The organism is Paenibacillus sp. GL_099_B, from assembly GCF_057835695.1.
In genome coordinates this window covers 3975798-4033468 of record NZ_CM174430.1, presented here as the reverse complement: position 1 = coordinate 4033468, position 57671 = coordinate 3975798, and the positions used below count along the sequence as shown (strand labels likewise).

54 protein-coding genes and 3 pseudogenes (1 of these 57 only partly in view) are annotated in these 57671 nt (G+C 43.9%); 40 read left to right on the top strand and 17 right to left on the bottom strand.

Features of this window, described 5'->3' with window-relative positions; genetic code table 11:
- Window positions 1–52: 52 nt before the first annotated feature.
- The 5 genes from AC3ITG_RS18240 (at window position 53) to AC3ITG_RS18220 (ending at window position 4071) form a co-directional block, all read left to right on the top strand.
- Complete coding sequence (locus tag AC3ITG_RS18240; protein WP_489250919.1) at window positions 53–1453, top strand: NAD(P)-binding domain-containing protein; 1401 nt, start codon at window positions 53–55, stop codon at window positions 1451–1453.
- Between the two features lie 144 nt (window positions 1454–1597).
- A complete protein-coding gene (locus tag AC3ITG_RS18235) occupies window positions 1598–1924 on the top strand; it encodes an ArsR/SmtB family transcription factor (RefSeq protein ID WP_064637482.1) in 327 nt (108 codons plus the stop codon).
- Between the two features lie 73 nt (window positions 1925–1997).
- The gene (locus AC3ITG_RS18230) at window positions 1998–3293 is read left to right on the top strand and encodes an arsenic transporter (RefSeq protein WP_489250918.1); all 1296 of its coding nucleotides are present in this window, start codon (window positions 1998–2000) and stop codon (window positions 3291–3293) included.
- A 29-nt stretch (window positions 3294–3322) separates the two neighbouring features.
- Window positions 3323–3742 carry an arsenate reductase (thioredoxin) gene (gene arsC / locus AC3ITG_RS18225; RefSeq protein ID WP_489250917.1) on the top strand — a complete coding sequence of 140 codons (420 nt, stop codon included), beginning with the start codon at window positions 3323–3325 and terminating at the stop codon, window positions 3740–3742.
- Between the two features lie 191 nt (window positions 3743–3933).
- A complete protein-coding gene (locus tag AC3ITG_RS18220; protein WP_489250916.1) occupies window positions 3934–4071 on the top strand; it encodes a hypothetical protein in 138 nt (45 codons plus the stop codon).
- 37 nt (window positions 4072–4108) lie between these two features.
- On the opposite strand, the gene AC3ITG_RS18215 is transcribed toward AC3ITG_RS18220, so the two are convergent.
- Window positions 4109–5101: an AraC family transcriptional regulator gene (locus tag AC3ITG_RS18215; RefSeq protein WP_413371902.1), complete on the bottom strand. Its 993-nt coding sequence runs from the start codon at window positions 5099–5101 to the stop codon at window positions 4109–4111.
- A 150-nt stretch (window positions 5102–5251) separates the two neighbouring features.
- Here AC3ITG_RS18215 and AC3ITG_RS18210 point away from each other — a divergent pair, with 150 nt between their 5' ends.
- The 3 genes from AC3ITG_RS18210 (at window position 5252) to AC3ITG_RS18200 (ending at window position 8767) form a co-directional block, all read left to right on the top strand.
- Window positions 5252–6631, top strand: a complete 1380-nt coding sequence (locus tag AC3ITG_RS18210) for a PTS transporter subunit EIIC (protein WP_413371901.1) — start codon at window positions 5252–5254, stop codon at window positions 6629–6631.
- A 143-nt stretch (window positions 6632–6774) separates the two neighbouring features.
- A complete protein-coding gene (locus tag AC3ITG_RS18205) occupies window positions 6775–8238 on the top strand; it encodes a glycoside hydrolase family 1 protein (RefSeq protein WP_489250915.1) in 1464 nt (487 codons plus the stop codon).
- A gap of 52 nt (window positions 8239–8290) precedes the next feature.
- Entirely contained in the window at window positions 8291–8767 is a 477-nt protein-coding gene (locus tag AC3ITG_RS18200; protein WP_489250914.1) for a PTS sugar transporter subunit IIA, read from the top strand.
- A 198-nt stretch (window positions 8768–8965) separates the two neighbouring features.
- Here AC3ITG_RS18200 and AC3ITG_RS18195 read toward each other — a convergent pair whose 3' ends face one another.
- The 4 genes and pseudogenes from AC3ITG_RS18195 to AC3ITG_RS18180 form a co-directional block, all read right to left on the bottom strand.
- A complete protein-coding gene (locus AC3ITG_RS18195; protein ID WP_489250913.1) occupies window positions 8966–9676 on the bottom strand; it encodes a DUF421 domain-containing protein in 711 nt (236 codons plus the stop codon).
- A 186-nt stretch (window positions 9677–9862) separates the two neighbouring features.
- On the bottom strand, window positions 9863–11377 hold the full coding sequence (locus AC3ITG_RS18190; protein ID WP_489250912.1) for a DHA2 family efflux MFS transporter permease subunit: 1515 nt from the start codon (window positions 11375–11377) through the stop codon (window positions 9863–9865).
- Window positions 11378–11452: 75 nt separating this feature from the next.
- Entirely contained in the window at window positions 11453–12067 is a 615-nt protein-coding gene (locus tag AC3ITG_RS18185; RefSeq protein ID WP_063562634.1) for a TetR/AcrR family transcriptional regulator, read from the bottom strand.
- 302 nt (window positions 12068–12369) lie between these two features.
- Window positions 12370–12631 (bottom strand): annotated as a pseudogene (locus tag AC3ITG_RS18180) (NAD(P)H-dependent oxidoreductase); the annotation flags it as partial.
- Between the two features lie 6 nt (window positions 12632–12637).
- On the opposite strand from AC3ITG_RS18180, the pseudogene AC3ITG_RS18175 reads away from it, so the two are divergent.
- Window positions 12638–12853 (top strand): annotated as a pseudogene (locus AC3ITG_RS18175) (winged helix-turn-helix transcriptional regulator); the annotation flags it as partial.
- 471 nt (window positions 12854–13324) lie between these two features.
- Here the strand turns inward: AC3ITG_RS18175 and AC3ITG_RS18170 are convergent.
- Genes AC3ITG_RS18170 through AC3ITG_RS18160 form a run of 3 tightly spaced genes read right to left on the bottom strand, consistent with a single transcriptional unit; the run spans window position 13325 to window position 14869 of the window.
- The gene (locus AC3ITG_RS18170) at window positions 13325–14302 is read right to left on the bottom strand and encodes a hypothetical protein (RefSeq protein ID WP_489250911.1); all 978 of its coding nucleotides are present in this window, start codon (window positions 14300–14302) and stop codon (window positions 13325–13327) included.
- A complete protein-coding gene (locus AC3ITG_RS18165) occupies window positions 14263–14430 on the bottom strand; it encodes a hypothetical protein (protein ID WP_489254490.1) in 168 nt (55 codons plus the stop codon). The genes AC3ITG_RS18170 and AC3ITG_RS18165 overlap by 40 nt, the downstream gene beginning before the upstream one ends.
- On the bottom strand, window positions 14423–14869 hold the full coding sequence (locus tag AC3ITG_RS18160) for an RNA polymerase sigma factor (RefSeq protein WP_489250910.1): 447 nt from the start codon (window positions 14867–14869) through the stop codon (window positions 14423–14425). The genes AC3ITG_RS18165 and AC3ITG_RS18160 overlap by 8 nt, the downstream gene beginning before the upstream one ends.
- A gap of 546 nt (window positions 14870–15415) precedes the next feature.
- On the opposite strand from AC3ITG_RS18160, the gene AC3ITG_RS18155 reads away from it, so the two are divergent.
- Window positions 15416–15730: an ArsR/SmtB family transcription factor gene (locus tag AC3ITG_RS18155; RefSeq protein WP_064637503.1), complete on the top strand. Its 315-nt coding sequence runs from the start codon at window positions 15416–15418 to the stop codon at window positions 15728–15730.
- A complete protein-coding gene (locus AC3ITG_RS18150) occupies window positions 15727–18222 on the top strand; it encodes an FAD-dependent oxidoreductase (RefSeq protein WP_489250909.1) in 2496 nt (831 codons plus the stop codon). Before AC3ITG_RS18155 ends, AC3ITG_RS18150 begins: the two co-directional genes overlap by 4 nt.
- Before the next feature lie 138 nt (window positions 18223–18360).
- Here AC3ITG_RS18150 and AC3ITG_RS18145 read toward each other — a convergent pair whose 3' ends face one another.
- The 3 genes from AC3ITG_RS18145 to AC3ITG_RS18135 form a co-directional block, all read right to left on the bottom strand.
- Window positions 18361–18699 carry a cupin domain-containing protein gene (locus AC3ITG_RS18145; protein ID WP_489254489.1) on the bottom strand — a complete coding sequence of 113 codons (339 nt, stop codon included), beginning with the start codon at window positions 18697–18699 and terminating at the stop codon, window positions 18361–18363.
- A gap of 128 nt (window positions 18700–18827) precedes the next feature.
- Window positions 18828–19655 (bottom strand): AraC family transcriptional regulator, encoded by an 828-nt coding sequence (locus AC3ITG_RS18140; protein WP_489250908.1) that lies wholly within the window; start codon window positions 19653–19655, stop codon window positions 18828–18830.
- 169 nt (window positions 19656–19824) lie between these two features.
- Window positions 19825–22179 carry a helix-turn-helix domain-containing protein gene (locus tag AC3ITG_RS18135; protein ID WP_489250907.1) on the bottom strand — a complete coding sequence of 785 codons (2355 nt, stop codon included), beginning with the start codon at window positions 22177–22179 and terminating at the stop codon, window positions 19825–19827.
- Window positions 22180–22502: 323 nt separating this feature from the next.
- On the opposite strand from AC3ITG_RS18135, the gene AC3ITG_RS18130 reads away from it, so the two are divergent.
- From AC3ITG_RS18130 to AC3ITG_RS18085, 10 genes are all read left to right on the top strand, one after another.
- Window positions 22503–23444 carry an ABC transporter permease gene (locus tag AC3ITG_RS18130; RefSeq protein WP_413371893.1) on the top strand — a complete coding sequence of 314 codons (942 nt, stop codon included), beginning with the start codon at window positions 22503–22505 and terminating at the stop codon, window positions 23442–23444.
- A 49-nt stretch (window positions 23445–23493) separates the two neighbouring features.
- Complete coding sequence (locus AC3ITG_RS18125) at window positions 23494–24366, top strand: carbohydrate ABC transporter permease (protein WP_413371892.1); 873 nt, start codon at window positions 23494–23496, stop codon at window positions 24364–24366.
- Between the two features lie 54 nt (window positions 24367–24420).
- Complete coding sequence (locus AC3ITG_RS18120; protein ID WP_489250906.1) at window positions 24421–25956, top strand: extracellular solute-binding protein; 1536 nt, start codon at window positions 24421–24423, stop codon at window positions 25954–25956.
- Between the two features lie 37 nt (window positions 25957–25993).
- Window positions 25994–26944, top strand: coding sequence for a DUF1861 family protein (locus AC3ITG_RS18115; RefSeq protein ID WP_489250905.1), 951 nt, complete (start codon window positions 25994–25996; stop codon window positions 26942–26944).
- A 15-nt stretch (window positions 26945–26959) separates the two neighbouring features.
- The gene (locus AC3ITG_RS18110; RefSeq protein ID WP_489250904.1) at window positions 26960–27655 is read left to right on the top strand and encodes an MgtC/SapB family protein; all 696 of its coding nucleotides are present in this window, start codon (window positions 26960–26962) and stop codon (window positions 27653–27655) included.
- A 12-nt stretch (window positions 27656–27667) separates the two neighbouring features.
- Window positions 27668–28420 (top strand): Cof-type HAD-IIB family hydrolase, encoded by a 753-nt coding sequence (locus AC3ITG_RS18105; protein WP_413371888.1) that lies wholly within the window; start codon window positions 27668–27670, stop codon window positions 28418–28420.
- A gap of 129 nt (window positions 28421–28549) precedes the next feature.
- The gene (locus tag AC3ITG_RS18100) at window positions 28550–28810 is read left to right on the top strand and encodes a hypothetical protein (protein ID WP_413371886.1); all 261 of its coding nucleotides are present in this window, start codon (window positions 28550–28552) and stop codon (window positions 28808–28810) included.
- A 254-nt stretch (window positions 28811–29064) separates the two neighbouring features.
- A complete protein-coding gene (locus AC3ITG_RS18095; protein WP_489250903.1) occupies window positions 29065–32289 on the top strand; it encodes an alpha-mannosidase in 3225 nt (1074 codons plus the stop codon).
- A 178-nt stretch (window positions 32290–32467) separates the two neighbouring features.
- Window positions 32468–34072 carry a discoidin domain-containing protein gene (locus tag AC3ITG_RS18090; protein WP_489250902.1) on the top strand — a complete coding sequence of 535 codons (1605 nt, stop codon included), beginning with the start codon at window positions 32468–32470 and terminating at the stop codon, window positions 34070–34072.
- A gap of 636 nt (window positions 34073–34708) precedes the next feature.
- Window positions 34709–35617 (top strand): SDR family oxidoreductase, encoded by a 909-nt coding sequence (locus AC3ITG_RS18085; RefSeq protein ID WP_413371883.1) that lies wholly within the window; start codon window positions 34709–34711, stop codon window positions 35615–35617.
- 536 nt (window positions 35618–36153) lie between these two features.
- On the opposite strand, the gene AC3ITG_RS18080 is transcribed toward AC3ITG_RS18085, so the two are convergent.
- A complete protein-coding gene (locus AC3ITG_RS18080; protein ID WP_489250901.1) occupies window positions 36154–37059 on the bottom strand; it encodes an AraC family transcriptional regulator in 906 nt (301 codons plus the stop codon).
- 160 nt (window positions 37060–37219) lie between these two features.
- Between AC3ITG_RS18080 and AC3ITG_RS18075 the strand changes: the two genes are divergently transcribed.
- Window positions 37220–38998: an alpha-amylase family glycosyl hydrolase gene (locus AC3ITG_RS18075; RefSeq protein ID WP_489250900.1), complete on the top strand. Its 1779-nt coding sequence runs from the start codon at window positions 37220–37222 to the stop codon at window positions 38996–38998.
- 158 nt (window positions 38999–39156) lie between these two features.
- Here AC3ITG_RS18075 and AC3ITG_RS18070 read toward each other — a convergent pair whose 3' ends face one another.
- Complete coding sequence (locus AC3ITG_RS18070; protein WP_489250899.1) at window positions 39157–39516, bottom strand: MerR family transcriptional regulator; 360 nt, start codon at window positions 39514–39516, stop codon at window positions 39157–39159.
- Window positions 39517–39617: 101 nt separating this feature from the next.
- On the opposite strand from AC3ITG_RS18070, the gene AC3ITG_RS18065 reads away from it, so the two are divergent.
- Window positions 39618–40328: an SDR family NAD(P)-dependent oxidoreductase gene (locus AC3ITG_RS18065; RefSeq protein WP_489250898.1), complete on the top strand. Its 711-nt coding sequence runs from the start codon at window positions 39618–39620 to the stop codon at window positions 40326–40328.
- A gap of 178 nt (window positions 40329–40506) precedes the next feature.
- Window positions 40507–40677: pseudogene (locus AC3ITG_RS18060) on the top strand (VOC family protein); the annotation flags it as partial.
- 81 nt (window positions 40678–40758) lie between these two features.
- On the opposite strand, the gene AC3ITG_RS18055 reads toward AC3ITG_RS18060, so the two are convergent.
- Genes AC3ITG_RS18055 through AC3ITG_RS18040 form a run of 4 tightly spaced genes read right to left on the bottom strand, consistent with a single transcriptional unit; the run spans window position 40759 to window position 43507 of the window.
- Window positions 40759–41526 carry an ABC transporter permease gene (locus AC3ITG_RS18055; protein ID WP_489250897.1) on the bottom strand — a complete coding sequence of 256 codons (768 nt, stop codon included), beginning with the start codon at window positions 41524–41526 and terminating at the stop codon, window positions 40759–40761.
- The gene (locus AC3ITG_RS18050) at window positions 41527–42288 is read right to left on the bottom strand and encodes an ABC transporter ATP-binding protein (protein ID WP_489250896.1); all 762 of its coding nucleotides are present in this window, start codon (window positions 42286–42288) and stop codon (window positions 41527–41529) included.
- An 11-nt stretch (window positions 42289–42299) separates the two neighbouring features.
- Complete coding sequence (locus tag AC3ITG_RS18045) at window positions 42300–43163, bottom strand: pentapeptide repeat-containing protein (RefSeq protein WP_413371873.1); 864 nt, start codon at window positions 43161–43163, stop codon at window positions 42300–42302.
- A 14-nt stretch (window positions 43164–43177) separates the two neighbouring features.
- Complete coding sequence (locus AC3ITG_RS18040; RefSeq protein ID WP_489250895.1) at window positions 43178–43507, bottom strand: PadR family transcriptional regulator; 330 nt, start codon at window positions 43505–43507, stop codon at window positions 43178–43180.
- A 667-nt stretch (window positions 43508–44174) separates the two neighbouring features.
- Between AC3ITG_RS18040 and AC3ITG_RS18035 the strand changes: the two genes are divergently transcribed.
- The 16 genes from AC3ITG_RS18035 to AC3ITG_RS17960 all read left to right on the top strand — a co-directional run.
- Window positions 44175–44870: a TetR/AcrR family transcriptional regulator gene (locus tag AC3ITG_RS18035; protein ID WP_489250894.1), complete on the top strand. Its 696-nt coding sequence runs from the start codon at window positions 44175–44177 to the stop codon at window positions 44868–44870.
- A 27-nt stretch (window positions 44871–44897) separates the two neighbouring features.
- The gene (gene map / locus AC3ITG_RS18030; protein ID WP_489254488.1) at window positions 44898–45644 is read left to right on the top strand and encodes a type I methionyl aminopeptidase; all 747 of its coding nucleotides are present in this window, start codon (window positions 44898–44900) and stop codon (window positions 45642–45644) included.
- A gap of 315 nt (window positions 45645–45959) precedes the next feature.
- Window positions 45960–47084, top strand: a complete 1125-nt coding sequence (gene solA, locus AC3ITG_RS18025) for an N-methyl-L-tryptophan oxidase (protein WP_489250893.1) — start codon at window positions 45960–45962, stop codon at window positions 47082–47084.
- Between the two features lie 329 nt (window positions 47085–47413).
- The gene (locus tag AC3ITG_RS18020; RefSeq protein ID WP_489250892.1) at window positions 47414–48844 is read left to right on the top strand and encodes an MFS transporter; all 1431 of its coding nucleotides are present in this window, start codon (window positions 47414–47416) and stop codon (window positions 48842–48844) included.
- A 75-nt stretch (window positions 48845–48919) separates the two neighbouring features.
- A complete protein-coding gene (locus AC3ITG_RS18015) occupies window positions 48920–49252 on the top strand; it encodes a metal-sensitive transcriptional regulator (RefSeq protein ID WP_489254487.1) in 333 nt (110 codons plus the stop codon).
- A 104-nt stretch (window positions 49253–49356) separates the two neighbouring features.
- Window positions 49357–49719, top strand: coding sequence for a metal-sensitive transcriptional regulator (locus AC3ITG_RS18010; protein ID WP_489250891.1), 363 nt, complete (start codon window positions 49357–49359; stop codon window positions 49717–49719).
- Between the two features lie 58 nt (window positions 49720–49777).
- On the top strand, window positions 49778–50617 hold the full coding sequence (locus tag AC3ITG_RS18005) for a DUF8832 domain-containing protein (RefSeq protein ID WP_489250890.1): 840 nt from the start codon (window positions 49778–49780) through the stop codon (window positions 50615–50617).
- A 33-nt stretch (window positions 50618–50650) separates the two neighbouring features.
- Window positions 50651–51289: a nitrite reductase gene (locus AC3ITG_RS18000; RefSeq protein WP_163756853.1), complete on the top strand. Its 639-nt coding sequence runs from the start codon at window positions 50651–50653 to the stop codon at window positions 51287–51289.
- 5 nt (window positions 51290–51294) lie between these two features.
- Window positions 51295–51498: a heavy-metal-associated domain-containing protein gene (locus tag AC3ITG_RS17995; protein ID WP_489250889.1), complete on the top strand. Its 204-nt coding sequence runs from the start codon at window positions 51295–51297 to the stop codon at window positions 51496–51498.
- Between the two features lie 362 nt (window positions 51499–51860).
- Entirely contained in the window at window positions 51861–52061 is a 201-nt protein-coding gene (copZ, locus tag AC3ITG_RS17990; RefSeq protein ID WP_163756856.1) for a copper chaperone CopZ, read from the top strand.
- A 29-nt stretch (window positions 52062–52090) separates the two neighbouring features.
- Window positions 52091–54523, top strand: a complete 2433-nt coding sequence (locus AC3ITG_RS17985; protein WP_489250888.1) for a heavy metal translocating P-type ATPase — start codon at window positions 52091–52093, stop codon at window positions 54521–54523.
- A 27-nt stretch (window positions 54524–54550) separates the two neighbouring features.
- Window positions 54551–55378, top strand: a complete 828-nt coding sequence (locus tag AC3ITG_RS17980; RefSeq protein ID WP_489250887.1) for a DUF8832 domain-containing protein — start codon at window positions 54551–54553, stop codon at window positions 55376–55378.
- A gap of 22 nt (window positions 55379–55400) precedes the next feature.
- Window positions 55401–55646, top strand: coding sequence for a glutaredoxin family protein (locus AC3ITG_RS17975; protein ID WP_489250886.1), 246 nt, complete (start codon window positions 55401–55403; stop codon window positions 55644–55646).
- A gap of 149 nt (window positions 55647–55795) precedes the next feature.
- On the top strand, window positions 55796–56125 hold the full coding sequence (locus tag AC3ITG_RS17970; RefSeq protein WP_489250885.1) for a metal-sensitive transcriptional regulator: 330 nt from the start codon (window positions 55796–55798) through the stop codon (window positions 56123–56125).
- Between the two features lie 329 nt (window positions 56126–56454).
- Entirely contained in the window at window positions 56455–56922 is a 468-nt protein-coding gene (locus AC3ITG_RS17965) for a hypothetical protein (RefSeq protein WP_489250884.1), read from the top strand.
- Window positions 56919–57671: the 5' portion of a CehA/McbA family metallohydrolase gene (locus AC3ITG_RS17960; RefSeq protein ID WP_413371858.1), read on the top strand. The gene runs 324 nt beyond the window's last position; only the first 753 of its 1077 coding nucleotides appear in the window; the start codon lies at window positions 56919–56921; its stop codon lies off the right edge, out of view. Before AC3ITG_RS17965 ends, AC3ITG_RS17960 begins: the two co-directional genes overlap by 4 nt.

The window sequence follows — 57671 nt, the reverse complement described above, 5'->3', positions numbered from 1 at the left end:
TCAAACACTTGCAAAATGCAAGTATATTTAAACATACTGGAGGTACATTGATATGAAAAACGTTGAATTCAAACAAGTTGATTCTTGCTGTGCTCTCACTTTAGAGAAAAAGAAGGTTTCCCCTTCGGAATCTTTAAACCAAGGAGAGTTAACCCATTTACCTGTTGTTATCATTGGTGCAGGTCCTATTGGTTTGGCTGCAGCAGCTCATCTGATTGAAGCGGGCCAATCGTTTATTATTCTTGAGGCGGGGACTAAAGTAGGTGAGAATATCTCCCAATGGGGCCATGTTCGTCTGTTCTCACCATGGCAGTATAACGTAGATAAAGCGGCTGGACGATTGTTATCCAAGAAGGGATGGATTGCCCCTGCTCCAGATGATTTACCGACAGGGCATGAACTGCGAGATCTGTATTTGCTCCCGCTCGCAGAACTTCCGGAGATTCAGTCCAATCTTCATTTAAATTCAAGTGTTGTGGGGATCAGTCGCAAAAATATAGATAAAATGAAAACAGCGAACCGAGAAAAACAACCCTTTATGATCTACGTTGAAGAAGAGGGTAAGGCCAAGCGGTATGAGGCGAGAGCTATCATTGATGCTTCAGGAACTTGGGGGCATGCTAACCCTGTACTCGCCAGCGGCGTGTTGACTCCTGGGGAACAAGCTCTTCGTAACCAAATATTTTATGGCATTCCGGATGTGTTTGGAGTAGATCGAGAGCGCTACACAGATAGACATATCGCAGTAGTAGGAAGCGGACACTCAGCCTTGAATACATTACTTGATCTTGCCAAGCTTCAAGAATTAAATTCCGGTATGACACTGACTTGGATTATGAGAAAAGATCACGTGGAGGAAGCATATGGCGGAGAAGCGAGTGATCAGCTCGAAGCACGAGGAGAACTGGGACGTCGTATTCATGAACTGGTGGATTCCGGAAAAATTACTGTTGTTACACCGTTTCATATTCAGGAACTGAAGCAGGATGGGAAGCAGATTATCATAAGCGGAGAGCAACATGGTTTGATACAGGTGATAGCACATATTGATGAGATCATCGTAAATGCCGGAAGTCGGCCTGACTTGTCCTTCCTCAGGGAGCTACGGCTGAGTATCGACCCGACCACAGAAAGTGTGGCAACCCTTGCTCCGTTAATCGATCCGAATGTTCATAGTTGCGGCACTGTTCGTCCTCATGGGGAGAAGGAATTGCGTCATATGGAACAAGGATTGTATATTGTTGGGATGAAAAGTTATGGGCGTGCGCCAACCTTCCTGATGGCTACCGGATATGAACAAGTTCGTTCGGTGGTTGCTTTTCTGGCAGGTGACCTGGATGCAGCTACAAAAGTAGAACTGGATCTACCTGAAACGGGTGTATGCAGTCTGAAACGTCCAAAAGTACAGGTAGCCGAGCAAACAAGTGATTGTAGTTCATCTTGTTCCAATTAATATAGAATAGGTCTGATGAACCTGAAAGTGTTGGTTCAACTGTAAACCAATACTTTCAGGTTCATTTGGAATTTAAAATTGACAATAAGACTTTTGCATTATAATATAAGCATATGATTATATAGAGAGAAGGAGGTAAGTGATATGGATTCTATTCAAGAAGCATCGGAAAAGTTAAAATTGCTGGGGGATAAGACTCGTCTGACGATACTTACACTCCTCAAAGAACGTGAATGGTGTGTGTGTGAGTTTGTAGACATTCTGGACATGTCACAACCTGGGGTCAGTCAGCATTTGCGCAAGTTAAAGGATCAAGGCTTGGTCAAAGAGAATAAACGTGGACAATGGGTATACTACTCTTTGAATGTAGAGGATACACCTTATATTAAATCTGTGTTGGAATTTATGCCAGATTCTGCAGCCATTCTTAAGTCTTTAAATAAAGAGAACATTTCATCCGTATGTAATTAATTTTTGGGCAATATATAAGTATATTGTTATATAATTATGCAAATGTAATTAATTTGATTGGAGGCGTATATGTTTGTTTTCTACTTTTCTTGCTTGCATTATCTTTTTGATAACGTTAGTGCTCGTCATCTGGCAGCCTAAAAACCTGTCCATAGGGTGGTCTGCTTGCGGCGGAGCAATTCTGGCGTTACTTGTAGGCGTAGTTCATTTCCAGGATGTTTGGGATGTTACGCAAATGGTATGGAACGCCACACTTGCTTTTGTGGCCATTATTATCATCTCATTGATTTTGGATCGTATCGGTTTCTTCGAATGGGCAGCTTTACATATGGCCAAGGCAGCTCATGGCAGAGGTGTTCGTATGTTTGTATATGTCTCAATCTTAGGAGCTGTAGTTTCTGCTTTCTTTGCCAATGACGGAGGAGCACTGATTCTGACCCCAATTGTTCTGGCTATGGTCCGCGCACTGAATTTTGATGAGAAAAAAGTGTTTCCCTTCATTATTGCCAGCGGATTTATTGCGGATACAACTTCATTGCCACTGGTTGTAAGTAACCTCGTAAACATCGTATCTGCCGATTTCTTCGGTATTACGTTCATGGAGTATGTAGGCAGAATGTTTATTCCTAATCTGTTTTCACTGGCTGCAAGTATCGGCGTGTTGTATCTCTTTTTCAGGAAAAGCATTCCCAAACGGTTTGATGCTAGTGAACTGAAAGCACCTGTAACAGCGATCAAAGATCTGAAGATGTTCAGGTTGTCATGGATTGTACTTGGCATCCTGCTCGTCGGTTACTTTGGCAGTGAATTTGTTGGTGTGCCTGTATCTATTGTGGCAGGAGTCGTGGCTATATTCTTCCTGATTATGGCTTCTCGAAGCTCTGCTGTACCGACTAAAGTAGTCGTTAAGGAAGCGCCTTGGGCAATCGTATTCTTCTCTATCGGTATGTATGTCGTGGTCTATGGCTTGCGTAACGTGGGTCTGACGGATCTGCTGGCCGTAGCCATCCAGGCCGTGGCAGATCAAGGATTGTTTATCGCAACGATTGGTATGGGTTTTATTGCTGCGATCATTTCATCTCTGATGAACAATATGCCTACGGTTTTGATTGACGCACTCGCCATTGACGCAACAACTGCTACGGGAACCGTTCGGGAGGCGTTGATCTACGCCAATATTATTGGTTCCGATCTAGGTCCCAAGATTACACCGATTGGTTCACTGGCAACACTGCTCTGGCTTCATGTGCTCAGCACCAAAGGCGTCAAGATTTCATGGGGCACCTACTTTAAGACAGGTATCATTATCACAGTTCCGACTCTACTCATTACGCTAGTGGGTCTATATCTGTGGTTAAGCATTCTATAAATTCAAACAACAAGGAGAAGATGATGAACATGAGCAAAAAAACACTTTATTTCCTATGCACAGGCAACTCGTGTCGGAGCCAAATGGCTGAAGGTTGGGCCAAGAAATATCTGAGTGAGGACTGGAACATTTATAGCGCAGGAATCGAAGCACACGGTTTGAATCCAAAAGCAGTGGAAGCGATGAACGAAGTAGGTATCGATATTTCAAGCCAAACTTCGGACATCATTAACTCCGGGCTACTGAACAGTGCAGATTTCGTCGTCACATTATGCGGGGATGCGGCAGATAAATGTCCAATGACCCCACCACAAGTGAAGCGAGAACACTGGGGATTCGATGATCCCGCGAAAGCGCAAGGTACAGAAGAGGAGAAATGGGCTGTATTCCAAAGGGTTCGTGACCAGATTGGGGTGCGGATAAAGACGTTTGCTGAAACTGGAAAATAACACAAACAGAGCTTTGCTGCAACTAACACGATAGATCCAATTCTGCGAGGTCGAGCAATAGCTGAGCGCGAATGGATTCAGAAGATTCAGAAAGTTTCGAATAACCACACCGTGATTATACCGTGGGAGCCCAAAGAAGCCGTTAGTTATGACAGTTTAAAGAAGTGGACTGAAGTCTGGAGAATGATGTGTTGCAAGAAATCAATGCGATTCGTGTAGCCATTGATCCTGAACTAGCAGCTAAGGGTACCACCGCTGGTCTGAACAGATCAGCGGCTTTTTTATTACATTTTGAATTCATGGGGAAGAATATGATTCAAAGACCATAGCTAATGATGTGTTCTCATACGTTACTCTCCAAATCAGTTAACTATGAGCCTGACGATAAGCTTTTGGCGTCATATTGTAAGTCACTCCGAATTTTTGATAAAACGAATTCAGGTTGCTGATTTGAACCTTCTCTGCAATTTCTTGAATCGATAATGAGGTATTAGCCAAGTAATAACAAGCCAACTTCAATTTCAAAGAAACCTGAAGTTCTTTGAAATTATTTCCGGATTTTTCCTTGATAAGATAAGAAAGGTATTTCGGATGATAACCAAACTGTTTGGATAATGATGTTAAAGTGCAGTTCAAATATTCCTTTTCAATGTAGCGCAGGATATCAACTATATTGCCTGAAGAATCGTTTGATAACTGAATTTTCTGATTTTCGGAATCATCCTGATATATACGCAGCAGTTCTGTAAAAATAATCACCAGATACGAATTGATAATCTCACTTGAGTACATACGCAAGTCATAATACTCACAAAGCAAATCGGCAAACAAGCGTTTAATTTTATGGTTTCCTTTTGTACGGAAGATCAGAAAGTTATCATGATTTTGACTGTTGGATATTGCTGAAAGGATTAGGTTGGATACAATGCTTTGTTTAGCTAATCGACTGAGGAAATTACTTGATAAAAATTGGTCACTCATACTGATATTGATGACAAGATCGTTTTCCCCGATCTTGTTCTTCATACGAATAACGTCTTTATCAAAAATACAAACATCACCCTCCTTTAAAGTTATGGTTTTATCATCCACCACATAGGTGCATTCTCCTGAGTATATATAGTTCATATTGACATTGGTATGAACGTAAAGAGGAACGCTAGTAAAGCGAGAGTCCTTACTTATGGCGATTCCGGTTTCAATGACATTTAGAGGTTTAAAGCGATAGACCATATGCCCCCGGACATCTACCTGAATCATATTTTGGTAGATCGGGCTTACCGCATCCGGATTAGCCAAATACTTTTTTTCACTATCGGTGTATGATTTTAGAAAAAAATCCAATTGGTTATAGTCCATATCACTCAACCTTACCTTTTGATATAGTATAGCTTTCTTTATGATATTGTTACCGCTTCCAAAGCCTTTTACAATTTAAGTGTATCACTGGTCATACATTTTCCGCAAATTGAAAAGTGATATTAAGTCAGGGAATAGGGGGAAGAAGATATGGACTACAAGCGTACAGGAAGTAACATCATAAAAGAAATCGGGGGCAGAGAGAATGTCAACCAGTTAACGCATTGCGCTACAAGATTACGTTTTACACTCCAAGATTCAGCTAAGGCAGATCAAGAGAAGATGAAGGCAATTCCTGGTGTCCTTGGTGTGGTTAACAGCGGTGGACAGTTCCAGGTTATCGTAGGACAAGAGGTGGCGCGAATATACAATGAGATCGTTCCATTGTTAAGCGATAACACTTCTGACCAGAAAGAGATCAAAACCGAAGATTCAAACGTCTCTGCAAGAAAAGAGTCTGTCATTTCGCGTTTGTTGGGTACGATTTCTGGGATTTTCACGCCCATACTGCCTGCTATCACTGGGGCTGCAATGCTCAAAACGCTTCTCATCATTTTAACGATGACTCATCTCATGTCTAAAGAAACACAAACCTATGCCATTCTTAACTTTGTTACAGATGCGGCTTTTTATTTCCTGCCAGTTATGCTGGCATTCTCAGCAGCAAACAAATTTAAGATGAATCCAATGATGGCTGTATCCTTAGGCGGCGTTCTATTACACCCGAGTTTTGTGGCTATGGTAGAAGCCAAAGACCCTGTTTACTTTTTGGGGATACCCGTATCCTTGGTAAGCTATGGTTCATCCGTTATCCCGATTATTTTGGTGATTTGGGCTGCTTCTTATGTTGAGCGGTTTGCGGATCGGGTAACCCCAAAATCAGTTCGTTTCTTCATGAAACCGTTAATCACATTACTTGTAATGGCACCAGTTGCCCTAATTTTTATAGCTCCACTAGGTAACATCGTCGGAACATATGTTGCAGTGGGAATCAATTTTTTGAATAACCATCTCGTGTGGATTTTACCATTCATTTTTGGTATTTTCGGGCCGGTATTTATCATGCTGGGTATGCATTACGCTGTTACCATACCCATTGTCATTCAATCCATTACAACCTATGGGTTCGATATGATTGGCGCCGGATTTCTGGTAGCTAACGTTGCACAAGGCGCAGCTGCATTTGCGGTGGGCAGACATGTCAAGAATGATCCGGATTTTAAAGTATTGGCTAACTCCGCAGCTTTTACCGCTCTCCTCGGCATAACAGAGCCTGCCATTTACGGGGTGAATCTCAAGCTGAAAAAACCATTTTATGCCGTACTGGTTGCCGGAGGAATTAGTGGTTTGTTTGTTGGCCTTATGGGAGTTAAGAGACTGGCTCTTGCTCCGACTGGATTACTGACTTTGCCCATTTTTGCAGATCCAAATCATGCGATGAATCTTGTGTATGCAATTATCGGCGCCATCATCAGTTTTGTACTGTCCTACTTCTTAACAACCGTGCTGTTGAAAAAATCTAAACATTAGACTTACAATCTTACTTTTTGTTATATTTATTTGATCTTTTGACATTGTTCGATCACTTAAGTCTTTATATGATAAGGATAAGGGTTCTGATTAAACCCCATTCAAAAATAGAAAAATGTAAATATTGATTGGAGGATATGAATATGAGAACAGGATTTTCGGAAGATTTCTTATGGGGTGGGGCAATTTCAGCATCCCAAGCGGACGGTGCCTATGACGTAGGCGGAAAAGGTTTGGATACCCAAGACTTGCGTTATTTTGACAGCAACTGGACCAAAGAGGAGCGTGACCATCATCGTAACATCAACATGACTGGTGAGCGGTTCAAGCAAGCATTATTGGACAAAGATATGACCCATTACCCATTTCGCTGGGGAATTGATTTTTACAGCAACTATAAAGAGGATTTAAGATTGATGGAAGAACTAGGATTAAAAATCTTCCGGACATCCATTAACTGGGCTCGAATCTTTCCTAACGGTGATGATGCAGAGCCGAATGAGACAGGTATACAGTTTTACATTGATTTGTTTGATGAATGTCGCAAAAGAGGAATGAAAGTCTTTGCCACAATCCTGCATTACAATATTCCGGTTAACTTGGTTACGAAATACGGCGGCTGGAAAAATCGGCAAACCATCGAATTTTATTTGCGATATGCCAGAGTGCTGTTCGAAAGACTGGGAGATCGGGTGGATTATTGGCTGCCATTCAATGAGATCAATGCCGGCAAGTTTAACCCCTATAACGGTGTGTGCTTGATAAAAGATCAGGAAGAAGACTATGAAAATGCAATTTACCAATGTCTACATCACCAATTCATAGCGAATGCCCTAACCGTTAAGCTGGCGCACGAGATCATCCCGGGCTCTAAGGTAGGCGGTATGATTGCCCGTTTCACGACGTACCCTGCGACCTGTAAGCCGGAAGACGTAATGCAGTCCATTTTAGACGAACAATATGCCAACTATTTTTATACAGATATTATGGCGCGAGGCAAGTCTCCCGCTTATATGGAACGTTACTTTAATGACAACGACATAAATATCCATAAAGAAGCTGATGACGATAATATTTTGCGAGAATACACTGTTGATTTCCTGAGTTTTTCTTACTATATGTCCATGGTAGCGACAACCGATAAAAACTGGGATCGAACCGGTGGGAACCTAGTGACAGGAAACAAAAATCCGTATCTAAAAGCAAGTGATTGGGGCTGGCAAATTGACCCGATTGGTCTGAGGGTTTCTTTAAACCAAATGTACGATCGTTATCAACTGCCCATCTTCATTGCGGAAAATGGAATAGGTGCCCTTGATGAATTGAATGAAGGCGAGATTCATGATCCTTACCGGATTGACTATCTCAAGGAACATTTCAAACAAATGAAAGAGGCTATTATTGATGGAGTTGAATTAATCGGCTATACCATGTGGGGGATTATTGATATTGTTTCCTGCGGTACGATCGAAATGAGGAAGCGTTACGGTGTAATCTACGTTGATCGGGATGACCGCGGACAGGGTACGAATAAACGATATAAAAAGGATTCTTTTTATTGGTATCAGAATTGTATCAAAAGTAACGGTGAGCATTTAGAAGATTAAAGACAGTAATGGGATTAGAGGCAGACTTCTGCTAAGGAAAAGAGGAAACAACATGTTTGGATTTAAAAGAAAACAAGAACATACAATGGAGATTTTTTCCCCAATTCAAGGTACAACTCGTTCTTTGGATGAGGTAGAAGACGAAGCTTTTTCCAGCAGAGCGTTGGGCGACGGATTTGCAGTTGAACCTTCCGAAGGGAAAGTGACAGCGCCATTTTCGGGTAAGATTGCCCATATCATGGAGAAGAGCAAGCATGCACTCATTCTTGAGCACGATTCTGGTGTTCAAATTCTAATTCATGTCGGCATGAACACGGTATCTTTAAAAGGTGAAGGATTTACTTCTCATGTACAAACCGGAGATCATGTCGTACAAGGTCAAGTGCTGCTTGAGTTTGATATTCCTTTAATCAAGACGGCCGGTTATGACCTATTGAGTCCTGTTATTGTTCCAAACGGCCAAGAAATGGTGAAAGGGGTACAGGTTTTAGGCAAGGGACCAGACTTGATGATTGAGGTTAAGTATTGAAACCCAAGAAAACTCTCTACAGGAATTATACTTTTTTAAGAAGTAATACTAACATTTTTTAAGTTTAAGCAACCTGTAGCCTATTAAACGGCTACAGGTTGCTTATCGTTTAGTGGTTAAATGATGTGGTTCTCAATAATACTAATAGGACAAGCGTGGACTTAATGGAGCTCTTTAGGTAGAGGGGAAAGTAAGTTTTTATGTCATATTTCTAATGATCGTTCGGTTTTTCTTTCTCTTTCTCGGTATAATATAAAGCGTCCCATCTTCGCCATACTCCGCGTAAGCTATATCCTTAATATTGTCATATCCCTGTTTTTGCATTTCGATTCTTACCTTATCCGTATCAATTTCCTTTCCTCTCATCGACATTTTCAGTAATTCCCCTTTATCAATCACTGTAATAGCAAAACTATCGGAATGTGCTTCGAGGCCCAAATCTTGGGCAGAAGGTGGTTCATATTCAGGTTTGCGAAGGACGGACAGAGACCCGTCTATTTCTAAGACGGCATGTTTGACCTCTTGAAGCGAAAAAACATTCTGTTTTCGAAGCATGGATAGCAATTGTTTAAACTCAATATCATATTTCTTGAGCAAGCTTTGATTTACCTCTCCATTATCAATTAAAAGAACAACCCGGCCTTCTGCTACATAGCCGAATTTTACAAATCGGGTTGTTACTTTCTCAAAAAGGTAAGAGAGGGCACTCCAGACTGCCAATGCATATATAAGTTGAGATATGTTGACCTGATCATCATAAAGCGTATTCCCTACAATTTCACTGAGTACTAATGAAGATAGGAAGTCTAGTGGTGTAAGTTGGCTGAGCGTTTTCCTACCAGTAATAAAAGTGATGGCCCATAGCCCAAAAAAGCTAATCACTAGTTTGATGGTTAATTCCATAAACATATTTATCTAACCTCCCAAATGAACAAATCATTGATGAATATTTACCCGGTCGATTAGATTGAAAACATACATAACATGTAAGTTTAGAGAAAATAAAAATGGAGCCTGCTATCCTTAAGATAGTAGGCTCCATTTTTATTTTTTTCTTTGATATTGTCTGTATTGTTTTTGATCAAATGCTTTTAATTAGTTTACTGCGGTTTTAGATTTAGTGTTACCCTGCTGATTTTTTAAAGCCTCGACAGGTTCATCACTTACTTCCGCACGTTTAATGAAGAAAACTAATATTAATGCAACAATATTAATGCCAAGTGCGATATAGAATGAATATTGGATTCCGGCTAATAACGCTTCTTGGGTTAATAAAGCTTTATTGGCTGCTGTCAAAGTTGTTGGATCAACACCAGTCATTAAATCTTCAGCTTTTGTTTTTGTCACCGAATTCATAATCGTAATCAGAATAGCCGTACCAATCGAACCGGACACTTGCTGAGCTGTATTGTTGACAGCTGTACCATGTGGATTTAAGCGTGTTGGCAATTGATTCAGGCCGTTTGTCATAATAGGCATCATCACCATTGCCATACCAAACATACGCAGAGTGTACACAAGGATAATATATGTGTGAGTCGAGTCGATTTGTAGGTTTGCCAACATGTACGTTGAGATAGCTGTAATCGTAAGCCCGATTACGCCAAGAACACGTGGACCATATTTATCAAATAGTCTACCTGTAATGGGTGACATAATCCCCATGATTATCGCACCAGGCAACATCATTAAACCTGAATCAAGTGGTGTAATACCTCTTACGTTTTGTACGTATGCCGGTGTTAAAATCATTCCGGAGAACATCGCCACTGCGTTTACAATCGCAATAACAGAGCCAAGGGCAAACATCGGATACTTGTAAACCCGTAAATCCAATAATGGTGTCTCCATTTTCAATTGACGGACAACGAAAGTGATCAGGGAAATAGCTCCAACGATTAAAGTGATTAAGACAACTTGATCTGTCCAGCCATCTGAACTTGCAGAACTGAACCCATATAACAAACCACCAAAACCGATGGAAGATAATATGATCGAGAAATAGTCCAATGTTGCATTTTTGTTTTGCTGCATTACATTTTTGGATTTCCAAATCCCTAACAGTAAACTAATGACGGCTAACGGTAAAATCATTTCGAAAAGTAAACGCCAGTCATAATATTCTACAATGAAACCTGATAATGTTGGCCCGATTGCAGGGGCTGTAATCATAACTAATCCGAAAATACCCATTGCTGTTCCGCGTTTTTCGCGTGGGAAACTTACCAGCATAATATTCATTAACAGTGGTCCCATTACTGAAGAGCCTGCTGCTTGAACCATTCTTCCTGTAAGCAATATACCAAAGTTTGGTGCAACGGCTGCTATGGCCGTACCTAAAGTGAAAATGGTCATGGAAGTAATAAACAAGCTTCTATTGGAGAAACGTGTTAATAAAAATGCTGACGCCGGAATCAATATACCACTGACCAGCATATAGCCAGTAGAAAGCCACTGGATTGTGGAATAGTCTTTAATGTTCAAATCCACCATGATGGATGGCAGCGCTACATTTAAGAGCGAGTTATTTAGAAATGAAACAAATGCACCAATAAAAAGAATCGCAATCATTAAATAGGGTGGTTTTTTTTCTTGTAAAGCTGAATCCATATATGTCTTTTCTCCTTTTTTACACTTCATTTAATCCCTTAGTCGTTTAAATATTTGTGTATAAACATCTATTTATTAAATTTTTTTAAATCCTTTTTTTAGCAGTTCCATTTGCTCACCATAATTTTTTAAAGCTTCATCATAGGTTAAATCTTTTACGAATATTTGAATAAGGTTATCAAAGGTTACAGCTATAATGATTTTTAAAATATGCTGCAATTCTCGGTCCCCTTGTATATTTAAAGTTTCCGTATTCATTAACCCAATGATAGGTAAAAGATGGCTATCCCGATTTTCTTCATAAATGTTCTTCGTAAATGTTTTTTCCGTTTTATAATTCATATTTAAAAAGGCATTTCTAAAAAAGTTTTTGTGTTCTTGATTGGTGTGATTCTGAATCATAAATTGAAATGAATCGATAAAAGCTTCGAATATATCTCCGTTGTTCTCCTTTAAAGCTGCGATAAATCGGTCACTATTTTTTTGTGAGGACTGGTTCAACAGGTAATAATACAGATCCTCTTTTTCCTCAAAGTATTGATAAAAACTTCCTCTAGAGATCCCCGCGTCTTTGATGATATTGGCAATGGATGCTTCGTGTAATGGAACTCGAGAAAATTCCCTTTTAGCACATTGAATTAAAGTGTCCTGTTTATCTTTCGATAAGTGAAAAAATGTTTTTTTGGGCAAATATGATCCTCCAATCCTAATAAGTGACACCGTGTCACAATTGCTGATTAATGAATTATATATGACACTTGTGTCACAAGTCAACAATAAAAATGACACCGTGTCATATGGGGAAAAAGTATATCTAAGTTTATTTAACATCCACAGTAAGAGTGATTTTTCAATGAGTATGGCGTTAAACTTTTTATGGGATTTGGAGGGAGCACCTTTATATCTAAGAAGTATCCTTATTATTTGAGGATTATTTGTTTAACCCAGCTGCAAAGTAGGGGCCATTAACCGTAATGGTTTTGAATCCTTTTTTATTTTATTTGAAGATAGCGCAAACTTAACTTAAAGCTTACTGTTCCTTGGCAATTCAACCCTAAGTGATGAGCTTGGTTCTGCAGCATTTCATAATGCTCGGGATCGGAATCCAGAAACGCCCGCCAAACCAATCCACGAGGCATGCTGATGATGAAGCTGGTTCGAACCGCAGGCAAATCCATTGTTCCATACACGGTCAATATAACCTTTTAGCATCGCTGGCAAATGCCACCACCAAATTGGGAAAATAAATGCCAAGGTGACATTACGCAAAAAATGCTGACCACTCAATTAAGAGGTTTAGAAAAGGATGAGATTGTTGCACGAAAGATTTATAAAGAAATCCCTCCCAAAGTGGAGTATGAGTTAACATCCTATGGCTGGGGATTAAAGCCCGCGCTAGATCATTTGTGTTATTGGGGAGAAGAACATCTGGAGAAAGTTCATGGGGACAAATCCAAGGTTTTGGAAGAGTTTTGAGGCTGTACAGCGTAAAAAAATCTTCGTGAAAAGCGTGGATGCCTACGATTCCTACTTTTTTGAAATTATGAAGGTATTTCAATAAAGTTGAAGAATACCCTATTAGAAATAGAATATAAATTTTAAAGGGGAATGAAATGATTAAACGGCTTACTAAGAATATACCAATATGGTTTCTTTTTGTCGGGATAGTGGTGTTTATTCTACTGTGTATTAGTTTTTTTGAAATGAATACTAGAATTAATATGCTTGCATTGGCAATTTTGAGTATTGCTAATACAATTCGATTGTGGGAGAATGAACGTCAGTCAGCAATGATGTTTCTATTGCTGGGTGTTTTGTGTACGTTCTTTCTTATCAGGTCTTTAATTTTATATTGATTCCGAAGAACTTGAAATAGTCATTCATGATATAAGGGCAGTTAAAAAAAGCCGATAAACACCACAGCTTCTGTGTGTTTATCGGCCTTTCTTATGATGTTTCTTCTTTTAGTAGCTCTCTGGCTAATTGTAAAAATTGTTCTTTGGTTAATTTTTTGTCCCCAAAGCTAGAAAGTGTGTAATATGCATCTTGCTCTTCATTGTACCAGTTTAGGTAATGATAACTTACGGCATTTTTTTTCATACTGTTATAGACAACTTCCGTTCCGGCGACTAAAATTTTGTCCGTTGAATTCTCTTTCTCCTGCTCTACAACCATATTTCCTCCATTCATGATGATGACAGAAATTCCGATATGGGCCTTTCCTTTTGAATATATTCCGCTAATGCTTAAAGGCTCTGACCATGGTACGGTCTTCATGAACACCTTTTGCCCTGAAGAAGATTTGGCAGCTTGAACTCTAAGATCACTATATACTTTCTGGTAATAGGAGTCTTTCTTTTGCACATCAATTGTTGGAAACTTTGGGTTTATCTTTCCATACTCGAAGGAATAGCCCATGGCGGTTAGAGGCAGGTTAGGAGCTCCTGTACGTTTGATTTCCTTCAAGAAGTCGGAGTACGAAGTTATTTGCTGTTCTTTATACTCAAAACGTAGTCCAAGCTCTGTACTTTCTGAAATTCTGTTGCTTTTCACAAAATAAGCGATTAATTCCCCCGGCTTAGCAAAGTCCTGCACCTGGGCAGCAGAATAATCATATACGTTAGCCGTGCCAGTAGCAGGTTCATCCGAAGCAACATGTTGGACCTTAACGACCCCGTCACGAGTAAAGAGCTGGATGTATTCCGAAGCGGCATAAGCGCTGACTGAGATTAGCAAAATGAGGGCGAGCATGCCACCCATTGCAACAGTGCTTCTCGTTGTTTTTTTCAAGACCGAATGACGGCGGCTTTCAATTAAAGAGATTCTGCGCATTACCTGGCAGGTGACGTCGATTTCAGGCATCCTCTCGTTGCTCAATGCTTGTTTTAAATCTTGGTATTCATGGGCAACTCTGTTTCGTTCCAAACGAATTCCTCCTTCAATTTCATGGATTTCCGAATCTTCTGCTGGATCCGTTTCATTCTCTTTACAAGCGCATTAGGGTTGACCTTCAAAATGTTGCCGATCTCCGCGAAAGTCTTATCTTCAAACACCCGAAGTATAAGCAAGTTTCGTTCCTCCAGTGATAATCGAGACAGTGCTGCAGCCCATAGAGGCTTGTACAATAATATTATCCAGCTCCTGTTCGTAGCTTATTACAACGGATTCTAAGGAAATAATCTTCAATACATTAAGATAAATACGGCGTCTTCGCAGCAGATTCAGGCAATGATGATAGGCGATCCGATACAGCCAAGCCGAAAAATGATTCTCTTTCTTGTATTGATGCAGCGATTGATAGGCTTTGACCAAAACATCCTGTACGGCGTCTTCAGCGTCTTGTCTGTTGCCCAGCAAACGGTAGCAATAGCGGAAAATCGGCTGTTGAAATATCTTGATGATCGCTTCATATTCGTTTGTATTTCCTTGTTGAATGTTGGAGATAAGCGTTTCCACTTCTTCTGAGTTAATGTATTCCTGCGGCGATGCCAACACCTCCTTGACCTTTTATCCCTATAACACTTGAAGACAAAGAAAAGTGCCTCCGAAAAATGTTTTTATTTTCTTATATTTATTCTAGATTTTAGTGGGAAAAAAACGTTAAATTCCTGTATAAGCCGAGCGGCTTAAGTCATATAAACAGAGGACGACACATTGTGGAGAGAAGCCATTCTATTAGTATGATCGGATTTAGTATGGAGATGTTTATTTTAGCCATGGGTGTTATATAACATATTGATGGGACATAGTAAACGTGATTGATATGTTTTCACTCCGGAATTGTTACTTAAACTGAGGTGTCAAAATGAGAAAGAACTTTCCTGATCCAACATGGGCAAGATATTAGGTATAGAATCACTTCACTTGGCTGGTAATAATTCTTTCCAAGAAAAGATCACGACGAGAGGGGCAATTAAAAGTGATACAGTAAATGTCGCGGAAGTATTTATATAGGGTCATGAGCATAAGATGAAAATATTTTGACATTCCAATTTAAATATCGTAATATTACGATATAACGATTCAGGAGGGGTAATTTTGAATACCGAAGCTTTTGATAGCACTAATTTAAAACAGTTCGACGAACCTGCTAATCTACTGAAAGCTTTATCTCATCCGATTCGTCTATGTATTGTGCGCGGGTTGATGCGAAAAAAGAAATGTAATGTTTCATATATGCAGGAGTGTCTGGACCTTCCCCAATCAACAGTATCTCAGCATTTACAGAAGCTACGCAGTGCAGGTATTGTAACGACCGAGCGCAATGGCCTTGAAGTAAATTATGTGCTTGCCGACCAACGGATTGAACAGATGATACCTATTTTGTTTGGAGAGGAAGATTGTGAATCATGAGTAAAAAAGTACTGATTGTGGGCGGAGTAGCGGGTGGTGCATCAGCAGCTGCCCGTCTGCGCCGTCTGGATGAACATGCCGAAATTATCATATTTGAAAAAGGACCCTATATATCGTTTGCCAATTGCGGCTTACCTTATTATATTGGTGGCTCGATCGAGGATCGGGAGCGTCTGCTGGTACAAACTCCTAAAGGTATGGCTGATCGTTTTAATATTGATGTGCGTACACGAAGCGAGGTCGTCGCTATTGATCCGCACACTCGTACAGTTCAGGTGCAAAGCCAGGAGCGCGGTCAATATGAAGAAAGCTATGACGAATTGATTTTGTCACCAGGTGCAAAACCAATCATTCCCGATCTGCCGGGTACGGATAATCCACTGATTTATACAGTTCGTAGCATTCCAGATATTGATCGCATCAAGAAGCAAATAAGTTCATCTAACAACGTATCATCGATTGTTATAGGTGGAGGGTTTATTGGTGTTGAAATGGCAGAAAATTTAAAGGAAGCCGGATTGGATGTAACGTTGGTAGAGGGTAATGGTCAATTGCTCACTCCGTTTGATCCAGAACTGGCAGCAGCATTGGCACAGGAAATGGAGAAAAATGGGGTAAAGCTGCTGTTTTCCCAGCGTGTACAGGGCTTTCGTTCACTTGAGCATGGCATTGGTGTTGAGCTTGCTGATGGTCATGTTCTGACAGCTGACTTGGTTATTCTTGCGATAGGAGTAACTCCAGATACAGCTTTTCTGAGAAATAGCGGAGTTTCCCTGGGAACACGTGGACATATTATTGTCAACGAAGCGCTCGAGAGCAGTGTGCCACATATCTATGCTGTTGGCGATGCCATCGAAGTAACTGAAACCATTCATGGCACAAAGACAGCTATTCCGCTTGCTGGACCTGCCAACAAACAGGGACGAATTGTTGCAGATCGAATCGCCGGATTAAGTTCCATCTATAAAGGAACACAAGGGACAGCCATTATTAAAGTGTTTGGAATGACCGGAGCAACTACAGGCAGTAATGAGAAAACACTAAAGCGTCTCGGCATCGATTATCGAACTGTAATCGTGCATCCTGCCTCTCATGCATCGTATTATCCGGGTTCCAGCGCGATTACTCTTAAACTGCTGTTTACACCGGCAGGTAAAATTTTAGGCGCACAAGCAGTTGGTTATGACGGTGTAGATAAGCGGATTGATGACATTGCTGTGACCATTCATTTTGGAGGTCACATCAGTGATTTGACAGAGCTCGAGTTGAGTTACGCGCCACCGTATTCCTCAGCGAAAGATCCAGTTAATATGGCTGGCTACGCAGCTGAAAATATTACGGCTGGACGTGTTGAAACGTTCACTTATGATCAGCTATCTGAACGCCAGCCGGAGCAGTCGATATTGCTGGATGTACGCAGTGAGCTGGAGCATCGCAATGGGAATATTCCGGACTCCATAAATATTTCAGTGGATGAGCTTCGTCAGCGGTTAGATGAATTAGACTCAACCAAAGATATCTGGGTATACTGCCAGGTTGGTCTGCGTGGATATACGGCTTCGCAGATTTTGCGTCAGCATGGCTTTAATGTGAAAAATCTGAGTGGAGGTTATAAAACCTACCGCCAAGCACAATTTAAGCCCGCTCCATTTTCTACCGAAAACCATGATAATAATGGCAGACAGGATCAGAGTAAGCCGATACATGCCTTAAAGGAAACGGAGCTCTCCAATCCAATCTCTGCAGAGCCACAGCGTATTGATAATGAGTTGAACGTGTGCGGTTTAAGTTGTCCCGGTCCGCTGATACAACTTAAGCAGAAAATGGATCAACTATCGAATGGAGAGACCCTGCGGGTGAAAGCTTCCGATCCAGGATTTTATGAAGATGTGAAAGCATGGGCAACGATGTCTGGCTCCTCACTTATACACTTGGAACGATCCAAAGGCGGTATTATTGAAGCTGTAATTGCGAAGAATACCGTGCAGACCGCATCTTCAGCTATGGAAATTCCTAAAGAGGAGCCTGCCAGCACGTTGGTTGTCTTCAGTGGCGATCTAGATAAAGCGATTGCTTCTCTTATTATTGCAAATGGGGCAGCAGCAAGTGGACGTAAAGTAACAATGTTCTTCACATTCTGGGGATTGAATATTATCCGTAAGCATCAGCCGCAGCCTGTGTCCAAAACAATGATCGGCCGCATGTTTGGCATAATGTTACCGCGCGGCAGCCACAAGCTAGGCATGTCCAAAATGAATATGCTCGGAGTTGGCCCAAAGATTATTCGTGGCATTATGAAGAATAATAATGTTGCTTCTCTGGAAGAATTGATGCAGACCGCAACTGCGCAGGGAGTTGAGTTTGTCGCTTGTCAGATGTCCATGGATTTAATGGGCATTCAGCGAGAAGAATTAATGGATTCGGTTAACATTGGTGGAGTGGGTTACTATCTGGGGCAGGCAGCTCATGCAAATCATAATCTATTTATTTAATTTTTAAGTCTAACAACGGTTTATCGACCGAATAAACGAGGAGGCAGCCGGAATAGATTGGCTGCCTTTCTCGTTAAAATTTGCGGGGGAAAGTTAACTCAATAAAAAACACAAGTTCCACGCACCATTGAAGGCTATTTATGCGGACTCAGTCCCGCGAGTGTTTCCTTCACTTTTAGGTTCCATCAACATGATATGACATTCCTTTTCGGCAGAGGGTTTGATCTCAAGACCCCTCGGGACAATAAACATCTCATCCTTAGAGATTCTCACCTGACCATCACGAAAATCAATGATCATCTCGCCTTCAATCACGAAAAATAACTTATCGGTTTCGGGATGAACGTGCCATTCATAATCCCCAGTAATCTTAACGATCTTAAATTGATAGTCATTCATTTCACCAATTAATTGGGGGGACCAATTATCGTTTAATTTAGATAGTTCCTCGCTTAGTTTAATCGCTTGATAATGGATAGTAATCCCTCCTTATTTTTCACCTTCAATATAATGCTGCATACGCAATTCAAGACATGATGATGTTTCCTTGGTCTGCCATAAGTATACTGATTTAATTTTCGCTTTAAAATGGATGCCTGTTGAAGTTAGCATGGATTATTGATGAACTTCCGTCGATATTCAGTAGGAGAAAATCCAAATTGTTTCTTGAACACTTTACTAAAATAAAAGGGGTCAGCAATTCCAACCGTTTGTGCAATTTGCTGTACTGGCACATCACTTGTAAATAGCATGTTTTGCGCCATGTTGAGACGGTGTTTTAATAGATATTCTGCAGGCCCCATGCCTGCATGTTTTCTAAATATGTAAGAAAGTCGATTTCGATTAACGTTATATTGTTCTGCGAGCGATGCTATGGTAAGGCTATGATAGTAGTATTCATGAATATAATTAGATACCCGTTCGAATAAAACCTGTGATTCACTGCTCATTTGTCTATTCGCCACACTTATTAAGGCTTCGTTTAGTACATCACGAAACAGCATTTCAGTCTGAAACATCGAAATGCCACCACCTTGATTGTACACATGCCAAAGCTGCATAATTAATTCGATAAGACGAGGAGATTGTCCCGTTGATAATTCAAAATGCTGATGGGAAAAGCTTGACTCATCTAGTTCCGAGCTGCATATCCGGTATAAAACAAGGATATATTCCCAGTTGGAGTTATCAAACGTTTTTTCATCCAATTTCATTTTTGCACCACCATGCACCACTTTTCCTGGCGAAAGGATATAAGGCGTTCCATTAAATTGAAATTGTATCTTTCCTGTAAGGGGAAACACAAATCCGGGAAAAGAATCGGTATAATCAGCGTGAGGCACTCCTGGATTTGTAGCATATCGATATATTCCTTCTACTTGAAAAGGAATGTGTGCAAAATGTTCTGCTAACTGATTCACGTTTATTTTCACGTTGCGCGCCTCATTTCGATAGTAGGTTGCCGATGATTCTGAGATTAATTATTGTACAACTCACTCCACATTATTGATAACGATTATCATTGTCAACCTATAAAATAAAAAAACCGCACCTGAGCAATTTTAACCAGCTGGTGCGGCATCTTATAAACATCAATCAGCATTATCCCCGATTGACTTCATTCTTTTCATTTCCAATATATAAATCACCCTCGACTCGTCTTATAGCGGCCTGCTCGCGGTAAGCGGAAGGAGAGGCTCCGTATTTTTTTTTGAACAATGTGGAGAAGTAAGTGATGTTGTACATCCCGACCGCTTCGCTGATCTTGGCAGCTGTATCTTTGGTGGTAAGTAGTAGTTCCCGTGCCATCTCTAACCGCGTATGATTCAGATACTCGCTGAAGGATTGGCCGGTGGAGCCTTTGAACAACTTACCGAGATAGCTAGGCGACAGACCAGCAGAGCTGGAAACTAATTCAAGTGATAGATTCGGTTCCGGGTAATGGTCGCGGATATAGTATTGTACTTCCTCAATCACTTTGTTGTGTTTTTGTGCGTTGAGCCAGTGATTTTTCTCATCGATCAGAGCACATAATTTTGCACAATAGTCACTAAGGATGCGTTTAATTTCCTCCAGGGTCTCCGCGGCTTCGATATCTGTGATTGCATCTAGGTATTCGTTGAAATTGGTATCCGGCAAAGATTTCAGGTAGTCAAAATGCTTAAGCAGAGAAAGCAGCAATTGAATACTGTATGTAGTTACCTGATTGCTGGAACCAGAGGTGACTAGTTCGGTAAATTCCTCGATTCTTTCCTGTATAACGGACTGTTTCCTCATTTGAACCGCCTCAACTAGCTTTTTCTCAAAAGCAATGGGGTAGCTTAAGGTCGTCATGAAGTGATGACGTGTCATCGCGAAATCTAAAATGGACTCCTTCCCGTAGATCAGCCGGTACTTCACATATTGCTGGGCCGAGATGTAGGATTGCTGGATGTTCTTCCTGCCGTATACCATATCTCCGATTCCGATGGAAACCGTCAGTTTGAAATACCGCTTCAGGAAACCCTGCACGCTGCGTAAGGCTTCCTTCAAACCATCCGGGAGCTCATCTATTTCGTACTGACTGATCGCCACAACCTCATTTTCATCCGTAATCAACAGATCGCAGGCTCCGAATACCTCTAGAATTTCCTTTGCAATATTGCCGAGTGCAAACCGCAGAAGAGACTGCTGGTCGATACTTACCCTCTCTTTTACCGCTTCAATTTCGTCGATTTTGAATACCATTGTACAAAAATAAGGTCCGGGTAGCTGCTCATCAATGTCATTGACAATCTCTCTCGGAATGGCAATATTAAAGATATTTCCTTTCAGAAGTGCCTGCAAATAATGCTCACGGACTGTTTGCGAGGAGCGGTGCAGCACAAATTTCATCGAACGTTCCTTCTCCTCCAGCGTTGTGAATACCTCATTTAGAATTTTATATTCGTCTATGGAGTGAGAGTTAGGCATAGGTGGAGATTTCTGCTTGATTGTATCAAATAAGGATGACATTGGCTTATATATATTTTTGGTTAGAAAGATTGATATAAGAAGACCGGCCAACACCAGCGCCGCGGTTACAATTAAGGTAACGTTTCGCAGCTTGTGGATGTTGGAAATCAAGGTCTCGTAAGGGGCCACGCTTACAAAATACCAATCCATTTCTGCTGACTTTACATAGGTAACTAGATGTTTCTTTTTGAGAATTGCCGTTGTGAAGCTATGTTCTGACTTTCCTTCGCTAAGAATTCGCTGAACATATTCTTCTTGCGATAGATCCTTAAGAAACAGTTCGGAATCGGTATGGGACAGTACTTGTCCTTGGCTGTTCATGACAAACACGTTACTCATGGAATCAGCCCTGGCGATCTTGCGAATTGTTGTCAGTATCGACTGTTCCTCCACATTGATGGAAATAAGCGGATTGGCAGAGGAAAGAAATGAGTAGTCCGGATACAGTAAGAAGGTCAGAAATCGAAAGGGATTGTTATTATTGAATCCTGCCACGGTTAATTTTCGCGGATAGAATTCCATGTATTGCTTGGCACTTTTCGCATACAAAGACTTGTCGAACGAAAATCCGGAAGTTTCCACATTTGTATCGGTTGAAGAACGGTAGATCCCAATGCTGTGGATGAACGGATAGGCGCTTTTAATCTGCGAAAGTTGCTGCAAAATATGGTAATTTTCCGTTTTATCTTCTTTCTTACTGTTCAGAAATCCTTTAATTTTCGGGTCGTTTATGAGAGCGCTTCCAATTGTCATGACCTGATTGTAAACAACATCGGATGCATAGCTGACCTGGGACAGCATCGCCTTGGAATTGCGATCGATCTCTTTAACAGCGCTGTCTGAAAAAAGAGAAAAGAGAACACTGGAGAGTAGACTAATGGTGACCAAAACGAGTAGAAAGTACGAGCCCGTGAGCTTTTGGAATGTTTTATACCGGATGAGCCGGCTCAAGGTGGTTCGCATGTATTCATTCCTCCATTGCTGCTAAATTGCCTCTTAACTATAGGACATTACTTCAAAAAATGGTACTACTTGTTCTAAAAAATGAAAGCCCTTTATTGTTTTTGAAAGGCCGAAGCCGCATTATGAAACCTATTTCTGATATTTGAAATGGACACTGCGGATAGCCCCATCTACGATTAAGTAGAGACAGCCGATTACTTTGGATCCAGGCAGAAAGGGGAGTGAAGGGAATGAAAAATTCAAAAAGATGGGCTGACTTGCGTTAGCAGTTTTGTTTACGAAAGGCAGCAAGAAATGATTATCCGCATTGGGAGGATTTTAAATTGGAAAAGAAACTTCGCTGGCACAGCAGGATCGGGATCTTATCCGATATTCGAAGAAATGGAACTTCCTATCTGTTGATTTTGCCAGCCATGATCTACACTTTCATCTTCGGATATATGACCTATCCGTATATGCTGATCGCATTTCAACGGTTCAATTACGCAAAGGGGATTTTTAATAGTGAATGGGTCGGTATGCAAAATTTCGAGTTTTTCTTTCGATCCAACAAGGCCCTTATAGTTACCTTTAATACGATCTTTTTGAATCTCCTCTTTATTTTCTTTGGCACCTTGACGGCACTTGCTATTGCTTTGCTGCTGAACGAGTTGCGAAAAAAGCTTTTCATCAAGATCAGCCAATCGGTTATGTTGTTCCCAAATTTCATTTCCTGGATTGTTATCAGTTATGTGATTTATGCCTTTTTTTCCATGGATATGGGGATTGTAAACCAGCTCTTAAACAAGTTCGGACTTCCGTCTGTTAATTGGTATACGGAGGCTAAGGCCTGGCCAGCCATTTTGACCCTAATGCACGTTTGGAAGGGAGCGGGGATGAGCGCCGTGATTTACCTGGCCACCATTACCGGGATTGACGACACATTGTATGAAGCGGCCCAGATCGATGGAGCGAACCGCTGGCAGATGTGCAAGAAGATTACGCTTCCACTCATGATGCCGACGGTCGTCATTCTGACACTGCTCTCTATCGGCAAGATCATGTACGGTGATTTCGGGATGATCTATGCGTTGATCGGCGACAATGGCACCTTGTACCAGACAACGGATATTATTGACACTTATGTATTCCGTTCATTGCGGCAGATTGGCGACCCATCCGAAGCGATGGCAGTCGGGCTGTTCCAATCTGTAGTGGGCTTTATTCTCGTCTTTGGTACCAATGCAATTACTCGTAGATTTTTCAAAGACGGAGCGCTTTATTAGAAGTCTGTTACGGACTTAGTTACCGCAAAATGTAATAGGAGGAATAGAAGTGAAAAAGGGTTTAATCAGCCAAACAATCATTTATACCTGCATTACCCTGTATTCCGCGATGTGTCTGCTTCCGATGATACTGGTCCTCATGATCTCGATTACAGACGAGGACGCGATTCTGAAGAACGGTTACAGTCTGTTTCCGGAGAAGTTCTCCTTGTATGCCTATAAACTGATCTTCACAGGTGGATCTCAGGTGTTACAAAGCTATATGATTTCGATTTTTGTCACAGTCATCGGCACGATTCTCGCTGTTCTAATTACCGCAATGGCTGGTTACACACTGGCCAATAAGAGCGTGAAATACCGTAACACACTGGCGCTCTATTTTTTCATCACCATGATCTTCTCTGCGGGAATCGTGCCTTGGTATTTAATGAACCGCTCACTGGGACTCACAAATAATATCTTTGCGTTAATCATTCCTTCGTTACTGTTCAGTCCATTTAATCTCTTTCTTGTGCGTAATTTTATGAATGGGGTTCCGGATTCGCTGAGAGAATCGGCAACCATTGACGGAGCAAACGATTTAACGATCGCCTTCCGTATCTATCTTCCGTTATGCACGCCAGTATTAGCCACCATCGCACTTTTTTACGGGCTGGACTATTGGAACAATTGGTGGAATGCGATCATGCTGATCGACAACAAAGATCTATATCCGCTGCAGTTCATGCTGCTACAAATGAAATCTGAGATCAGCATGCTCAATGAAATGACGATGTTGGGTGGCGCGAACGATGTTACACTACCCGCTGAATCGGTCAAAATGGCCACCGCGATCGTCACAATTGGTCCAATCATTTTTCTTTATCCGTATTTGCAGAAGTACTTTGTCAAAGGCCTGGTCATTGGGTCGGTCAAGGGATGATATAACTCCTTCGGGATTTATATAAAAATGTATAGTTAGGGAGGTCAATTTGGTATGAAAAAGATCGTTACATTGATGCTCGTGGCCATGCTTGCATGCATTACTTTGTTTGGATGCAGCGACAAGACAGCGAGCACGGGAGGCAATCAGGAGAATGAGAAGAAAGGGGGGATTGTCAAAATCAAATACGTGGTTCCTGGTACGGAACCGAAGGATTATAAAGAGGTGTTTGATAAGATAAATGAAAAGCTGGCCGCAGACGGCGTAGGCGTGGAAGTCGAGAAAATCTATATTCCAAGTGATGCCTGGGATCAGAAGCTAAATCTGATGCTGTCCACCGGCGAGGATTTTGACTTATTCCATATCATGCAGGATCGTACACCGTTCTCAAGCTATTACAATCGTGGGGCTCTGGCGGACATCAGCGGAGCAATTGAGCAGTCCGGTCAAAATTTGAAAAAGTATATCCCGGGCGATATTTTTGACGGTGCAAAGATTGACGGGAAATACTATGCTGTTCCTTCTTATTGGGTGGAGATGGCAAGCGAAGGTGAGTTCAATATCCGGCGGGACATTCTTCGGCAGAACAACCTTGAGGAGCCGTCTACTCCGGAAGAATTGATTAGTAGTTGGGAGACAGTGATGAAGAACTGGAAGGGTGGGAAAAAGCCATATTTTTCAAATAAGGCAGACTTCGACCCTGTCAGCTTGCATACAACGGTTCTGCACCGTACTTACGATATGTTTCCGTTCACGGTCAAGGACAAGTTTTTCTATGTTAATCAGAACGGAGATGTTAAATCCTGGATTGAGACAGAAGAGTTTAAGAAGGATGCCGAATTTATGCGTCAGTTGTATACGAAGGGTCTGACAAGTCCTGATATTCTCGTCATGAAGGGGGAGCAGCTCAAAGCCCAGATCGACAGCGGTGACTGGTTTGTCAACCTAGGTACGGCGGGTAGTCTAAGCTCCCTTAAAAAGAACAATCCGGAAGTAACAGTCGAGGATGTTGGTGTGGTTTGGTTCAATCCAGAAAAAGAATACTTGCGACCGCTCACCTTCAAGAACGGTAATGCAGTACCGGTTAATAGCAAGCACCCTGAAGAAGCGGTTAAATTTATGGACTGGATGCTAGCCAGCCAAGAGAATTATGATCTTGTCCAGTACGGGCTCGAAGGTACGCATTACACCAAAGATGGCGATAAAGGCATGAAAGCCATTAATGATCCTGGTAACAACGATAAGCCAGGTTATAGAGGATCGGAATCTCAAAACGGCAACGTGAATTTTATGCGCTTCGATCTGGAGAACAGCATTCCGGAAAATAACAAGGTACTATTCGAAGCAAACCCGGAGGCAGTCAATAGCATTGCGGCAAACTTCGCATTTGATCCGACCAATGTAAGAACGGAATATACCAATATTGCGTCAGAAGCAGCCGCCAGTATCACGCCGATCTATATGGGGGTACAGGATTACGACAAGGCGTTCCCCGCTGCACTCGATAAAATGAAGAAAGCTGGGCTCGATATAGTGGTCGCCGAATATCAACGACAGTTCCAAGAATATCAAGCCAATCAAGGAAATTAATTGATAACTAATAGTGAAACGAATAGGAGTGAACGATATGACATTGCTGGATCAAAGAATTCAATTTGAAGAAAAGAAAAAGATTTATGATAGTTCCATACTGACCTTTAACGAGGTGGAGGGGTTCGATGTATATAATATCTCGATTCCTTTTGAACGGTCTGGTAAACGCTATCTTTTTGGACGAGTAGAACGACGTGAGGAATGGGCACGTTCCTGGGTTCGCCTCTTCGAGGAGACAGGGCATGATGAATGGACGTTGGTTCCAGGCAGCATGATTTACACTCTAGAAGACCCTTATATCAGTCTAATTGGAAATGAAATCGTGATGGGGGGGACCCATGTCCAATATGAAGCGGGTCGAGTGAAAACCTATTTTGGCTATTTCCATCGGGGGACCGAGTTTCTCAATCTATACTATTTTACCACCGGACCAAACAAAATGAAGGATATTCGCCTAGTCGAATTGTCGGACGGCAAAATCGGTGTTTTCTCTCGTCCGCGCGGAGCCGAAACGCGTGGAAAGTATGGCAGTGAGTCAATGATCGGCTTTACCATCATCGACTGTTTGGACCAACTGACGGCTGAAGTTATTGAAAATGCCCCTTATATTGATGGGATTTTCGGTGAGGGGGAATGGGGCGGTGTCAATCAAGCCTACCTACTGGACAGCGGGAAGATCGGCATCATTGGTCACAACTGCTACCGGGACCGGGATGCCGAGGGAGGGGAAGTCAAGGTGTATCTCAATATGGCCTTTGTTTTTGATCCAGTAACTAGGGAGGCTACCGATCTTCATGTAATTGGCAGTCGTACCTGTTATCCAGCGGGACCGTCAAAGACTCGACATCTGGTCGACTGTGCGTTTACTGCCGGCATTGTAACGAGACCCGATGGAAAAGCCGATCTATATAGCGGAATCGGAGATTGCCAGGCAGGCCGCATCACGATTGACTACCCGTTTGAGGGTCATGGGCAGCTTGTATAGCGGAGGAAGGCATGAATGACCGTGAATCTGACTGTATGGCATATTGATCATTTGGAGATCAGCATCCGCGTTGGAGTTTCCCTGCTCGTTGGCGGTATCATTGGCCTAGAGCGGGAACACGGTCAGCATCATGCTGGGTTTCGGACACATATTTTGGTCTGCCTTGGCTCCACGTTGATTACACTTATCTCGATTTATGGATTCAGCCAGTTTGCGGGCGAGCTGAATGTGCGAATGGATCCAGCGCGACTCACCGCTCAAATTATTAGCGGAATTGGCTTTCTTGGAGCTGGAACCATTCTGCGCAACGGTAACCGAATTTCCGGGTTGACCACGGCAGCATCCCTATGGGTTGTGGCCGCAATGGGGATTGGGGTTGGGGCAGGATTCTATTACGGTACTCTGCTTACCTTCGTTTCGGTACTGATTAGTTTGTTCGTCTTGCAGCGAGTTGAGAATCGCATAATCCCGCGCAACAAGACAACGACTTATTCGGTAACGGTAGGAAGGGATGGTGATCCGGGTATGTTTTTAAACTTTTTTCGCGATGAAGGTATCCGGGTGAAATCATTTAGAATGGAGAGCCTGGAGGAAGGAACTGTCCGTCTCGACTTTGTCCTGTTGAATAAAAATTCTGAGATAAAGCAGAAAATTTCGCAGTTTGCGATGCAAAGAGATTCTGAAGTGAAACAGATGGAAGTTAAAATGTAGGGAGGGAGCCTGTTGGCAAAATACAAGTTGCTCGCTCTCGATATGGACGGTACTGTTCTGAACAGCAACCATGAGATTTCCGAGCATACCTGTGAATGGATTCATCGGGCGATTCAAAATGGAGTCGCAGTCATGTTCGCTACCGGACGCGAGGTTCAGAGTATCGAGCCTTATGTGCAACAGCTGGGCTTGAAATCTCCTCTCGTCTCAGTCAATGGCAGCGAGGTTTGGCATGCGCCGGGCAATCTCATGGCCCGCCATTCGCTTGAGGAGGACTGGGTGAAGGAAATGCATGAATTAGCAGTGGAAAAGAAATGCCGCTACTGGGCTTATACCGTGAAGGATGTGTATACAACAGCGAATTGGCCGGAAAGGATTGAGCGGTTGCATGGCGATCCTTGGCTGAAATTCGGATTTCATTGTGACGATCCGGAGTGCCTGCTGGATGTTCACAGCACACTGGACGCAACCGGGCGATATGAGCTGACCAATTCAAGCCCGCGGAACATTGAGGTCAATCCAAAGGGGATCAATAAGGCAAGCGGTCTTCGGGAAGTCTGCCAGCTGCTTGGCATTCGAATGGAAGAGGTCGTCGCCTGTGGCGACAGCTTGAATGACTTGGAGATGATCCGCGCCGCTGGCCTGGGCATCGCGATGGGCAATGCCCAGGATGCAGTGAAGCGTGCCGCGGACGGGGTGACGGGAACCAATGATGAGGACGGCGTAGCCCAGTTGATCCAAACTTACTTAGTGAATTCAATATAGTAAGTACAAATAGAAACAGACAAAAGAAGCTACGATAATCGTAGCTTCTTTTAATGGAACTTGATTCGACAGCGCTCGCGCGATGAATAGAGTGAACGGCTGATACCTGGATGGAGGTTTATTTATATCATGACAACTCAAACTCAAGAACAAGCGATACAGGCTTATGAGCAATGGCTGAGCAGCCAGGTAATTGACGAAGCGTCTAAGGACGAACTTCACGGAATCAGGAATAACGAGCATGAAATCGTAGACCGTTTCTATAAGGAACTGGAATTCGGAACCGGAGGACTTCGGGTCTACATACTAAACATTTCAAAAGGGAGTAGCGCCCCTAGAAGTACGCTCGAGAGTGAATTGTTTTCTCTTGCCCATAATCTGCTGAAGTAATCCACAGTAATAAAATCTACCGCTTTTAGAGGTAGAAGGGATTAAAACCTGCATTTTTATCAAAATTTAATAGTCTTAGCCGATTTTTATTAATGAGAAACTGCAATTTGGAAGGAAAGGTAGATTATTGAGATATACAGCGTTCAATTACTATTTTAGCCTGAAGAAGGTAACAAGATATGGATCTTTTTCGGATTCAAAGAGAGATTATCATAGTCAGGAAATCGAAGTACAAAGGAGGAGCAAAATTAAGTATGAGATTCGTTCTGCAGAAATTGGAAAGCCGTATCCGAGAACTGGCTGGACTAAGATATCGTGAAAGTCGGACATTGGGTGACGTCTACATCGTTCCGGATGTGAGAGATTTGCATGAAGCGCGTCAGCAATTGGAAGGTGGAGTAGCGGTTCATGTTGGTGACCGCTGGGGAGGTAGAGACCGATATGCCTGGTTTATTACAGACGTCGAATTCCCTCCATACTGGAAGGGACAGGATGTGATCGGTCTCATTAAGCTTGGGGAAACAAGCGGTGGTAACACCAGAGGGTATGAAGCACAGGTTTATCTGAAAGGGGAGCCGCTGCAGGCGTTGGACCGAAATCATGCGGAGCTATTTTTCCCGAAAGACGCAGTGGAGGAAGGCCGTGTGGAACTTGCTATTTATGCGTGGAGCGGACTGAAGGTGCCAGATGGGCGCACCCCGTTTGATCACCGAATCGATTTGCTAAGCATCGCGGTACTTGATGCGGCAGTGGATGACTTGTATTATACGTCCTTGCATATGCTTCAGACCGTGGAGCAGCTGGACGAACGCCAACTGGAAAGACATGAGCTTACGGACGCGCTGGAAGCGGCATTTCGCCAGTTGGACTGGAGCAGACCTGGTTCGGAAGTTTTTTACGCATCCGCGGTACAGGCCTGCCAAACGCTGCGAAAGCGGCTTGAAGCGGTCCCGCGCGGACCCCGTCCACAGATTACGGCAGTCGGACACTGCCACATCGACGTAGCCTGGCTTTGGCGCCTGCACCATACGCGCGAGAAGTCTGGACGCTCGTTCTCAACGGTGCTCATGCTGATGGAGCGTTTTCCGGAATATGTGTTCCTGCAATCACAGCCGCAGCTTTATGCCTACTTGAAGAAGGATTTTCCTGCGCTGTATGCCAAAATCAAGGATCGCGTGCAGAGTGGAAACTGGGAAGCTACCGGTGCCATGTGGCTGGAGTCGGACTGCAACATTCCGTCTGGCGAATCGCTGGTCCGTCAGCTTCTGATTGGCAAACGTTTTTTCCGCGATGAATTCGGCGTAGACAACAGGGTACTGTGGCTCCCGGACGTGTTCGGCTACAGCTGGGCGCTTCCACAGATTCTGAAGAAAAGTGGCGTTGATTATTTCATGACGACCAAAATCAGTTGGAGCCAATACAACCGTTTCCCTTACGATACGTTTACATGGAGGGGGATCGACGGAACAGAGATTCTGACACATTACATTACGACGCCTGATAATGGCGATAACTCGTACTATACGTACAATGGAAATGTGACCGGTGCTTCAGTTCAAGGTTTATGGAACAACTACCGCCAGAAGGGTATGAATAATGAGCTGCTACTGGCCTATGGCTGGGGTGACGGGGGTGGAGGACCCACCCGTGATATGCTGGAGGCTGTACGGCGGTATGAGGATATGCCTGGTGCTCCTCAGGTTAAGACAGGGGGAGCGGAAGATTTTTTTGTAAAGCTTGAGAAACAGGTCAAGGATCAGCCGCAGCTTCACTTATGGGATGGCGAGTTGTATCTCGAATCCCATCGCGGAACGTACACCTCCCAGGCCTACAATAAGCGCATGAACCGCCGGATGGAGATGCTGTTGCATCACGCGGAATTCCTGAATATGTTCGCGCTTGTGCTGAATCCGGAGCATGCCTACCCGTCGGTTCAGCTGAATGACAGTTGGGAGATCGTGCTGCGTAACCAGTTTCATGACATTATTCCTGGATCTTCGATTTATGAGGTGTATGAGGACAGCAGAATCGAATACGAGGAATCGGAACGGCTCGCACTTGCTGCGATTGAACAAGGACTTGGCAGTTTTGGTTTGAATCGAACAATGGACTGCGAAGCGGGGGAAAAGGGGATACCTGTCCGCATCTTTAATGCACTTGGCTGGAAACGTTCATTCCATGCGGAAGTCGATATAAATGACGCAGTGAAGTATACATGGTATACAGCAGAGGGATTCAAGCTGGATGCTCAAATAGTAGCAAGTGAAACTGCTGATCTGACAGCTTTAAACAGGGTGCTTGTGGCAGTTCGGGATGTACCGGCTTACGGTTATACGACTATTTATGGACGGGACGAAGCAGAGCAGGAGCAGGAGGATTTGGCGTTGGATAACTGGTACGAGGCTCCAGTTCTTGAATCCTGGAGTATTAATGTCGATCACCTTGAGACCCCCTACTACAGCATTCGCCTGAACGATTTAGGTCAGATCGCTTCGCTCTATGATAAACAGGCGAGACGTGAGGTACTGAAGAAGGGACAGCCAGCTAACATACTGCAGGTATTCGAAGATAAGCCAATGGCGCATGACGCCTGGGATATTGACATTTACTATCAGGATAAAATGACCGTTGTGGACAGACTGCAGGAACTGACAGTGCTGGAAGATGGACCGCTGCAGGGAGTGCTGAAACTGCTGTACAGCTATGAGAGTTCTACGATCGAGCAATATTTGATCGTGTACCGCGATCACCCGCGTATTGATTTCAAAACCCAAGTGGATTGGCATGAGCATCAGCAGCTACTGAAAACAGCCTTCCCCGTGGATATCCGCTCGACCAAAGCGACGTATGAAATCCAGTTCGGCAATGTGGAGAGGCCGACACACTGGAACACGAGCTGGGATTATGCCCGTTTCGAATCAGTTGCTCAGCGGTGGGTAGATCTATCAGAAGGTGGATATGGGGTTAGTCTGCTGAACGACTGCAAATATGGGCATGACATTCGCAATCACGTTATACGTTTGAGTTTGATAAAATCCGCCATATACCCGGATAACAATGCCGATCAGGGATTGCATGAGTTCACTTACTCTCTGTTTCCGCACAATAGGGGATGGTATGAAGCAGGAACACATCAGGCAGCGTGTGAACTGAATGCACCACTGATCGCAGCTGTTGTGCAAGGTAGCTCCCATACTCCAGAAGAGCTTGGAATGATAAAGACAGACGCCCGTAATGTCATGATCGACACGGTCAAAAAGGCTGAAGATGGCAAGACGTTGATTGTGCGCCTGTATGAATTCGGAGGGATCCGTACGAAAACGTCTGTAACGGTTGAACCGTACCTAGGTCAACTGTGCTCGGTAGAGGAAACCGATCTTATGGAGGAGCATCCAACTGCATTACTATTCGATTGCCAGCAGATCGAATTGTCTTTGGCGCCTTATGAGATCAAGACGTTGAGCATTGCCATTTCTTAAAATGAAAGAGGGGGATATAGAAACGTCCCATTTTCAAAATTTGATAGCCGTAGCGGAATTTTAAAAGACAAAAAGCTGAAAAGTGCAAGGAAATGCAGCTTTTTGAAATTTACAGGTTCACGGCGGCTATTTTACCATGAAGGAGCAAGAGAAGATCTGAAAATGGGGAGGGTTAAAGATGAGGAAGAGGAAGAAATGGATGGTAATGATGATGTTAGGTGCTTGGATCGTCGGACTCGGAAGTGTAGTTGTTCCGTTAACGACGGCAAAAGCTGCGGCAGGTCCGCAGACAGCACAGCTGAAGTTAATGACATTTAATGTACGCAACCTGCATGGGGATGATGGCACTGTAAACTCTTGGGATAACCGCAAAGACAGGGCTGTGAATGTCATCAATTCATTTGGTCCCGATATTATCGGCATGCAGGAAGCCTATGCTGTGCAAATCGATTACTTTGTAAGTCATCTTAACGGAAACTACCAATCCGTGGGTACATCGAGATATGGAAACAAGACGGATGAGTACTCCAACATTGTATATCGAGCAGATAAATTTCAGGTGTTGGAGTCAGGTCAATTCTGGCTTAGTGAAACGCCCGATGTCGTCGGAAGTCGTAGTTCATATGATACGAAATGGCCTCGGATATGTACTTGGGCTAAATTCCAGGCCAAAGACGATCCGAGGACCGTCTTCTATTATTTCAATACCCACTTTTCTTTGAACAGCAGCGCCCGGGCACTATCGTCTCAGTTGATATTAAACAGGGTTTCGGAGTATGTCACCTCCCCGGATACGCCTGTATTTATTGGAGGAGATCTTAATTCGCCACAAACGGAGAGCGCTTACTCCATAATTGAGCAGTCGGATTTTAGCGATGTCTGGACCCAAAGCGGGCATAACTTCAACAATGCTTCTACCGTCAGCAACTACAACGGTAACACGACAGATCACCATATTGACTGGATTTTTCAGCGTGGTGCAGGAACTGTTGAATCAATGGAGATTAACCGCTATAACGAGAATGGATTATATCCATCGGATCACTATCCGGTACAGTTGACTATTCAAATCCCTCGCACAGGCAAAGCGCTCCCTAGTGGCTACGTTAATGTTGCAGCAAAGGGAACCGCCAGTGCGGATGGTTATGTGCAGGGAGAAGCACCCAATAAAGCTATTGACGGAACTGTTCTTGGTAACAGCAAATGGTGTTCAACCGGTCCCGAGCCGCATTGGCTGCAGATTGATCTCGGGAAGAAATATAATCTGTACCGGTTTGTAGTGAAGCATGCGGCAGCGGGAGGTGAGACGCCGAGCATCAATACCCGCGACTTCAAAATCCAGGTCAGCGATAATGGAAGTACATGGAGCGACGCGGCATCCGTGACGGGAAATACGCGGGATGTTACTCTGCATGATGTCAATACCTTCGGGAGATACATCCGCGTATATATTACGGACGCCGGGGTGCTCAGCACCGATACGTCGGCGCGGATCTATGAACTAGAGGCTTACGGACTGGATAAGGGTGCAGTGTTCTATAAGGATGGGAGCTATGGTGGATATGCGGTGACACTGGCGCCAGGAAGCTACACTCTTGCAGCGCTACGAGAAGCGGGCATCCAAAATGATGATATTACGTCGCTGCGCGTCTTCGGCGGAGTTACCGTGGAATTATATGAACATGACAACTTTCAGGGAGCCAAACTGGTCCGAACAGAGGATGATTCTTCTTTAACTCCAGAAGGATGGAGCGACAGAACTTCCTCAATCAAAATCAATTGAGGAAATGAACATAGTAGAACTGTTCAAGGATGTGTCAACATTATAAGTCGCGTAAAGCGGCTTGTTTTGTTTTTGTAGGAGTAACGGAAAGACGGGATAAGAGGTTTCTTGGCTACAAACGATGAACTACTTCTATTCGATACTTTGAAAAAGGTGGTCGTATCTCCGAAAATAGGCGCACCATTATTAGTAATAATAGCATCTAAATATTTTTGAGTAGGATCTGGATTAACCGTTGCTTCAGCGTTAATTGATATCGTTATCTGATAGATCCCACTTACCCCTACCACTAACCCGTTGCCTGAAGGGCTCACAGTAATGATTGGTACATAAGTCTTCATCGGCAGTTTTGAGGTTTTGAGTTTCCTTTTTCGTTTTGTATAGGAACATACTATCGCTGATATATAGTCTATCCGTCAGCATTAATATTAGTTTCAACTAAGGGAAGCAAATCAACTTGTTGGAAATGAGTCCAGTTGGATCAAATTTTATTACAAAGCCTTCTCACCCTCGATAGCTTTATTCCGTTCATACTCTCATAAAAGATTTCATAAATTGATAATAAAATAATCATTATGTAACAAGTTAAAGGAAGCCACAGACTCTTTACATGAGAAATTCAAGAGAGGAGGGGCTATGTTGAAAGGTTATCCTATGTATCCCTACATCGGCTGGCGGACTAAGACCGTTATGGAGCCAGTGGCATTTCCGCCGCAGCACCAAGATCAGATACCCGGTTTGGAGTACTTGATGGAACCCAGGCCTATTTTTGATAATCCCGGTTATGTTGGCAGTGGTAAGCTAAGAGGAAAAACCGCCATCATTACCGGCGGTGATAGCGGATTCGGCCGCGCTATCGCGGTGGCATATGCCAAAGAAGGAGCCAATTTGACGCTCGTCTATTTGAATGAGCACAGGGATGCCGAAGAGACACAACGGTACGTTGAGCAATTCGGGGTTCGTTGCCTGATCCTGCCTCGCGATCTTCGCAATCCGGCTGCCTCGTCCGAAATTGTGGCGGAGACAATACACCATTATCAAAGGCTGGACATTTTGGTCAGCAACGCCGCCGTTCAGCCGTACACACCCAGCATTCTGGACGTTTCGGACGAACAACTGGAAAATACGTTTCGAACGAACGTCTTTCCTATGTTTTATTTGACGAAAGCTGCCATACCTTTTCTTAATCCGGCCAGCGCGATCATCTGTACGACTTCAAGGGTGGCCTATGAGGGTAACAAAAACGCCATTGACTATTCGGCGACCAAAGGAGCTATTGTATCCTTCATTCGTACGATGGCCATATCGCTCGCGGACAAGGGAATCAGGGTTAATGGAGTTGCTCCAGGGCCTGGCTGGACGCCTCTTACAGTGAGCTCTTGGCCTGCTGAGATGGTGAGTACATGGGGCGTCGACAGCCCGTTCGGTCGTGCAGTGCAGCCATTCGAGGTGGCGCCAGCCTACGTCTATTTGGCGGCCAGCGATTCCATGTTTGTGACCGGCCAAGTGTTGCACGTAAATGGAGGAGTGATTCGATATTCATAATCGTCACGGGGGCTACCATTCAGATAGCCATTGCTATGGTTGAAAATTCACCATCCACTTGATAGATCAGATCTTGATTCGAGAAATTGATAACAGCAGGTAGCAACGATGTATACAACAGATAGGGCTAATCGATATATAAGTGAGGAAAAAGAAAAGGTTAATCAAACCTATCGACAGCAAATTCATTTAACGCCACCGATCGGCTGAATGAATGATCCAAACGGATTTGTTGCCATCAACGGTGAATTTCGTTTGCGAGTTTCATATCCCCAAAAGTCAGGATGAAAGTTTTCGATTAGGCAATGCTCTTCACTAGCAAGTGGAAGTTTGGTATATTGCAGGTGAGCGGAAAGTCGTATTATCGAGAGAGCAGATAGGACATTGCATTCAGGGGCGTGAACCTGATTATCGGGAGTTTCGAGAGTTTCGAGAGTACATCCGCCTATCCTCCTTCTCCGAGAACATGGAAACGGAAAAGGGCAAGGTCTTCAGGACCTGCTCTTTTTCGTTTCCTTTTTGAATCCCTCTTTGATTCATATTTCCGAAAAATTGATAAAGTTTGAACGGGTTAGATTTCGATAATGGGACGGCGTTATTCCTTCGTTTGAGCGAAAAGCCTTACTGAAGTGGGCAGAAGAGGAATAGTGGAGCTTCTCCGCAATTTTTTCTATGGACAGAGTGGAGTTCTGAAGCTCGTTTTTGGCATGTCGCATTAGGGTTTTGGATAGATATTCCTTGGGTGAAATGCCATAAATGAGCTTGAAGCATTCACATAAATAAGATCTGGAAACACCCAGTTGTGAAGCAAGATCGTGAATCCTTACTCCATCTAGTGCCTGAAGTTCGAATTGATAGGCAGCGTTGTGGGCAATTTCGATTTGTGCAGGTGTTGCTATGGAAAGATGGTTCCAATTGCATTCCTGAAGGAAATACTCCGCAATCTGACCGATTAAATCCAAAACTTTGGATTGCATCCGTAACAGCGCGACGGAAGAGGTTAACCTGGTTTTGGTGACGGTGTCTTTTTCGCCAGCTTGCAGAAACAACTCTTTATATTCCTTCATAAATTGATCGACCCATTTCTCTAAAGAAACTGCCTGCAGCTGACCTGACCGAACAACTGGATCCTCAATCATTTGGAAAATGGAGCGAACTTGCTGATTGGTTAAATCGAAATGAAAAACGAACAATTCAGTTTCTTCTCCAAGGGGGGGAGTATGGTGTTGCAGACCTTGTTTAATAATCAGAAAATCGCCACGTTGTAGAGAATAGGTGGCTCCGTTAATCCATTGTACAATCGAGCCCTTGGCGCAATAAATAAATTCGTAGAAAAAATGCCTGCAATTAGAGTTGCTCCAGCCTTTCTCAAAGCAACCATAGTGGAAGGTATCAAGGAGAATATCGTTGTATAAGTTTGGGATATGGAATACATGCTGCATTAATTCGCCCCGCGTTATTTTGGAATGGTTTCGTTTCTGACATAAAGTATACTACAAAAGTATAAGTGGAGATCACTTTTTTGGGTGGTTGCTAGGTTGTAGACATGGTACGTTTGGATCAGGTTCAGAAAAGATCTTAAAGAAAGGGCTGACTCACTAAATGGATCGAAAGCTACAGCTTCAACAATCTCCGGAATGGACCGATGATTTAATCATCTATGAAATTCCAACGAAATCCTTCACTTCTCCCAATGGGCCGGAAAGCGGGACCTTCGCCAGCTTGAAGGAAAAACTAGAATATTTGAAAGATCTCGGAATCACCGGAATTTGGCTCACAGGGCATTCACTTAGCCACCCTGATCATTTCTACAACATTTGGAACCAATATGCGGTGATTCAGCATGATAAGCTAGATCCTTCTTTGGGGGGAGAAGAAGAATTCCTAGCTTTGATTGAGGAAGCCCACCACAACGGGATCAAAGTGTTCCTGGACGTCATTACCCATGGGGTTATGAGTGACAGTCCGCTGATCGAGGCCCATCCGGAATGGTTCAAGGGCGGATCGTGGGGAATGACGGATTTCGATTGGTTTGGCGACCATGAAGATCTAGATGATTGGTGGGTGAAGGTGTGGGTTGACTATGTGCAGAAATTCGGTATCGATGGTTTCAGGCTGGACGTTGCCACATACCGTTTCGATCTCTGGGCACGAATCCGGAGCCAATGTTCGGCGCTTGGACATCCGATTGTCATTATTCCTGAGAAAGGACCCGCCGTGCAAGGAGTTACTGATTTTCTACAGCACGGCTTCCGAATCAGCAACAATCATTATGGTCTTCAGGAGCAGAGCCGAGTTTTGTCTGATTTGCCATCATATCTCCAACTGGTTAACCGTCTTCAACCGAATATGTTTCAGGTCAAGGTGCTGTATGAGGATGATTCGGAAGCTGGTAGCGGACCTGAACATGATTATGTACTTACCCTTGCAGTCGAAGGGAAAGAAACGAAACCAGTTCCATCTGACGGACGGCATGAGGGGTATGAAAGGGAATATTTCTTACTTTCGATACGAGGAATTGATCCGTCGAAGCAAATCAAGCAGTTGTTTGTGATGGATTATGATAGCAACGAGTGGCAGTTGGAGAATACTTTATTTCCTGATTACCGGATTCACCGGAGTGAGCGGCAGGGGGAAGTCATTCTACTGTCCCTTCCCGTGCGCCTCCCAACGGGACAGAAGATATCCTTCCAACTGAGCTGCCACGATGACGGATGGGAAGGATACCCTGAGGAGAAAACTCCTTACGTCGCCCAAGGCAAACGAAGTGTTTTTGGATATTCTTTCATCTTCGCTCCGGCTATCCCGGTGTTTATGGCTGGAGAGGAATTTGATGCACAATATCGGCCTCTCCCTCAGTTAAGTCCCCACTTGTTTGGTGGACAGGATGCGGGATGTGGCAAATGGCTCTATGGCAGTTGGATAGATTGGAGCCAGCTAGAACAAGAGAAGCACAGGGCCATGCTGGAAGATGTGAAGCAAATGATCAGGTTACGCAAGAAATATCGTTCGGTTATCAAGCCACTTCAACTCGGAAAGGATAACGGGAATAGCCAACCGCAATCTGCACAACACCAATCCCTCGATAATCTTCCTGTTCCTTACTATTATCAAACTCCAACAGGGTATTTACTTATTGCGAGTAATCCTTACCATGACAAGGACTCAGACATCTCGGTGACCATTCCGGATTTTTCGGACAATAGGATCTACAAGGTAACGGATGAGTGGAATGGTGTGTATAGTTTCCGTCTGACCGGTAAGCAAATAAAGGAACGCCAATGGAGGATCAAGAGAGATCAAACACCTCGGGGCGGATTAATGGTTCTTTTCATAGAACCATTGGAGAGTGAAAGTGAGTCGAGAGCAGCGACCGAATAGCTAGCTACCCATTTACCAATTGAAAATAAGTGAATGCATATAATGGCCGGATTGTTGAACTAACGTAGAAACGATAGCTCAATAGAACCAAGAAGGCAGCCGATCAACGTGATCGACTGTCTTTTTGGTTTAACGTCTTCTTTGTACTGATGCTTATCTTAATAATTTTCTCCGCGATAGTAGCGCTCCAGTTTGTTATCCAAATGAACGAGCTGCGCTTTTTTTTTCTCGATATCTTCCAGCAGCTTTTGCCTTTGATCTTGAATCAGTTTGGTTCTTTCCGGTAGGGTTGAGGTTCCTTCATTTACCTTGTCATAATACGTTTTGATGTCCTCCACACTCATCCCGGTTTCGCGAAGACATTTGATAAAAACCAGCCAGTTCAGATCATCTTCCGTATAAAGACGGTTATTCTGCTCACTTCGCGCAGCAGGCTTCAACAGTCCCTTTCTTTCATAAAAACGGATCGCTCCGATAGTGATATCGACTTTCTTCGCTACTTCTCCAATCGTTAACATGCTAACCCTCTTTTATCAAAATTTATGGTTGACCTACACTAAGTGTAGCATAGTAACTTATACATTGTTAATGAAATCAAATTAGAGAAAAGAGGATTCGCATGAAGAAGACCGCTTTTGTAACTGGAGGAAATAAAGGAATCGGATTCGAAATCGTTAAGCAGTTAGGTCTAGCCGGCTGGAAAGTCGTCCTTGGTGCACGCAGCGCCGAACGGGGCGAAGCGGCTGTTACCGAGTTAACTTCGAAGGGGTTAGACATAGAATTTGTGCAAATCGACATGAGTGACTTGAAAACCATCGAAAGGGCGGCCAATACGATTGCCAAGGATTATCCGGACTTAAAGCTTCTGATCAATAATGCGGGTATGCCCGGTGCTTTCTCCCGTTCTTTTACGGATACCAAAGAGGAGGATCTGAGGAACGCTTTCGAAGTCAACTTTTTCGGAACCTTCCGGCTGAACCAGCGTTTGTTCCCGTTAATCAAAGATAACGAAGGCACAATCGTTAATGTATCGACCGACATGGCTTCCCTGGATCATATGCAAAATGCGGGATTTGCTTTAAACGCATTTGACTATAATTCATCCAAAACGGCCAACAACGCCATGACAGTTTCGATGGCTTATGAACTGAAAAGTAGTAGGGCTCAAGTATTTGCGGTAACGCCTGGATTCACATCAACAGACCTTAACGGCAATGCTGAAGGCGGTAAATCAAAAGAAGCGGCCGCTGCGATTATCGTGGGTTATGCGACAGATGGCAAACATCATAACGGCGAATTCTTGAATGAGCAGGGCGTGTACGCCTGGTAATCCACATCTGTCAAAACACTGCAATTTCTACACACATTTCGAAATATACAAAGAGGTAACAACGTCAATAACTTCACTGACAGCCAGTTGTCAGTGAAGTTATTTTATAATAATGACTATCATTGATTATCTAGATGGATGATTGATCTCACTTGATAAATTTTGATCATTTAAAGGAGGAGCGATAGTAAGGGGACCGGTGATAAACTCTGTATCAGGTGATCGATTCGGAAGTATATTGGATCCTTTTGGAGTAAGATGGTCTATTATGACTCGGATTGAAGATTTGTCAGAAGAAGAAAATAGCCGGAGAGTCGCTGAATGGTCCAAAAGCTTTAGCGTAGAATAGATACAATAATCCTAAGTATGCAGCAACCCGCTAATATCTGAAATATGAAAGTATATGCCTCATGGAGCGGGTTAATTTTATTCATACTCGTTTTTTATATACTCTCATTGCAAAGATATATGCTACAAGCAAGATCCCCACACACCACGCAAGAGCGATCCATATATCATCGCCGACCGGCTGACCTAACATTAGTGCACGGATAGCTTCCACAATCGAGGTTACCGGTTGGTTTTCGGCAAAGGCGCGAACGACTGAAGGCATCGACTCGGTTGGCACAAATGCAGAGCTGATAAAAGGCAGGAATATAATAGGGTAGGAGAAGGCACTTGCGCCGTCAACGGATTTGGCGGACAGTCCGGCAATCACTGCGACCCAGGTTAATGCCAGCGTAAACAGAGCGAGTATACCCGCTACGCCAAGCCAAGAAAGTACCCCTGCAGATGAACGAAAGCCCATGATCAACGCAACCAGTAGGATGACGACAACCGATATGGCGTTAGAAACCAGCGAAGTCAGTACATGCCCCCACAGTAAGGTAGAACGTGAAATCGGCATGGAGTGAAACCGCTCGAATATGCCCCGCTGCACATCGATAAACAGACGGTAAGCCGTGTAGGATATACCGCTAGCAATAGCAATCAGCAGTATGCCGGGCAACAGGTAATTCACATAGTTGTCCGTTCCAGTTTGAATGGCACCGCCAAATACGTAAACGAACAGCAGCATAAATGCGATTGGCATAATGGTGACCGTAATGATGGTGTCCATACTGCGGAAAATATGGCGCAAGGAACGTCCAAGCATAACGCTCATGTCGCTAAAAAAGTGTTTTTTTACCGTTTCCATTTAGTTTTCCTCCTTTTTGCTAATGATTGCGAGGAATATATCCTCCAAAGTCGGCTGTTTTTCGATATACTCCACCTTTGCGGACGGGATCAACTTTTTAAGATCCGAGAGTGTTCCGCTGGCGATAATCCTGCCCTCATGCAGAATGGCAATTCGGTCGGCAAGCTGCTCAGCTTCCTCCAAATACTGCGTGGTCAGGAATACCGTCGTGCCACCATCGGCAAGCTCCTTTACAATCTTCCATACCTCGATACGTGCCTCGGGGTCAAGTCCGGTAGTTGGCTCGTCGAGGAAAATGATCTGCGGTTTTCCCACAAGGCTCAAGGCGATGTCGAGCCTGCGGCGCATACCACCAGAATAAGTCGACACCCTGCGGTCGGCGGCTTCTGTCAGGCCGAAGCGTTTGAGCAAATCGTCCGCAACCTGACGCGGATTTTGGAGGTATCGAAGTTTGGCAATCATGATCAGATTTTCTCGCCCGGTCAAAATTTCGTCTACGGCGGCAAATTGCCCGGTCAAGCTGATTGCCTGCCGCACATTGTCGGGTTTTGTTGCAACATCGAATCCGTTTACGGTGGCGGTTCCGCTGTCTTTTTGGAGCAGCGTGGTCAGGATTTTTACAACTGTTGTTTTGCCCGCACCATTGGAGCCGAGTAGGGCGAAGATACTACCTTTTTCCACCTCGAAATCTACGCCCTTGAGGACATGTAGTTGCTTGTAGGATTTCTGCAGACCAATCACTTGAATGGACTTGTTTGGCATGTTATCCCTCCTTATATAACCGTAACTTTTGACAAATTAGCATCCATGCCTTTAAGGGCGGCATAAGTCAGTTTATCCATCATCGCGCCGTCAAAGCAGACGGTTTTGATAATACGATAATATTTTTTAGACCACGCAGACGTTGGAAAAGATACATTTTTGAGGGTCGCGTTCTTAAAGGAAACTTCGTTCAGTGCCACCTTGTCAAACTTGACGCCGATGAAGGTTTGCCCGTCAAAACACAACCCTCCCAGATCGGATGATTTGAACTCCACGCCATTAAAGATACAGTTTTCAAAAATTGTTTTTCGAAGATCAGTCAAGGAGAACGTGACGTCGGTCAGTCTTACAGCTGTGAATTTTGCTCGGTCCAGTCCCGACTTGCTGAAGGTAGTGCGTACAAGGATCGATTGATTGAAGCTTACATTTGAAAGGTCAAGTGTGGAGAGGATGCAATCAGTCAGGTTTGCACCGTCAAAATTGGCATCCCGCACATCGCTGCTTGCAAAAGAGCTGCCGGTTAAGTCCGCGTTCGTGAAATTAGAACCTCGCAACGCGCTAGACTTAAATTGTCCTTTATGCGCGATAACGCCAGCAAAGTCGCTCGTTGGCAGGTTACTCGCGCTAAAGTTTGTCACCACCTGCCGCTCCAGCGAGCGGGAGAGGTTGGCAACCTCCTGTACTGTTTGCTCAATATCGCCGATGCTCTCGATGGTCATCTCAAAAGCAGTCTCATCATCCTTGCCCTCGGCTTTGAGATCACGGAATCGCTCCAGCAAATCGGAGTGCAGGTCTGCTTTTAATTCAGTGACGCTTTTTACCCCATCGTACGGTGCGAAAACGCCGTTCAAATAGCTGGTCAATTTCTCATTCATAACCTCAACACTCCTTATAATAAGTTTTCAAGAACGCGCTTGGCGTACTCCCAGTTGTCTTTGTTGCTGTCATACGTTGTCTTACCCTTTTCGGTAATCCTAAAATATTTACGACGTCCACCTTGAGATTCATCGCCCCAATACCACTCGATATCGCCCTCCGCTTCAAGTCGCCGAACGCTGGAGTACATTGTGGCTTCTTTTAATTCGTACTCACCGCCCGAGCGCTCAGCAATCATTTTGACAATCTCGTATCCATATCTGTCAGCTTCGGATAAGAGCCGTAAAATCATCGTATCGGTATGTCCGCGTAGTAGGTCGGATGTAATTTTGTTCTGGCTCATTTAATCACCTCGCAACTGTATAATACGACACACTACCTTGACTGTCAAGGTACTTTTACAAGCAAATTACTTTGTTTGAAATTTTGATTTATCAGAACGATATTTAAAGGGGATTCACTTTCCTGAATGAGCCGGAACTTCGCTTTAATTTTAGCAGGCGTATGCGGGTTTAATTGGTTAATTTTAGCGTTATCAAACTAAGACAAAATTCGCTGAAGTAATGTAAAGTTACTCTAACTAATTACAGCTGTGCTGGCGGAGGATAGGACGAAGTATGAGAAAGTTTTTGAGTGAGCAGTCATAAAAATGGGGATATCGTTCATTTGCAAATTAAGCAAGTTCCCTTGTTCTTTGAAGGGAAGGCGAATGGTATTTTTGTTGCGGGCGGCGACGAGTGAGCCAGCATGGGTCAGGAAGATCGTTAATGTTGGACGATAGCATACAGAAAGATTTCTCGTTCCAGTTATGGAAATACTAAAGAGAGTATGACATCGGATTTGCTCAAGGATTATTCCTTAGTCATCCAAAACACAATGTTAACCATCAGCAATGATGAGCTTGCCTTGATAAGAAAATAAAAATCGTTCTGTCGTGGGTTGTTATTCGCAAGCCAATGCTTTATATTGACATAAGAGTAGGTCAAAAACAAAAGAGGTGAGCGGACGATATGACTCCACGCACGAAGGAACAAAACGAAGAGATCCGGCTGCGGCGTCTGGCGCAAATCCGTAAAGCCGCTGCCGATGTGTTTCTGAATAAAGGGCCTTTACTTGAAATTCGGGATGTGGCCGTTCAGGCGGGACTCGGGTATGGCACGGTATACCACTATTACAGCAATAAGGGCGATTTGCTCCACGATCTGCTGTGGGACGCTTTGGAGCGGGCCGGGGAATGGCCTGAGGCCCCGCGCACCTCGGCTTTGGGAGAGGAGCCAGCGGGCGGGCATTTCGACTTGGCTGCTGTGGATTCCCGAAGCCGAAGCCACGAAACGCCCGCTTCCGCAGAGCTTGGCACCGTCGCCGCAGCCAGCGTCCGGCTTCTGCAGCTTTGGGCGGAGGACCACGCCCTATACCTGCTGTATAAGCTGGCTCTTGAGGGCTTTGCCTCGCTACCTGAAGCACGCTCGACCAAGCTCACGGCTGCTTTTCAGGATGAGGTGCTCGCGCCGTTTGCTGCGCTGGTGGACACCGGGCGTGCGGCGGACGAGGATGCTGCTTTCGGCGGAAACGCGGCGGAGCAGCCGTATCGGCTACAGCGTGCGGAAATGCTGGTGGCCGCCTTGGTTGGCTGCGCCTCGCTTTCGCTGCGCCGCGAAAAGCTGCACGAAGAGGCAAGGGATATCGTCCGGTTTTTAAAATTATAGGATGCATAAGGAGTGAATAAACAAAAGATGATCATTATAAAATCACCTAGGGAAATCGAAGAGATGAAGCCGGCGAGCCAAATCGTTGCGGACTGCTACCGCAAGGTGACCAAACTGATTGAGCCTGGGATAACCACGCTAGAAATCAATGATTTTGTTGCCAGCCATATCACCAAGATGGGTGGCAAGCAGTTTACGAAAGGGTATAACGGTTTCCCCGCCGAAACCTGCATTTCCATTAACGATGTGGTGGCCCACGGGATTCCTTCGAACCGCGTAATCATGGACGGCGACTTGCTGAAACTCGACATCGTCGTGGAATACGGGGGATGGTTCGGCGATTCGTGCATGAGCTATGCGGTGGGCAATATTCGGCCGGAAGTGCAAAAATTAATGAAGGTGACAAAGGAATGCTTGGATCTGGGGATTGCCCGGGCTATACCCGGGGGGCGGCTCGGCGACATAACGTCGGCGATTCAACAGCATGCGGAAGCGCACGGGTATTCGGTCGTACGCGATCTGCTGGCGCACGGGATCGGACGGAGCTTGCACGAGGAGCCGACCTATGAGCATATCGGCGTAGCCGGCAAAGGCATTCGATTAAAGGAAGGTATGGTGTTTACGATTGAACCGATGATTAACGAAGGTACGTTCCGTATCACGATAGACGACGATCGGTGGACGGCGAGAACGGCCGACGGCAAGTTGTCGGCGCAATATGAGCATACGATCGCAATAACGTCGGACGGACCGCTGATTTTAACGGCTCAGTAAGATTAAATGCGAACGGACGGGCGCATCATTTTAGTAAATAGGTCGCCAACCTACCAGCTGATCCTGACGTAAATTCGTAAACGAAAACGACGAAAAAGAGTGGAGGCAGCTTGGGACCAGGGAAGTTTTTTACAGGTTAGTAAATTTACGAATCTAAGAAAACCGCGTTGTTATGCGGTTTTTTTATTATGACTTGGATATCATCTTCAGGTTGGAGCAATTGTTAAGTGTTAGAATCATTAGTAATATAGGAGAATACTAGCCATACTTAATACTTAAGTTACATGGGGATTTCTTACAAGGAGGTAACTTACAATGCATTATGACGTAATTGTAATTGGAGCAGGTTCGATGGGGATGGCGGCTGGTTATTTTTTATCCAAGAGTGGGAAAAGTACATTATTAATAGATTCCTTTAACCCGCCCCATAACAAAGGCAGTCATCACGGAGAGACGAGAATCATTAGACACGCGTATGGTGAAGGTGAAAATTATGTTCCGTTGGCGCTCAAGGCTCAAGAATTATGGAATGACTTAGAGAAAGTGTCGGGAAAACAATTATTTCTCCCTACTGGGGTTCTAAACGTGGGTTACGAGAAAACAGATTTTATCCAAAATATCATTTCAAGCTCAAAAACCTATTCATTACCACTTGAGATTTTAGATTCCATTGAAGTAAATAAGCGTTGGCCAGGCATCACTTTACCGAACAACTACATTGGTTGCTTCGAACCAACTTCAGGAGTGTTGAAATGTGAGGAATGCATTGAAGCATATCGAGAACTCACAGAGCAAAACGGAGCTACCATCATAACCAATAGTAAAGTAAAAGAAATCATGGTTCATGATAAAAAAGTTAACATCAAGACCGATAATCATACTTTTAGTGCTAGTTCGTTAGTAGTTTCAGCAGGGGCCTGGTCAGGAAGTCTCCTTTCCATGTTGGATCTAAATCTTCCTCTTAATCCTATAAGAAAAACATTTGCTTGGTTTGATACTAATGAAGATTTATATAATCATAAGGAGTTCCCAGCCTTTTCGTTTGAGACATCTCACGGACATTATTATGGTTTTCCAAGCATCGATGGTTCTGGATTAAAAGTAGGCCGACATGATGGAGGAGATACAATCAATCCAGATGAAGCCATCCTGGGATTTGGTGAACTAGAGGAAGACACAACAGATCCAAAACAATTTTTACAACACTATATGCCCTCAGCACAAGAATTGAAGTTCGGTAAAACGTGTATGTATACAATGACTCCTGACGAAGATTTCATTATCGATACACATCCTAACTATCCTAACGTTGCCATTGCATCAGGTTTCTCAGGACATGGCTTTAAATTTAGTAGTGTAGTTGGACAGATTTTAAGTGATTTGATTATTTCAGGGAAAACGGAACATAATATTTCTCCATTTTCAATCAATCGATTTTAATAAAAATTATTAAACTATCAAGTAACTATGGCTTAACAATTACGATAACTAACAAGGCTGCCGACATAAATCGGCAGCCTTGTTAGTTATCGGGCAGGATCCTCCAAAACCTCTAATAAGAACCCATTAAAGAGAAACTTCATTTGTGAGCATTACTCTTTTCATCATCAACTATCTGATTTAAGTCCAGCATATTAAAATTTGAATTGACAATATAGGGTAGGGGGCTATACTATATAGTTGTCGGCAAGGGAAATTTTTGTAATAATTTTGATCTCGCTTTTGACGGCCGTCAGAGCAAAAAAAGATATATACAAGGAGAGTATACTATGATGAATCAAGCTCTTTCTCTGCCGGATCCAAGGCGTTGGAAAGCACTGGCTTTGTTATGCATTGCAAATTTTATGGTTATTATGGATACCTCAATTATTGGGGTTGCGCTGCCGGCAATCAAAGAAGCGCTCGGATATACACAGGCTAATTTGCAATGGGTATTTAATGCATATGTCATTTTCTTTGGCGGTTTGCTGTTACTCGGTGGGCGTTTATCCGATCTGTTTGGGCAGCGACGCATGTTCATGTGGGGATTTTCGATCCTAACGTTAGCTTCTTTGCTTGCAGGTGTGGCTTGGAACGAGGAGTCGCTTAACATCGGGCGTGCATTGCAAGGATTTGGTTCCGCATTAATTGCCCCCTCAGCATTAACCATAGTCATGATGTTGTTTAGTGGTAACCCCAAAGAGTTAGGTAAAGCATTAGGGTTTTGGGGTGCTTCTGCTGCTGCCGGCGGATCGGCTGGTGTATTTCTAGGAGGTGTTATAACCGAGTGGTTAAGCTGGGAATGGACATTTCTGATTAACGTACCGATCGGCATCGTTGCCATGCTTGTAGCCCCTAGAATTTTATCAAAAGGGGTTCGAAGAAAAGGAAGTATCGATGTTATCGGCTCTATCTCCGTAACAGCCTCATTGGTACTGGTGGTGTACGGCATTGTTACTGCTGAACACAATGGATGGAGCGCACCGACTACCGTATGGACACTAGTTTTGGGGGCCGTATTATTTATTCTGTTCTTAATCATTCAGGCTGTAAAAAAAGAACCGCTTATTCCTCTCAGGATCTTTAAGGCGCCAAACTTGGCAGCAGGTAATATCGCACTCATTATGCTGTCCGCCGCTTGGATTCCGTTATGGTTTTTCCTTAATCTCTATTTGCAGCAAGTATTGAAGTTTTCTGCTTTCGCAGGTGGACTTGGTTTGCTACCTATGACCGTACTTATTGCCATATGTATGATTTTTGTTTCCGGTAAATTGATCGGAAAAATTGGCGTGAAATCCAATGTGGTTATCGGATTGATAGCTCTTGGAGGATCGTTATTACTCTTTGCAACAAACACACCGGTTGATGGTAATTTCGCAACAAATGTACTTCCAGCCTCACTACTAGGCGCGCTTGGTATGTCGCTTGCTTATATTCCGGCTACCATGTCTGCCATGTCGGGAGCCAAGCCGGAAGAGTCAGGGCTCGCATCCGGCCTTACTAATACAAGCTATCAGATCGGCTCAGCGATAAGTCTGGCCATCATGGTTGCGATTGCTGCATCAAGAACAGCTTCCCAAGCTGGTGCTGATCAGTTAATTGCGTTGAACGAAGGGTTTCAGCAAGCGTTCCTATGGTCAGGAATTATCGCTATCGCAGGTGCTATCCTGGCAATTCTGTTTATCCGCTCTCCGAAGCCGGGTAAACAAACGGGCGTATAGTTATAACTTTGTATAGGGTAATGGGTATAGGTAATCTTTTATGAGGAGGTGAGCTATGTGCACATGGATACAGAAATGCTTGAACATGAAGGCGGAAATGATTCGAGTTGCTGCTCTGCTGATGGAACACCAAGAAAAAGTCATCATTCGGATAAAGTAAAAAACAGTATACTAAGCCGATTGAATCGGATCGAGGGGCAAGTACGCGGCATTAAAGGACTCATTGAAAAAGATACGTATTGCGATGGAGTACTGACCCAAATCTCCTCGGTACAATCGGCTTTGAATGGGGTCGGAAAGCTCTTATTGGAGCATCATCTCAAAAGCTGTGTCATCGAGCGGATCCAAGAAGGGGACTCCGAGGTGTTAACAGAGCTTATGGTAACCATGAATAAGTTAATAAAATAAACTTGGGATACTACTCACACCTTTTTCTTTTTTTTGTTAATATAGGGTAGATGGGTATGGTAAAAATATACTGACTCAATATAGGGTGGGTGGGTATACTAAAAATGCTTAAGAAGAGTTGGTGGATGATATTGGATACGAATGAATCAATATATTCATTTCCTAAAAATCAAGAATCAAATTACCTGACTCTGAAGGATCGACTCTCCATCCAGATGAGATTGAATCGAATTGAAGGACAGGTTCGCGGAGTACAGAGGCAAATGGAACGGGATGATTATTGTGATCAAATCTTAAACCAGGTCGAGGCTATCCATTCCGCTTTGAGCGCAGTCGGTATATTGCTCATGTCGAATCATTTGAAGTCATACGCGGCAAGCGCCGACTCAAAACATAGCGAATCCATCGCACAAGAAATGCTAAAAACAATGTCTATTTTGGTCAATCGAAAGGAAGAGGAAAAATAAAAAAACATTACACTTCAAAATATTAAAAATTACTATTGAACAGGAGAGAATATTCAAAATGCAAAGAAAAATGATGCTTATTTTAACAGTTGTTTTGGTCCTCGGTGTGCTGTCTGCATGCGGTACCTCCAAAAAAAATGAAAATTCAGCAACTCCAAGTACTGGCCATGGAGAGCACGGTGACCATGATACTAAGGAACAACCAGCAAATAGCCTTAAAGCGTCATTTTCATTTGCATCTGGAACAGTGAAAGCAACCGAAAATTCAGATTTGAATATTCAAATTATGGATTCCGATGGCAATTCAGTAAATGAGTTCGAATGGAGTCATGAAAAATTGATGCACCTTATTGTGGTTAGTAAAGACCTCTCTTACTTTAACCACATTCATCCTGATTATAATACAAATGGAAATTTTGTGATTGAAGCATCGTTTCCAAATGGAGGTGAGTACAAAGTCTTTTCAGATTTTGTGCCAAAAGGTGGAGCGAGCACCACACTCAGTGAGTGGGTGGAAGTAGAGGGAGAAGAAAAAGAGCAGGAGCCTATAGAAGCTGATACAAAGCTTGTGAAATTTGCTGATGGCAAAGAAGTTGAACTTACTTTAAGCAGCACAACGGCGAAAGACGAAGTCACACTTACGTTTAATATGGTTGACGCGCAAACGAAGAAAGACATTAGTGATCTAGAGCAATATTTGGGTGCTGTAGGACATGTAGTTATATTATCAGATGATGCGGAGCAATATCTCCATGTTCATCCAGTGGACGAAAAAGCGACTGGTCCGAAAGCAGAGTTTATGACTTCCTTTCCGAAAAGTGGAATCTATAAAATATGGGGTCAATTTCAGCATCAAGGGCAAGTTTTTACTGTACCTTTCGTAGTCGATATCGAGTGATTCGTTAAGTTTGAACTGAGGAGAGGAAGAATTGTGGTTGAAAAAATCAAAATTGCCATAAGCCCAGTGATTCAACTTGGCGGTAGCTTGTTCACGCCAAACCAACTTGTAAAAATCGGAAATAGCGTAGGAACAGATGCTAAAGTGGAAATGACCACTTTCAAACAGCTCTATGCAGAAGTGCCGATCGAGCAAAGAGAAGCAATCAAGGAAGAACTTGAGCGTATTGGCCTTGAAGTGAATCCTGCGGGGTTTGTAACCAAAAGTCTAATTGCCTGCAATTTCTGTAAAGGTGCCGAAGAAGCTGGGCTTGAAACAGCCAAAACCTTGAATAAAGCAATAGCTGGCATCGAGACACCTGCACCGCTAAAAATCGGCTATGCGGGTTGCGCATTAGGTACCAGCGAACCGCTGATTAAGGATATCGGCGTTGTCAAAATGCGCGATAAGTTTGATATTTACGTTGGCGGTGAATCGAAGGGACTTAAAACGTCCTTCGCCAAATTGCTTTGTTCAGAAATCACGGAAGATCAGCTTATTTGCGCTGTTACAGGCATCATTGATTTTTATAAAGAACAGGCAAAAGGCAAGGAAAAGTTCAGCAAATTCGTAAAACGGATTTCGCTTGAGCAGTTGCAACAGATTGCAGAGAAATCCATTGAAAGGAGGTGAAAACTATGAAAGAGGTAAGCCTTCAAGTACAAGGCATGACTTGCCGTTCTTGTGTTCCTAGAATTGAAAGTGCGATCAATGAAATCGGAGCTGAAGGGCAAGTGAATTTTGAGCAGGGCACGATAGATGTTCGGTTTGACGAAGAAAAAATTCAGATTTCCGAAATTGAGGAAGCCATTCGGAAAAAGGGTTATAACGTTCTGGTGTGACAGTGACCATCCAAAGCTGCTATGACTATAATTTTGCCAAACGCCATTATAAAGTACAGTTTATCTGGATTTCATTGGTTTTGAGGATCTAACTGAAATTTGTGGTGTAATGAGCAAACCCGGTCGAAGCTCGACCGGGTTTGCTCAATTATACTAAATTTCACTGAATTAAATCATTCCGCTGTGAATGGAAAGGGTACGCTTTTGTATGAGCAGTATCTCAAAAGCTCATCATGGAGCGAGTTCAAGAGAGAGTGACGATGAAACAAAAGAGAAAGCATGTTGACTATTATAGGGTAGGGGGGTATACTATATTTAAGAAGGGCGTTAATAAATATATCAGAACGAAGGGATGAGGAAAAATGAAAAACATTACACTTCAAGTTGAAGGTATGAGCTGCCAACATTGCGTCAACTCCATTGAAGGCGCACTTAAAGAAATTGGGGCTAAAGGGAAGGTTGATCTTAAGAAGAACACAGTGGATGTGTCGTTTGATGAAAATCAAATAACAATCGATCGAATTAAGGAGACCGTAGAAGATCAGGGATACGACGTGGTGTAAGTCAATTGACAACGAGGGAGTGAATCTTTGTGGAATCAACAGCCGCTCAGAATAAGCAATCAACTTTGCAAATTACTGGTATGACTTGCGCCGCTTGCGCAAACCGAATTGAGAAAGGCCTCAATAAAATGGAAGGAGTCTCTTCAGCTAACGTAAACTTTGCGTTGGAAAAAGCAAATGTAACGTACGATCCGGTAAAAGTGGATAGGAATACTCTAGAGGAAACCATTAAAAAGCTTGGATACGGCACTGTTACGGAAGTTGCGCAGTTTAATCTCGAAGGCATGACGTGTGCTGCTTGTGCTAACAAAATCGAAAAGGGACTAAGCAAGTTGCCAGGCGTTACAAATGCGACTGTAAACTTCGCGATGGAAACGGCTCGCGTGGAGTATTCATCGGGAGATGTCACGATTGAGGATATGCAAAACAAAGTCAAAAAGCTTGGCTATAAAGCCATGATCAAGCAGGAGAATCAAAATGCGGATGACCACCGTCTTAATGAAATACGTCAGCAGAAACGGAAATTGTTAATTTCGGCGATTTTCTCCTTCCCGCTGTTATGGACGATGGTTGCTCACTTTTCGTTTACCTCATGGATGTACATGCCAGATTTTCTGATGAATCCTTGGGTTCAACTTATTTTGGCCACTCCGGTGCAATTTTATATTGGTAAACAGTTTTATGTAGGCGCATATAAGGCGCTGCGCAATCGCAGTGCGAATATGGACGTTCTGGTTTCACTTGGAACCTCCGCTGCTTATTTCTACAGCCTGTACTTGACCCTCGATTGGTATGCGATGGGTGACAGTATGCATCATGGACCGTCCTTGTACTACGAGACAAGTGCAGTTCTGATTACGTTGGTCATTATGGGGAAACTTTTCGAAGCAAACGCGAAAGGCCGGACCTCCGAAGCAATTAAATCCTTGATGGGATTACAAGCGAAAACGGCTTTGGTCATTCGCGATGGCAAAGAGCTGACGATTCCGGTGGATGAAGTCATCGTAGGGGATGTCGTTCTTGTCCGTCCAGGGGATAAACTGCCGGTGGATGGAGAAGTGCTTGAGGGCGTGTCGTCGGTAGACGAATCCATGCTTACGGGCGAAAGTCTCCCTGTGGAGAAGAAAGCCGGAGATGCGGTTATTGGAGCCACGATTAATAAAAACGGTATTCTTCGAATCAAAGCAACGAAAGTCGGCAAAGAAACGGCGCTTGCGCAAATTATCAAAGTTGTGGAAGAAGCACAAGGCTCCAAAGCACCAATTCAACGGGTAGCGGATATAATCTCGGGTATATTTGTTCCAATTGTTGTTGGCGTCGCGGTCGTTGCTTTCTTGGTGTGGTATTTCCTCGTGACACCCAACGATTTCGCAGGAGCTTTGGAAAAAGCAATTGCCATACTGGTTATTGCTTGCCCATGTGCGCTTGGATTGGCAACTCCGACGTCAATCATGGCGGGATCGGGACGCGCGGCTGAACTTGGTGTTTTGTTTAAGGGTGGAGAACATCTGGAACAGACCCATAAGATCGATGCGATCATTCTCGACAAAACCGGTACGGTAACAAAAGGCAAGCCCGAACTGACAGATGTATTAGCTGAAGGTAACGAGTCAGAATTCCTAAGACTGGTCGGCGCGGCGGAGAAAAATTCGGAGCATCCGCTTGCGGAAGCGATCGTGGTAGGCATCCAGGAAAGAAATATTGAGCTGCCGAGAACAGAATCGTTCGAAGCCATTCCAGGATTCGGAATCAAGGCCGTTGTAGAAGGGAAACAATTACTGATTGGTACACGCCGATTGATGGAAAAGTATAAAGTTAACGCGAAGGCAGCTTACGAACCGATGTCTCGTTTAGAGGAGTCAGGCAAGACAGCCATGCTGGTTGCGATTGATGATCGATATGCAGGTATGATTGCTGTGGCGGATACAATTAAGGAAACGTCCAAAGCTGCAGTGAGTCGTCTAAAAGAGATGGGAATTCAGGTCATCATGATTACTGGCGACAATGAACGGACAGCTAAGGCCATCGCGGCTCAAGTGGGTATTGACCATGTACGGGCTGAGGTTTTGCCTGAAGGAAAAGCAGAAGAAGTGAAAAAACTACAAGCTCAAGGCAAAAAAGTGGCGATGGTCGGAGACGGTATCAATGATGCGCCGGCCCTTGCGACGGCAGACATTGGTATGGCAATTGGCACAGGGACAGATGTAGCCATGGAAGCTGCAGATGTTACCCTTATGCGCGGAGACCTGTCCAGCATTCCTGATGCGATTTACATGAGCCGTAAGACCATGAGAAATATTAAGCAAAACCTGTTTTGGGCGCTTGGTTATAACACACTAGGGATTCCAATTGCTGCGATTGGTTTGTTAGCACCGTGGGTTGCCGGTGCAGCGATGGCAATGAGTTCGGTTTCCGTTGTTCTTAACGCGCTTCGTTTGCAACGTGTGAAAATACGAAACTAAATAGGATCAGATTGGAGCGATATTTTTATGATAAGAAATATTCTTGCCTTCGGCGTACTGCCGCACTATGGAAATCCAAAGGAAAGTAATCATTCAGACGGCCATGGTGGCACCAGTCATAGTCACATCGGTCATGGTGATCACGATAGTAGCGTACAGACTGCAAGTAACCTTAAAGCTTCATTTACGTTTGCATCTGGAGTAGCAAAAACGAACACGAATGTGGAATTGAATATTCAAATTAAAGACAATGAGGGCAACTTGGTCAAAGAATTTGAACGAAGCCATGAGAAATTGCTCCATCTCATCGTTGTTAATAAAGACCTCTCCTACTTTAGCCACATTCACCCTGAGTACGATGGAAACGGCAATTTCAAAATCAATACAACGTTTCTGAAAGGTGGAGGATACAAATTCTTTGCAGACATCCTTCCAAAAGGCGGATCGAGTACTACGCTCAGTGAATGGGTGAAAGTGGAGGGAGAAGAAAAAGCACTGGAGCCTATAGAAGCTGATACAAAGCTTGTGAAAGTTGTTGATGGTAAAGAAATTGAACTTACCATAAGCAACACAACGGCGAAAGATGAAATCACACTTACGTTTAATATTGTTGACGCACAAACAAAGAAAGGGATTAGCAACCTGGAGCAATATCTGGATGCTGTAGGACATGTCGTTATATTATCAGATGATGCGGAGCAATATCTCCATGTTCATCCAATGGACGAAAAAGCGACCGGTCCGAAAGCGGAGTTTATGACTTCCTTTCCGAAAAGTGGGACTTATAAAATATGGGGCCAATTTCAGCACCAAGGAGAAGTTTTTACTGTACCTTTCGCAGTCGACATCAAATGATTCGATAAGGAGTGTACCGAGCATGGAAAAAACAATTAAAATCTATACGATTCCTACCTGTAGTGACTGCAGTTATGCTAAACGGTTTTTCAAAGAGAATGAGCTTCCCTATACAGACTTTGACTGCACAGAAAATCCAAAGTATCCAGAAGAAGTGTGGAACTTGACTGGAAAACAGATTGTGCCGACGATTGTGATTGGCGATAAGGTGTTTATCGGCTTCGCGGAGAATCTCAGTGAAATAAGCGAATTGTTGAATAAAGAGTAAAGTGACTGTCTGTTTATATGTAGTTCACGGAAAAAGCAGCTCACGCTCAAGTTGAGCTGCTTTTTCGATCAAAGGAAACTTACTAAAAGGAGCCTCACTTTACATAGGGGGGTGGGGGATGTTAATCTGAATAAAAGGAGTTGATTCAAATGGATAAAACAACACACGAGGTCACCTCAGTTGACCATACATCTTCTACAGAGCGGAAAAGTCATCATTCCGAAAAAACAAAGCTCAGTTTGATTCATCGGCTGAATCGTATCGAAGGGCAAGTACGCGGGGTAAAGGGACTGATCGAAAAAGACACGTACTGTGATGATGTGTTGCATCAAATCGCTTCAATACAATCGGCTCTTAATGGGTTAGGTAAACAGCTGTTTGAACACCATTTAAAGAGTTGTGTCATTGAACGGATTCAAGAAGGCGACCGCGAAGTTTTGGATGAACTGATGACTACCGTAAATAAGCTAATTAAATAACAGAAAGGGGGAGGGATCACATTGATTCTCCACCTTTTTTTGCATTCGGGCCGCCATTACGGCATGATTCCGCGCAGCTCGTTTTTTGCATCTGCTGCCCCTCGTATGCAGTGCGAAAACAATCTAGCGATAAAAAGATAAAATGGCCAGTCTTCTTTTAATAGAAGTCTGGTCTTTTTTGCATTTACAGAATATTAACACGATGCAGATACGGACCTGATTTTTTACCCGTAACATAAGTATTAGATGTGGGAACGGTCCCACATTCAGCAAGAAGTGCATAACGTAAGTCATGAAGATAACGGATTAATGAAAGGTGGTGCGCCGCAATGAAGCTGCTGGATCTAAAAGGGTACGCATCTCCGGAGGATTCCCAAACACATATCCGCATTCCTTTTGAGTTGGAAGAGGGCTGTGGGAAGCTGAACCTGCGATTACAATATACGCCGAAGACGCTCGAAAATCGGGAGAAGGCGCTACGGCTGCTAAAGGACAGTTACGATCTATACATTTTGCCGGAAAATCGGGAATACGCGATTGCCAATGCTGACCGGCATCTCCCCCTGAAAAATCTAATCACACTCTCGCTGGACGATGCGCGGGGATACCGAGGGGCGTGCCACCGCCAAGACGAGGTGCAGGATCTATACGTATCGGAGAGAGAAGCTTCGCCCGGCCTTATGGCGGGCGAGCTGGTTCCGGGGCCCTGGAGCGTCACATTAAGCCTGCACTGCATCGTGACCGATACTTGCGATTATCAACTGGAAATCTGGACGACAGAGGAGGGCTCGATATGAAGTGGTTCGCCTGTGAACTGCATACACATACGCTGCACAGCGATGGCAGTCAGTCGCTGGGAGAACTGGCAGCGGGAGCAGCAAATCTGGGCTTCGACGCCATCGCGCTGACCGATCACAACACGATGTCCGGCCTGAGTGGCAAAGAGGAAATCGAGCAGAGGTACGGACTGCGAATCATCCCCGGCATGGAGTGGACAACTTTTTACGGCCATATGGTGACGATAGGACTGAGCGCTTTTGCCGACTGGCGTCAAGCGGATCGTGATGGGATCGATGAGGGGATCGAGAACGTGCATCGCCTCGGTGGAATCGCCGGGCTTGCTCATCCCTTCCGAATCGGCAGTCCGGCCTGTACCGGTTGCTTTTGGGAATACGAGATTGGGAACTGGTCCGCTGTCGATTACATCGAAGTCTGGTCCGGTACGTTCCCTTCCATTCAGACAAACAATCGGCGGGCTTTTGATCTGTGGACATACAAGCTGAATGAAGGATATCGGATTGCGGCCACTTCAGGCAGGGACTGGCACGCGCAGGGCGAGACAGACGATCCGATCTCGGTTACTTACCTCGGCATCGAGGACGACGCAGTGGCGGGGAACGAGGACTCGACAGCCCTTTGGCTCCATGAAGAAACGCTTATCCAAGCGCTGCGGGAAGGGCGCGCGTCCGTAACGATAGGTCCTCTGCTGACCCTGACGCTGGAAGCTGGGGGTGCATTCTATGCAATAGGCTCTACGGTTCCAACA

Bases quoted from the DNA above. Each gene is read 5' to 3' on its own strand.
- AC3ITG_RS18120 (WP_489250906.1), top strand. From the start codon at position 24,421: ATGAAAAAGATCGTTACATTGATGCTCGTGGCCATGCTTGCATGCATT.
- arsC (WP_489250917.1), top strand. From the start codon at position 3,323: ATGAGCAAAAAAACACTTTATTTCCTATGCACAGGCAACTCGTGTCGG.
- AC3ITG_RS18020 (WP_489250892.1), top strand. From the start codon at position 47,414: ATGATGAATCAAGCTCTTTCTCTGCCGGATCCAAGGCGTTGGAAAGCA.
- AC3ITG_RS18015 (WP_489254487.1), top strand. From the start codon at position 48,920: ATGCTTGAACATGAAGGCGGAAATGATTCGAGTTGCTGCTCTGCTGAT.
- AC3ITG_RS18205 (WP_489250915.1), top strand. From the start codon at position 6,775: ATGAGAACAGGATTTTCGGAAGATTTCTTATGGGGTGGGGCAATTTCA.
- solA (WP_489250893.1), top strand. From the start codon at position 45,960: ATGCATTATGACGTAATTGTAATTGGAGCAGGTTCGATGGGGATGGCG.
- AC3ITG_RS18215 (WP_413371902.1), bottom strand. From the start codon at position 5,101: ATGGACTATAACCAATTGGATTTTTTTCTAAAATCATACACCGATAGT.
- AC3ITG_RS18150 (WP_489250909.1), top strand. From the start codon at position 15,727: ATGAGTAAAAAAGTACTGATTGTGGGCGGAGTAGCGGGTGGTGCATCA.
- AC3ITG_RS18235 (WP_064637482.1), top strand. From the start codon at position 1,598: ATGGATTCTATTCAAGAAGCATCGGAAAAGTTAAAATTGCTGGGGGAT.
- AC3ITG_RS18135 (WP_489250907.1), bottom strand. From the start codon at position 22,179: ATGCGAACCACCTTGAGCCGGCTCATCCGGTATAAAACATTCCAAAAG.
- AC3ITG_RS17965 (WP_489250884.1), top strand. From the start codon at position 56,455: ATGAAGCTGCTGGATCTAAAAGGGTACGCATCTCCGGAGGATTCCCAA.
- AC3ITG_RS18190 (WP_489250912.1), bottom strand. From the start codon at position 11,377: ATGGATTCAGCTTTACAAGAAAAAAAACCACCCTATTTAATGATTGCG.
- AC3ITG_RS18050 (WP_489250896.1), bottom strand. From the start codon at position 42,288: ATGCCAAACAAGTCCATTCAAGTGATTGGTCTGCAGAAATCCTACAAG.
- AC3ITG_RS18100 (WP_413371886.1), top strand. From the start codon at position 28,550: ATGACAACTCAAACTCAAGAACAAGCGATACAGGCTTATGAGCAATGG.
- AC3ITG_RS18075 (WP_489250900.1), top strand. From the start codon at position 37,220: ATGGATCGAAAGCTACAGCTTCAACAATCTCCGGAATGGACCGATGAT.
- AC3ITG_RS18005 (WP_489250890.1), top strand. From the start codon at position 49,778: ATGCAAAGAAAAATGATGCTTATTTTAACAGTTGTTTTGGTCCTCGGT.
- AC3ITG_RS18090 (WP_489250902.1), top strand. From the start codon at position 32,468: ATGAGGAAGAGGAAGAAATGGATGGTAATGATGATGTTAGGTGCTTGG.
- AC3ITG_RS17970 (WP_489250885.1), top strand. From the start codon at position 55,796: ATGGATAAAACAACACACGAGGTCACCTCAGTTGACCATACATCTTCT.
- AC3ITG_RS18240 (WP_489250919.1), top strand. From the start codon at position 53: ATGAAAAACGTTGAATTCAAACAAGTTGATTCTTGCTGTGCTCTCACT.
- AC3ITG_RS18210 (WP_413371901.1), top strand. From the start codon at position 5,252: ATGGACTACAAGCGTACAGGAAGTAACATCATAAAAGAAATCGGGGGC.
- AC3ITG_RS18045 (WP_413371873.1), bottom strand. From the start codon at position 43,163: ATGAATGAGAAATTGACCAGCTATTTGAACGGCGTTTTCGCACCGTAC.
- AC3ITG_RS18110 (WP_489250904.1), top strand. From the start codon at position 26,960: ATGACCGTGAATCTGACTGTATGGCATATTGATCATTTGGAGATCAGC.
- AC3ITG_RS17980 (WP_489250887.1), top strand. From the start codon at position 54,551: ATGATAAGAAATATTCTTGCCTTCGGCGTACTGCCGCACTATGGAAAT.
- AC3ITG_RS18070 (WP_489250899.1), bottom strand. From the start codon at position 39,516: ATGTTAACGATTGGAGAAGTAGCGAAGAAAGTCGATATCACTATCGGA.
- AC3ITG_RS17995 (WP_489250889.1), top strand. From the start codon at position 51,295: ATGAAAGAGGTAAGCCTTCAAGTACAAGGCATGACTTGCCGTTCTTGT.
- AC3ITG_RS18195 (WP_489250913.1), bottom strand. From the start codon at position 9,676: ATGTTTATGGAATTAACCATCAAACTAGTGATTAGCTTTTTTGGGCTA.
- AC3ITG_RS18200 (WP_489250914.1), top strand. From the start codon at position 8,291: ATGTTTGGATTTAAAAGAAAACAAGAACATACAATGGAGATTTTTTCC.
- AC3ITG_RS18095 (WP_489250903.1), top strand. From the start codon at position 29,065: ATGAGATTCGTTCTGCAGAAATTGGAAAGCCGTATCCGAGAACTGGCT.
- copZ (WP_163756856.1), top strand. From the start codon at position 51,861: ATGAAAAACATTACACTTCAAGTTGAAGGTATGAGCTGCCAACATTGC.
- AC3ITG_RS18080 (WP_489250901.1), bottom strand. From the start codon at position 37,059: ATGCAGCATGTATTCCATATCCCAAACTTATACAACGATATTCTCCTT.
- map (WP_489254488.1), top strand. From the start codon at position 44,898: ATGATCATTATAAAATCACCTAGGGAAATCGAAGAGATGAAGCCGGCG.
- AC3ITG_RS17975 (WP_489250886.1), top strand. From the start codon at position 55,401: ATGGAAAAAACAATTAAAATCTATACGATTCCTACCTGTAGTGACTGC.
- AC3ITG_RS18055 (WP_489250897.1), bottom strand. From the start codon at position 41,526: ATGGAAACGGTAAAAAAACACTTTTTTAGCGACATGAGCGTTATGCTT.
- AC3ITG_RS18065 (WP_489250898.1), top strand. From the start codon at position 39,618: ATGAAGAAGACCGCTTTTGTAACTGGAGGAAATAAAGGAATCGGATTC.
- AC3ITG_RS18010 (WP_489250891.1), top strand. From the start codon at position 49,357: ATGCTTAAGAAGAGTTGGTGGATGATATTGGATACGAATGAATCAATA.
- AC3ITG_RS18040 (WP_489250895.1), bottom strand. From the start codon at position 43,507: ATGAGCCAGAACAAAATTACATCCGACCTACTACGCGGACATACCGAT.
- AC3ITG_RS18085 (WP_413371883.1), top strand. From the start codon at position 34,709: ATGTTGAAAGGTTATCCTATGTATCCCTACATCGGCTGGCGGACTAAG.
- AC3ITG_RS18035 (WP_489250894.1), top strand. From the start codon at position 44,175: ATGACTCCACGCACGAAGGAACAAAACGAAGAGATCCGGCTGCGGCGT.
- AC3ITG_RS18115 (WP_489250905.1), top strand. From the start codon at position 25,994: ATGACATTGCTGGATCAAAGAATTCAATTTGAAGAAAAGAAAAAGATT.